Source organism: Arthrobacter sp. StoSoilA2, from assembly GCF_019977195.1.
Classification (GTDB): domain Bacteria; phylum Actinomycetota; class Actinomycetes; order Actinomycetales; family Micrococcaceae; genus Arthrobacter.
The window spans coordinates 2,644,243-2,701,913 of record NZ_AP024643.1 but is presented as its reverse complement, the minus strand read 5'-3'; the positions used below and the strand labels follow the sequence as shown (position 1 = coordinate 2,701,913).

Below are 57,671 nucleotides of genomic sequence, written 5' to 3'. Positions count from 1 at the left end.
TACTTATCCGCGGTCGCGTGAGGCTCGTCCCGGGTGTTGATGATGGGGCGTCGGATAGTGGTCTCCAGGCCCACCTCAGCCTCGAAGAAGTCTGCCCGTTGGCTGATCTGGTAGCCGGCCGTGGAACTGTCCTGTCCGATCCCCACACGCCCGGCCCCACAAATCACCTGCCGGGACACGAAGAATGGTGTGAGTCCCCGGATGATGTCGCCAAAAGGAACTGAACGGGGCATGAGGTAATTCTCGTGCGAGCCGTAGGACACCGATTTGTTGTCCGTGTTGTTCTTGTAGAGATTGATCGGCGGAAGGCTGGTGTCTGCCGCTACTTTCCTCACCGTGGCAAGTGCTACGAGATCGCCGGCAGCGTCCCAGGCCACCGCATCCCGCGGGTTGGTGACTTCAGGGCTTGAGTACTCCGGGTGTGCATGGTCCACGTAAAGGCGGGCGCCGTTCCCGAGGACCATGTTCATGAGGAGCGAACCGGATTCGTCCTGGCCATCCAGTTCCAATTCCTGGCGGCCATACGCCAACGCGACTGCCTCGGCGTCGAGCACTGGCGGCTGGTCAGTCAGCTGGCTGGGATCGGCACTTGCCCGGTCAACCGTCCAGCCGCGGGCATCGTGCAAGGGTTCTTCGTCCGTATAGTCCCACCGCGTTTCCGCTCCCCCGGCGGCACGTTGGCGGGTGACCGTCGCATAGGCCTGGATGATCCGGGCGGACATCATGGTGGCGTTGGCCCCGGGCGCCGATGGCGCATGGATTCCGTACTCGGTTTCGGAACCCATGACGCGCATGGCGCCGCCTACAGGCAACCTTTCCGCGGGTACACCCTCGGTTTTGGCCGTCACAGGTACTGACCCGTGTTGGCTGTAGTCTCGATCGACTTGCCAGGTTCCTGGCCTGCCTTGCCTTGCACGATCGTACGGATGTACGTGATCCGTTCGCCCTTCTTCCCTGAGATTCTTGCCCAGTCGTCAGGGTTCGTGGTGTTCGGCATGTCCTCGTGTTCCCGGAATTCGTCCACCACTGCACGCAGCAGGTGATCGATCCTCAGACCCTTCTGATGGTTGGTCAGCAGATCCTTGATCGCGTACTTCTTAGCCCTGTCCACGACGTTCTGAACCACGGCGCCTGAGTTGAAATCCTTGAAGTAGAGCATTTCCGTATCACCGTTGGCGTACGTGACTTCAAGGTATTCGTTCGACTTCTCGGTGGAATACATTGCCTCCACGGTGCGCTGGATCATGGCGTCGACAGTAGCTTGGACATCTCCGCCATACTCCGCCAGATCCTGTGCATGGAAGGGAAGGTCAGTGGTGATGTACTTGCCAAAGATGTCCGCAGCAGCTTCGGCATCGGGTCGCTGGATCTTGACCTTTACGTCAAGGCGGCCCGGCCGGAGGATCGCGGGATCGATCATGTCCTCGCGGTTTGAGGCACCAATGACGATCACATTGTCCAAACGCTCCACGCCATCAATCTCGCTGAGCAGCTGCGGGACGATGGTGGTTTCGACGTCGGAAGACACGCCGGTTCCACGCGTACGGAACAGCGAATCCATTTCGTCGAAGAAAACCACCACGGGGCTGCCATCGGACGCTTTTTCGCGGGCACGGGAGAAGATCAGCCGGATGTGCCGTTCGGTCTCGCCAACGTACTTATCCAGGAGCTCAGGTCCCTTAATGTTGAGGAAGTAGCTCTTGAGGTCCGTGTTGCCTGCGCGCTCAGCGGCACGGGCAGCCAGGGAATTGGCCACGGCCTTGGCGATGAGGGTCTTGCCGCAACCCGGCGGACCGTAGAGAAGGATTCCCTTGGGCGCCTTGAGCCCGTGTTCCCTGTACAGGTCCGGATGCAGGAACGGGAGTTCAACAGCATCGCGGATCTGTTCGATCTGGGGACCAAGGCCGCCGATGTCCTGATAGGTGATGTCCGGAACTTCTTCCAGGACAAGGTTCTCCACCTCAGCGCGCGGGACTTTTTCCAGCGCATAGCCGGTGCGCGAATCCAGCGACAGCGCGTCTCCTACCTTCAGGTGCACGCTTTGCAACGCTCCTGAGAGGCGGACTACGCGTTCCTCGTCGGCGCGGCCAACTACCAACGCACGGTCCTTGCCCAGCATCTCCTTGAGCGTAACGAGTTCACCCGCCCGTTCGTAGCCGAGCCCGGCAACCACCAGCAGGGCCTCATTCAAAAGGACTTCCTGGCCAACTGCGAGTTGGTTGACATTTACCAGCGGGCTGATGCCAACACGCATCTTGCGGCCTGCATTGAAAATGTCCACGGATTCCTCCGTGGCCGCCTGCCCGGAAGAACCCGGGCCCGGCTGCCTGCGGGGGTTGATCTGTACCACCGTTCCGAAGCTGTAGGGCGGCTGCCCTTCCTGCTCCAAAGCACCCTTCAAACGAAGGATCTCGCCCTTCGCCGTTTCAAGCATGCTGACAAGCTTGCTGTTGTTTTGGGTGGCGGCGGCAAGCTGGCGGTCGATGTGGCGAAGCTTGTCCCGAAGGATATTGATCTGGCGTTCGGCCACGGTCAATTCACTGGATGGGTCGGGCGGCTGGATGGCGGCAAGCCTCCGGTTTGCTGCCTCTTCAGCAGCGGCGTTAGCTTCCTCCGGCGTCGGCCGTCCAATGTCGTTGTTGTTCGACGTATCCACGATTCATCAGCCCCTTCCTGCGCTTAACAAGACCTTAGTCCCGAAAAGCTCAGGGTGCTTGGTGACATCCGGAATGCGGACCCTATTGTGACCTTTTCAGTTTGTGACCGGGGGGTCGTCCTGGACATTGGTTCCGGCGATGGCGTCACGTGCGGCACGGCGGAGTTTCTTGTCCGAAACGGCACGCTCCCCTACCGCTCCCGGAGTCCATGCGTTCAGGTCTTCCTCGCTGAATTCGGTCTTGGACGGGCGCCGCTTGACGGAGATTCCAGTGACGCCGTCGGCGAGCCGCCTGGTGACCAGAAGGAATCCCGTATGGGCCACCATGCGGTGGTCCGGGCGTACTGCGAGTCCTTCAAGGTGCCAGCCGCGCACCATGGATTCCCAGGCATCCGGTTCAGTGAAACGTCCGTCAGCCCTGATGGCCTCGGCGGTGCGGGAAAGCTGCGTCACCGTTGCGACGTAATTGATCCAGACGCCACCTGGGGCCAGGACCGTTGCCACGGCGTCAAGGCACTCCCAGGGAGCAAGCATGTCCAGCACTACGCGATCTACGGAGCCGGGCGCCTCGGCACGGACCACTTCTTCCTGGAAGTCACCAAGGGAGATCTGCCAAGCGGGGTGCGGGCCACCGAAAATCGTCTCGACGTTCCCCCGGGCGATATCGGCGAATTCTTCGCGGCGCTCAAAGGAATGGAGATAGCCGCCGTCACCGACTGCACGGAGCAGGGAAATGGAAAGCGCGCCGGAGCCCACGCCGGCTTCAACAACCCGGGCACCCGGGAAGATATCGGCCATCGTGACAATCTGGCCCGCGTCCTTCGGATAGACGACCGCAGCGCCACGAGGCATGGACAGGACGAAGTCCGAAAGCAAGGGACGCAGCGTTTGGTACTGCTGCCCGATATTGTTGCTGACTACCGAACCATCAACCTTGCCAATGATTTCATCGTGGTTCAGGAAACCGCGGTGGGTATGAAAAGCTCCCCCCACTTCAAGCGTGATGGTGTTCATCCGGCCACGCTCATCGGTGAGCTGCACCCGCTCGCCCACGCGGAACGGCCCACGGCGGCGGGCTGCCCCGGTTGGTTGCGTGGCAGAGTCAGTGGCTGGCTTGTTGATGCCTGTGTCCGCGCCCGTGACAGTGCCTGCGCTTGTCTCAGCCGCGGCGGTTTCGCTGCTCATGTGGTGTTCCTCGCTCCTGGGCGGTTGCGCCGCCGTGTGTTGCTGCCGTATGGGCGCCGAAAAGGATGGTTTGTTTTGTTTGTTTTATGGACCGGCTCGTAACTCTACCGGCAAGGGTGTTAGGCGCGCCCGCTGCCCCGGGCTTCTTTACCTGTTATCGCTGTCACTACTGCCTGCTGGCGGAGCAGCCCGGTCACGGTTCCGTTGTGGTCCACCACAGCGTATTCGCCGCCTTCCAGCCGCGCCAGATACTGGATCAGCTCCTGGCCCTTGGACCATTCCGGGACGTAGGCGCCGGCAGCGAGGGCGTGCGCTACGGCGGTGACCGGCGTCGTCGCTACCGCCTCGGGAGGGACCGCGGCAGTTGCCCCCGGATCCACCACTCCCTGCGGTTTTCCGTCGGGTCCGCAAATCACGACGGCGGGACTCCCTGCCGGGGATACCGCCAGGACGTCTGCCACACTGGCCGCGTTCGGCAGGCCCACTGCCGGCTCCGCGAGCCCGGCCGCGCTCACGAGGTAAAGGCGGCTGCGGAGCTTTGCGTGGTTGATTGAGCTCGATGCGCCCATCCACAGGAAGCCACAGACGAGGACGGTGATAAGCATGAGGCTGATGTCCAGGGGTGCTCCGCTGAGGAGCGGCACCCCGATGAACCAGATGACAAGTGCGGCGACGATGACGCGGCCTGACCATCCTGCGGCTATGGTCCCCTTGTCCTGGCTGCCCGTGGCCTTCCATACCGCCGACTCCACCAACCGGCCGCCGTCCAATGGCAAACCGGGAAGAACGTTGAAGATGCCAATAAGCAGGTTGGCCCACATCAGGATGTTTGCCAGGATTTCCGCGACGCCACCGAGGACGCCTGAACTTAGGACAGCCCACATGCCGCCGGCCAGGATAAAGTTCGACACCGGTCCGGCAAGGGCGACGATGACAGAGCGTCCAGGGGATGCGGTGAAGCTCTCGAACTGGGTGTGCCCGCCCCACAGGTTCAGGACAATCTTTTCCGTTGGCCAGTTGAACGCTTTGGCACTGAGCGCATGGGCAAGCTCGTGGACCAGGACGGAGAGCGCGAGCAGCAAGGCATAACCGAGGGCAACAAAGTAGGCCCAAATGCCCAGGTTGGGCATGCGCACCAGCAGGGCGGGCCCATAGACGATGATCGTGAAGCCGGCGATAACGAACCACGAGTAAGCGAGATATACGCGGATTCCCGCGATTTTCCCCAATGGAATGCCGTCCTTTTTGATGGCAGCATGATGGGGCGTGGAGGAGCTGCTCACCTAGTTTGCCCCTTCAAACAGGTTTCCCTGTGCGACGCGGTCGGCAATCAGCTGGCTGACGTCCGCTGCGGTCCGGCCCACCAGGGTCTCCCACATGACCATGCCCGGATACTCGGGCAACGGAACCTGGTGGGGAATGCCCACTGTCAGTACGCCCGATGCCAGGGCAGCCGTAGCGCCCGGAATGGAATCTTCCAACGCAACACAGTGATCGATGGTCAGCGACGGGTCATCGAGGCGGAGCCGTTCTACAGCCGTGAGGTAGGCCTCCGGATGGGGTTTGCCGTTGGTGACGGTGTCTCCCGTTACCAGGAATTCGAAGTAGGGCTTGGCAAGGCTTTCGACGATAACGCCGGCCAGTGGGCCCTCGGACATGGTGACCAAAGCGCAACGGACGCCTGCCTGGTGCAATTCGTCCAGCAGTTCGCGTGCTCCCGGGCGCCAGGGAACTTCATTGCGGACGTGCATGATCACCTGTGCGCTGAGGGTATCCACGATTTCGCGGGCTTCAAGGCGGACTCCAGCAGCTTGCAGCACTGCGGCGGAGTGAAGCAGGGACTGACCCACCAACTGCATGGCCTGCTGGTGCGACCATGTCCCACCGTGCGCCTCCACGAGTGCGCGCTCGGCGGCGATCCAGTAAGGCTCAGTGTCCACAAGGGTGCCATCCATATCCCAGAGTACGGCTTTGAGGAGGGGCTGACCGGATGACGAAGGCATGGTTTCAAGTCTACGTGGAACGCGGGGCGCTTCCGGCCGGGCTTGCGCTGTGGGCGAATACAGGACACGCTCCGGCGTGAAATGCCATGCATCCACAAGGGTCTTGGACGTAGGGTGAGTGGATGAACAGTGTGGACGGGACCCCCGAAGGACAGGACATCACCGCGGAGCCCGAGCGTTTCCTTAAGGAACCCGCGGAAGGCCAACGCGTCACCGTAATGATCGCCGCGTTTGAAGGCTGGAACGACGCCGGTGAGGCCGCCAGCGATGCGCTGCACTACTTGAACAAAGTCTGGGACGGCAAGAAGGTTGCCACGGTAGACGCCGAGGAGTACTACGACTTCCAGTTCACCCGGCCCACCGTGCGCCGCACGTCCTCGGGTGCGCGGAAGGTCAAGTGGCCCTCAACGCGGATCTACAAAGCGTCGGTTCCGGACAGCAATGTGGACGTGGTTTTTGTTCTTGGCACCGAACCTTCGTACCGTTGGCGGGCATACACCACAGAACTCCTGGTCCATGCGGAAGCACTGAAGGTGGACTCGGTCATTCTTGTCGGTGCGCTGCTGGCCGATGTTCCCCACAGCCGGCCAATTCCGGTAAGCACCACCACGGAAGACAGTTCGCTACGGGAACGGCTGAATCTGGAAGCCTCCCAATACGAGGGACCCGTGGGAATTGTTGGCGTCCTGGCCGAGTTCGCCATGCTGGCCGGGCTGCCAACCGTTTCCCTGTGGGCAGCCGTCCCCCACTACGTCGCACAGCCGCCATCGCCCAAAGCCCAGCTGGCCATCCTTCACAAGATCGAAGACCTGCTCCAGGTTCCCTTGGACAGCCAGGCACTGGCAGAAGAGTCAGAGGCTTGGGAACGGGGCGTCGATGAGCTCGCCACTGAAGATCCTGAGATTGCCGCCTACGTGCGGCAGCTGGAGGAAGCCAAGGACACCGCGGACCTCCCGGAAGCATCGGGCGAATCTATTGCACGCGAATTCGAGCGTTACCTCAAGCGACGCGGAAAGGACCGGCCCTAGCGCAGGACCGGCCTTAAAGCTCCACCCCGAGCAGGGCGTCTACGGCATCGCCCATAAGGGCGGCGTCAATCCCGGACATGGGTGCGTTCTGCCGCAATGCCTCGTCAGCCCAGCGATCGACGGCGGCAATGGCTCCGGGAGCGTTGAGGTCATTGGCCAATTCCAGGCGCATGGCCTCAACGAGTGTTGCGGCCGAACCGGCGGGGGCAACGTCACGGGCATTGCGCCATCGGGCCAGCCGATCCTTTGCTGCCGCAAAGTCCGCCTCAGTCCACGACCAGTCCGAGCGGTAGTGGTGGGCGAGGATTGCAAGGCGGATTGCGGCTGGTTCTTCTCCAGCGGCGCGGAGCTTGGAGACAAGCACCAGGTTGCCCTTGGACTTGCTCATCTTTTCCCCGTCAAGGCCCACCATGCCGGCGTGGGCATAATGCTTGGCGAGCGGAACGCCTGCCAGCGAGTACGCGTGTCCGGCTCCCATTTCGTGGTGCGGGAAGATGAGATCCGAGCCGCCACCCTGCACGGTGAATGGTGCGGGCAGGTATTTCTGCGCGATAACCGTACACTCGATGTGCCATCCGGGACGGCCGTCGCCCAGGGCGGCCCCCGGCCAGCTGGGTTCGCCTTCACGTGCTACGCGCCAGAGCAAGGGATCGAGCGCCTGGCGTTTGCCTGCCCTGTCCGGATCGCCCCCACGCTCTGCAAAGAGGGCAAGCATTTCCGCTTCGCCGAGGCCTGAAACATCGCCCAGGGTCCATGCATCCGTGGCGTCGGATCGTTTGCCGGCCATTTCGACGTCGTAGTAGACATCGCCGTCGGGTTCGCCGTCTGTGCCTTGTACGCGGTAGGCGACGCCGTCGGCAATAAGCCGCTCGATGGCGGGCACAATATCCGGAATGGCTTCGACCGCGCCGATGTAGTGGTTTGGAGCAAGGACGTTGAGGGCGTCCATATCCGTGTGGAACAGTTCAATCTGGCTCTGCGCCAGTTCACGCCAGTCCACGCCGGTGGCGGTGGCGCGCTCAAGCAGCGGGTCATCGATGTCCGTAACGTTCTGAACGTAGGCCACCGGGATCCCGGCATCGCGCCAGGCCCGGTTGAGGAGGTCGAATGCCACGTAGCTTGCGGCGTGTCCCATATGGGTGGCGTCGTAGGGCGTAATACCGCAGACGTACATCGATTGTTCCGGCTGCGGCTCTATCTCCACGACGCGGCCGAGGGCGGTGTCGAAGAGGCGTAGTTGGGGCATACTGCCGGGCAGCTCAGGAACAGGGCGGGAAGTCCACGATTTCACGACTCAACCTTAGTGCTAGGCGCTGATCACATTGAAACCGAGCAGGACATACAAGGCCAGGCCCAGAAGAATGCGGTACCAGACAAAGAGCCTGTAACTGCGTGTGGACACGAACTTAAGGAACCAACCAATGATCACGTAGCCCACCACGAAAGCGATGACTGTGGCCAGTGCCGTTTCCGGGAGGCCGTAGGGACCGGCCAGGCCCTCCTTGGAAACCGTTTTGTAGAGCTGGTACAGGCCGCTGCCGAAAACCGCTGGAATGGCGAGGAGGAACGAGTAGCGGGCCGCAGCTTCACGCGTGTACCCCATCAGCAAACCGGCAGTGATGGTTCCGCCGGACCGCGATACGCCGGGAATAAGGGCCATTGCCTGGGCGAAACCGTACAGGATGCCGTGCTTGTAGCTGAGCTCCGTGAGATCCCGTTCCTGGCGGCCGACGGCGTCGGCAACCGCCAGGATCATGCCAAAGACAATGAGCATGGTGGCGACTATCCACATGCTCCGCAGGACAGACTCGATCTGGTCCTGGAACAACAACCCGAGCACGATGATGGGAAGGCTGCCCAGGATCACCAGCCATCCCATTCGGGCGTCCGGATCATTCCGTGGGACTTTTCCGCTCAGGGACCTGAACCAGGCCCCAATGATCCGCACGATGTCGCGCCAGAAATAGACGATGACCGCCGTCTCCGTACCCAGTTGGGTGATGGCCGTGAAGGCGGCTCCGGGATCGGCCGCATTCGGAAGGAATGAGCCCACGATCCGCAGGTGTGCGCTTGAGGAGATCGGGAGGAATTCGGTGAGGCCCTGCACCAGGCCCAGCAAGGCTGCTTCTATCCAGTTCACGTGAATAGACCCTACGTCATGAAGACTGGGAACTCCCCGTAAGCTATCAGCATGCAGCAGCGTTATGTCGGGAACAGCGGGTTCCGTGTCTCCTCTTTGTCCCTCGGAACAATGTCCTGGGCGCAGGAGACGGATGAGCAGGACGCTGCCGAGTTGCTCCACGCCTTCGTGGACGCAGGCGGCACCGTCATCGACACCGCTGCATCGTATGCACAAGGCCAGGCTGAGGCGATGTTGGGCTCCATGTTGGGCGATGTCGTGGCTCGTTCCGAAGTCGTGATATCCACCAAAGCCGGCGTCTCGTCGTCGGAATCCAGGCGCAGCATCAATGCATCGCGGGGTGCCCTGTTGTCGGCGTTGGACGCCAGCCTGGCAAGGCTTGGAACCGATTACCTCGATATCTGGTTCGTTCATGAGTGGGACCCGAATGTGCCCTTGGACGAGACTCTGTCAGCGTTGGAGCTCGCGCAGAGGACGGGACGTGCCCGCTATGTGGGAATTTCCAACTACAACGGGTGGCAGACAGCCAAAGCGGCGGCGGTCGCTGGTTTCACGCTGGTAGCCAACCAATCCGAATATTCCCTGGTGCAGCGAAAGCCGGAGGAAGAGCTCATTCCCGCCGTGGAGGATGCCGGGCTCGGCCTGATGGCCTGGGCTCCCCTGGGCCGTGGTGTCTTGAGCGGAAAGTACCGGGGCCAGATTCCTGCTGATTCCCGGGCTGCGCAGAGCAGACTTGCTGCGTACGTTGAGACCTACCTTGAACCGAAGGCATCACGGGTGGTGGAGGCCGTCGCCATGGCCGCGCGGGGTTTGGGACGATCACCCCTGGACGTATCCCTGAGTTGGTTGCTTTCGCGTCCCGGCGTTGCCACGGCTATCGTGGGAGCCCGCAACGCAGTCCAGCTCAAGGAATTGCTGGATGCCCAGTTGACGGTTCTCCCGGCCGAGATCTCGCGCGCTTTGGAAGACGTCTCGGCGACTTAGCGTTGCGGCTTATTGGCGGTCGAGGATATCCAGCAGGTAACTGCCGTAGCCGCTCTTGGCGAGCTTGGAAGCCTGCTGGCGGAGTTCGTCGTCATTCAGGTATCCCATCCGCCAGGCCACCTCCTCCGGCGCTCCAATCTTCAGGCCCTGCCGGTTCTCCGTAGTGCGGACATAGTTTGACGCATCGTTGAGGTCGCTGAAGGTTCCTGTATCAAGCCAGGCAGTCCCGCGCGGAAATTTTTGCACGTGCAGCCTGCCGAGCTCCATGTATTGCCGGTTGATATCCGTGATCTCCAGTTCCCCTCGAGGCGAGGGTTTGAGGTCCTTTGCCATGGCGACGACGTCGTTGTCGTAGAAGTACAGGCCCGGGACTGCGTAGTTGCTCTTTGGGGACGTTGGCTTTTCTTCGATGGAAACGGCCAGCCCGTCGTCGTCGAATTCCACCACGCCGTAAGCACTCGGATCCTTGACCCAGTAACCGAAAATCGCGCCGCCTTCAACGTCCGCGTACTTGCGGAATTGGTTACCCATCCCGGGGCCGTTGAAGATGTTGTCCCCCAGGATGAGCGCTACTTTGCCGCTGCCAATGTGCCGCTCCCCCAGGATGAATGCCTGAGCCAATCCATCAGGCGTGGGTTGTTGTGCATATGTGAGGTTTATGCCGAATTGGGAACCGTCGCCGAGTAAGTTCTCGAACTGTGGCGCATCCGTGGGCGTAGTAATCACCAGAATGTCCCGAATGCCGGCGAGCATCAGCGTGCACAGCGGATAATAAATCATGGGTTTGTCGAATACGGGGACTAATTGCTTGCTGATTCCAAGCGTTATTGGGTGAAGCCGGGAGCCCGTGCCGCCTGCAAGAACGATGCCGCGCATATTAGCTGTCCCTTCCCGCTGCACATAGCCGCAATTGGCGGCTACGCTATGGCCATGCAGAGAATCCTTGTCACCGGCGGGGCCGGATTCATTGGATGCAACTTTATCCACTACATCATGGAGCACTCACGCCTCCATGTCACGGCCCTGGACAAACTCACTTATGCGGGTAACATCGAGTCCCTCGCGGGGCTGCCTCCTGAACGCTTCGAATTCGTCCAGGGCGATATCTGCGATGCCCCGCTGGTAGACCGCATGACGGCAGCCGCTGACGCCGTGGTCCATTTTGCTGCCGAATCACACAACGACAATTCACTGCAGGACCCCCGGCCGTTCGTGGACACGAACCTCGTAGGTACATTCACGCTCATCGAAGCGGCGCGGAAGCACAATACCCGCTTCCACCACATATCCACAGATGAGGTGTATGGGGATTTGGCCCTGGAAGATCCGGAGCGTTTCACCGAGTCCTCGGTCTATCGGCCCACGAGCCCCTACTCGGCAACCAAAGCCGGTTCAGACCTGCTGGTCAGGGCATGGGTCCGTTCCTTCGGCCTCAAGGCGACCATCAGCAACTGCTCCAACAACTATGGGCCCTATCAGCACGTGGAGAAATTCATTCCGCGACAGATCACCAACATCCTGGATGGCAACCGTCCCCGCCTCTACGGCAACGGCCACAATGTACGGGACTGGATCCATGTGGAGGACCACTCCGCGGCTGTGGCCGCAATCCTGGAGCGTGGGCGGATTGGTGAAACGTACCTGATCGGCGCTGATGGTGAGCAGTCCAACCGGGACGTCGTGGAGAAGCTTCTTCGGCAAATGGGACAGCCTTCAGAAGCCTACGATCTGGTGACTGACAGGCCCGGCCACGATCTTCGATACGCGATCGATTCCAGCAAGCTTCGAAAGGAACTTGGCTGGGTCCCCCGGTTTGCAGACTTCGACGCCGGCCTGGCTGACACCGTCCGCTGGTACCAGGACAACGAAGCCTGGTGGCGGCCGCAAAAAGCTGCGACCGAGACCAAATACGCAGGCCAAGGCCACTAACCATGGGACCCGCTGAATTGACATCCCGTAGTACACCGATCCCCGGGCTGGTGCTTTTCGGGCTGCCGGTCCACGGGGACCACCGGGGATGGTTCAAGGAGAACTGGCACCGTAGCAAGATGATGGCTTTGGGCCTCCCCGACTTTGGGCCGGTGCAGAACAACATCTCCTTCAATGCCAAACGCGGGACTACCCGGGGTATCCACGCCGAACCGTGGGACAAGTTCATCTCGCTCGCCTCAGGGCGGATCTTTGGTGCGTGGGTGGACCTGCGTCAGGGCCCGACTTTCGGCACGGTTTTCCACGCAGAGATGTCCCCCATGGAAGCCATCTTTGTTCCCCGGGGCGTGGGCAACGCCTTCCAGACCCTCGAAGACAATACCGCCTACACCTACCTGGTCAACGATCATTGGAGTGCCGCAGCGCAGGCCGACTACACGTTCCTCAACCTTGCCGACGAAGACGTCGGTTTACCATGGCCCATCCCGCTGGAGGAGGCCGTGGTGTCTGACCAGGACCGGACCCATCCACGATTGGGCGACGTAGCTCCCATGCAATCCAGGCGGACGTTGGTACTCGGTGCGGACGGCCAATTGGGGAAGGCGCTCAGAGAGGAGTTCGACGGCGACCCGACGGTGGACTTCGCAGGGCGGGCCGAGTTCGATATCTCGGCAGAGAATTCCTATCTCGCCACCGATTGGCGCAAGTATTCCACCATCATCAACGCCGCAGCTTTCACGGGAGTCGATGCCGCGGAGACAGCGGAAGGCCGCACTGCCGCCTGGAGCATCAACGCAGCCGCAGTGTCCCGCCTGGCCAGGACCGCCGTCGAACATTCACTGACGCTTGTCCATGTATCCAGCGACTATGTGTTCGACGGTACCGCCGCTGTGCATCGGGAGGACGAGGCACCCGCTCCCCTGGGTGTCTACGGGCAAAGTAAAGCGGCCGGAGACGCTGCCGTTGCTGCGGTGCCGCGGCACTACATTGTGCGGAGCAGTTGGGTAGTGGGCGAGGGCCGCAACTTCGTCCGCACCATGGCTGGGCTGGCCGCAAAAGGCGTAGCACCCGCAGTGGTGGGTGACCAATGGGGGCGGCTGACGTTTGCTTCTGATATTGCCGCAGGCATCAGGCACCTGATCACGCATCAGGCACCTTACGGAACGTACAACCTCACCAGCGACGGCGAGCCGCAGTCCTGGGCGGAAATTGCGCAGGAGGTCTATCGCCTCTGTGGAGTGGATCCCGGGAAAATCACCACCATCAGCACGTCCGAATACGCAAAACCCGGGATGGCGCCGCGTCCAGGCAGCAGTGTTCTCGATCTGGCCAAAATCAAAAGCACGGGCTTTGCACCGCCGTCAGCAGCCAGGCGGCTCGCCGAAATTGTCAACGGCGGAACATTCCGCATGTAGGTGCGTCAAGCCTCTTGTTGCCTCCAATGAAGTTTGGGCCCTCAAGACTGTCCGCACCCAGTGTCTTCAAGACCTATTCCGATGAAGTCGAAGATCCTTCACGTGAGTCCTCTCGTCCTATTCACGGCGGTCGTCACCGGTCCTAGAGTAGGGGGGTGACGAGTATACCGGATGGCGCGACGGGCGTGTACGAAGCAGGTTCTGGCGGGCGGGTAGAGGTGTTACTGGCGACGCGGGACAGCGGTCAGTTCCTTGGCGAGCTCCTCGACTCACTCGTCTGCCAGAGCTTCCGGGATTTCCACTTGGTGGTCAGCGACGACTGCTCGCGTGACAACACCTTAGCGATCCTCGAAGAGGCAGCGCCGCGCTTCGCCCATCCCCTGCGGATTATTCGGCGCACCGCTCCCAGCGGCAGCGCCGCCGCCAACTTTGCAGGGATGCTGGCCCTTGCCCAGGCTGACTACGTATTTCTCGCCGATCACGATGACGTCTGGCTGCCGGAGAAGATTGCCCGCGGCCTTGCCCGGATGCGGGCGCTTGAGGCCGAAGAGGGCCGTGAAACCCCGATTCTCCTGCACGGCGACTTGACGCCAGTCGACGCGGCCCTGCAGGTCATCACGCCATCTTTTTGGGCCTTCAAAGCCATCGCCCCGTCCTACGGTGCCCGACTTAACACTGCCCTGATGCATCCGACCGTCACCGGATGCACCGTTGTAATGAACAGGGCGCTGGTGGCACGGACGGGCATAATCCCCCCGGGCGCCGTCATGCACGACTGGTGGATAAATCTGGTCGCGGCCGCTTTCGGTCGGGTGGCTTGGGACCCCGATCCGCAAATCCTTTACCGTATCCACGGTGGCAATGCCTCAAATCCTCAGCCCACTACACTGACCCGAGCACTCTCGCAGTGGAGGAACCTCGCCAACAGCCGCCACTGGATCCGCCTGCGCCTTGCCCAAGGCCAAGCCTTCCTCAACACCTACCGCGACGAACTACCAGCAGGAAGCCGCCGTGTACTTGAGGCCTTCGCCGATATCCCCTCCGCCGGGCCGATCTCCCGACGCCGCCGCCTGATCGCCGGCGGCTTCCGCTCCCCGGACCTCTGGCGCCTTCGAGTCGCACTGACGAATACGTTTCATTCCGTTGTGGGCGGTCGTCACCGGTCCTAGAGTAGGGGGGTGACGAGTATACCGGATGGCGCGACGGGCGTGTACGAAGCAGGTTCTGGCGGGCGGGTAGAGGTGTTACTGGCGACGCGGGACAGCGGTCAGTTCCTTGGCGAGCTCCTCGACTCACTCGTCTGCCAGAGCTTCCGGGATTTCCACTTGGTGGTCAGCGACGACTGCTCGCGTGACAACACCTTAGCGATCCTCGAAGAGGCAGCGCCGCGCTTCGCCCATCCCCTGCGGATTATTCGGCGCACCGCTCCCAGCGGCAGCGCCGCCGCCAACTTTGCAGGGATGCTGGCCCTTGCCCAGGCTGACTACGTATTTCTCGCCGATCACGATGACGTCTGGCTGCCGGAGAAGATTGCCCGCGGCCTTGCCCGGATGCGGGCGCTTGAGGCCGAAGAGGGCCGTGAAACCCCGATTCTCCTGCACGGCGACTTGACGCCAGTCGACGCGGCCCTGCAGGTCATCACGCCATCTTTTTGGGCCTTCAAAGCCATCGCCCCGTCCTACGGTGCCCGACTTAACACTGCCCTGATGCATCCGACCGTCACCGGATGCACCGTTGTAATGAACAGGGCGCTGGTGGCACGGACGGGCATAATCCCCCCGGGCGCCGTCATGCACGACTGGTGGATAAATCTGGTCGCGGCCGCTTTCGGTCGGGTGGCTTGGGACCCCGATCCGCAAATCCTTTACCGTATCCACGGTGGCAATGCCTCAAATCCTCAGCCCACTACACTGACCCGAGCACTCTCGCAGTGGAGGAACCTCGCCAACAGCCGCCACTGGATCCGCCTGCGCCTTGCCCAAGGCCAAGCCTTCCTCAACACCTACCGCGACGAACTACCAGCAGGAAGCCGCCGTGTACTTGAGGCCTTCGCCGATATCCCCTCCGCCGGGCCGATCTCCCGACGCCGCCGCCTGATCGCCGGCGGCTTCCGCTCCCCGGACCTCTGGCGCAACGCTGCAACCCTCCTCTTGGTATAGCGGCCGTCGAGCATTACTACGGCGCCCGTGTCGTAACGGCTGTAGCCCACTGGCTCGCGCACCCGGGCTCAATTCTTCTGTGCCACCTGGGTGCCGTCGTTCTTGTTTCCCTGCCCTGACACCCCCAACGCCGCCTTCGTCGCCAACCAGATTGGTTTCCATGAACCCGGGCACTGCATCATCCGCACCAACAGCGAAGCTCCTCATCGGTCAAGACCAGTTCCCATCCCGCGCGGACTCTGGCATGCGCGGGGGAATCGTCCTAAAGTTGGGCCTACGGCAGCTTCGAAGAGGTGGAGCCGGGAGACAACTCAAGTAAACAGTTTGGTTGGGCGGCATATGGTGTTCGCCCACGTCGATCCAAGCAGTGCAGCAGCTTGGATCGACGATTACATGGTTGTGCCTTGAGCTGGAACCTTGAGCCTGGAGCCGAAAATGCTGCAACAAAACATGCCCAGCGGGGTCGTATCCCACCGCGACGTTCCCCGCAGCCACGCCGAAGCGCAGCGGCAGCGCCAGAAGGCAGAGGCTCAGGCCGGAACCGCGCATGGCAAATGGGTGAACCTGGGCGGAGTCCCGGTGAAGCTCATGGAGTTTGATGGCGCCCTGCGAGAAATCATGGACCGGGCTTCCACCGCAGGCTCCCCTCCACTTGGCGTGTGCTCGGCGAATTTGGACCACATCCGCCACTTTGGCGCAGGCAGCCGCTGGATCGGCACCATGGACGGGCAAGCCTCCGTGGACTGGCTGACGTTGATTGATGGAGCCCCGTTGGCAGCTGCGGCCCGGCGCCTCACGAACAGGCCCTGGCCACGGCTTGCCGGAAGCGACCTTGTAGAACCGTTGTTAGATGAAGCCGAACGGCGTGGCCTGCGTGTAGGTTTCCTGGGTGGTTCCGAGCGGTCCCAACAACTGATCCGCGACAGGTTCGCCGTGGAGCATCCGGGATTGGGCATCGCCGGATGGTGGGCGCCGGAAAGGTCCGTACTGGGCGACGAGAAGGCCTCCTTTGAACTGGCCGCGAACATAGCGGAAAGTGCGCCCGACATCCTGGTGGTTGGCATGGGCAAGCCCCGTCAGGAGCTGTGGATCACCAGATATGGCCACCTCACGGGAGCCAAAGTGCTGCTCGCCTTCGGCGCAGTAGTTGATTTCTTGGCCGGCCACATCCGGCGGGCACCGACTTGGGTCAGCTCGCACGGCTTTGAGTGGGCCTGGCGCTTGATGCTGGAACCGCGCCGCCTGGCACGTCGCTATCTGGTGGACGGTCCCGAAGCCTACCTGAGGTTGCGTCAAGCCAGCGCTGCCTCCATCACGTCAACCGCACCGCCGATTGGCGGGCGGCCTGACGTACACGTAGACGTCCCGGAGTACGTCGCCAGCCCGGCCCCGGGACCTTTCGTGCCAGCGGCACTCAAGGCTGACGTTGCCGTTATTGTCGTGACGTACAACAATGCCGACGACGTCGGGCCGCTGATCTCAAGCCTGAGAGGCGAGACCGCCGAGCAATCGATCAAGGTTGTTGTGGCTGACAACTCCCCTGACGACCATACGATGGCCGAGCTGTCACAACATCCGGACATCGTCGCTGTACGCACCGGAGGTAACCTTGGCTACGCCGGTGGAATCAATGTGGCTTTGCGCGTGGCCGGTGCCGCAGATGCCTATCTCATCCTGAATCCGGACCTGCGGATTGAACCTGGAGCACTGGCCGCAATGCGGCGAAGAATGAACGAATCCCATGCTGGCATGGTTGTTCCGGTCCTGCTGGACGTTGACGGCACCGTCTACCCATCCTTGCGTCGCGAGCCGAACGTACTGCGGGCACTGGGTGATGCAGCTTTGGGAAGCCACCTCCGTGGACGGCCCGGTTGGTTGTCTGAGATGGACTTCGATCCGGAAGGCTACCAGCATGCCCATCGGGTCGACTGGGCCACCGGCGCGGCGCTCCTGATCAGCGCTGAAGTGGCCGAGGCCGTAGGCGCTTGGGACGAGCAATTCTTCCTGTACTCGGAGGAGACAGATTATTGCCGGCGCACGCGGGAATCCGGCAATTCAATCTGGTTTGAGCCTACAGCCAGAATGTGGCACGAACGTGGGGGCTCGGGCACGTCGCCGCAGCTCACGGCCCTTATGTCCGTCAACCGCGTCCGTTATGCAGTCAAGCATCTCGGGCGCAGCAGGGCGATGCTCTTTAGGGCAGCCGTATGTGCCGCCGAGGTCGCACGACTCAACAATCCGGGGCACAGGGAAGCAGCACTGGCAGTGTTGAACCAACGGCGATGGTGCACACTGCCCCACGCCACACGATCCGCGCTCCTGGACGGTGAAAGCCTTACTAGCGGAGCCGTCATCATCCCTGCGCACAACGAGGCCAGAGTTATCGGCCGGACGCTTGATTCGCTCAAGGAAGCAATCGATTCAGGCACCGTGGACGTGATCGTGGCCTGCAACGGTTGCACCGATGACACTGAATCCATTGCGGCCCAGTACAGGGGTGTCCAAGTCCTCCATGTTGAGGAAGCGTCGAAAACTGCGGCACTTAATGCTGCGGACCGTGCGACTCAACGTTGGCCCCGACTCTACCTGGATGCCGACATCGAGCTGAGCCCGGAGGCGCTCCGCACCGTTTTCAAAGCGCTCGATGCCGGTCCACTCCTCGCAGCCAGACCAGCCTTCCGCTATGACACCACAGGTGCCTCGACGCTGGTACGAGCCTACTACCGGGCCCGAAGCCGGATTCCGGCGAATGCCCAAAAGCTCTGGGGTGCCGGTGCCTACGCGCTGAGCTCCAATGGCCATGATCGGCTCGGCGAATTTCCCGCTTTGACTGGCGATGACTATTACGTGGACAGGCTGTTCGGCCCTGACGAAAAGGCCGCGCTTGATACTTCACCTGTGGTGGTCAGGCCGCCTCGGACTTCGGCCGCCCTGCTGTCCACCCTGAGCCGCGTTTACCGCGGGAATGCACAGCAGGACTGCAAGGATTCGGGCCCATCAACGTCCGCGACGCTGCGGCAGCTGCTGGCGTCCGTCCAGGGACCGCTCACTGCCGTGGACGCCGCGGTGTACGCCGCGTTCGCTGTCTTGGGCCGCCGTCGTCCGATACTGTGGGCTAAGACCAGCGACGCGTGGGAGCGGGACGAAAGCAGCCGGTAACGTGCGTGCTTCGTTGAGAGGCAAGCTCCCCCTGGGTACGACCGCGAGGAAAGGTGGGTAGCCCATGCCGGCCCATCGAGTAACCAGTAGGCTTCCTCTTTAAAGGAGGCCCTCGCGAGCCAGTCGCCAGAGGGCCCCGGAGATGCCGAGCATCAGAAACATGAATCCTGCAGCCATCGGGAACGACAGTCCGTCAAAAAATGCAAAAGTAACGGCCAAGGCTGCCAAGGAAGCCAGTATGGCGGGACTCATCTGACGCATGACATCATCCTTCGCAAGTTTGCGTGATCGCCAGGCACAGGTCATTCCAGCCACCAACAAAGTGACGAATGCGAGGAGGCCAAGGATACCCAACTCAACCAGGAGGCCCAGATACTGGTTGTCTACTATGACGTATTCCGGAAGGAAGGTGCCGAAACCGCGGCCGACAAGCAAATTGTTACTTGCGATTCCGAACGCAGTCGCCGAACCGTTTGTCCGGGAACTGATGCTTGGATCGTCGGTTCCTGCCGTAAAGAGCCCCCGCAAGGTTCCTAGCATTCCAGGCGTTAGAACGTAGACCGCCGCAAGCAAACTAGTGGATGCGAACAAGGCTCGCCGTCGGATCGACCTCGACCAGAAGGGTAGGAGGACAAGAAACGCTACGGCGACTGCAATCAAAGCAGATCGTGAGACTGACAATATTGCCGCGACGCCTATAACGCCAACAGGAACCCACCGGAGCAGGCGACGTTTGGTGGTATCCGTCAGCGCAAGAGTGATTGCTATAGGAAGCGACGTCGAAAGAACAACCCCATATTCCAGCGGGTGAATAGCCATACCAGCGGCCCGGACAAAGCCTCCCCTTGAGTCAATGTTTGAGAACTCTGAGCTGGCGGTCAGGCCGGGAATGTTTATCCAATCGACAAGGGATGAATGCGTAAAGAACTGCAGTAGCCCTAAAGTAGCCGTCAGTGAGCCAACTATTACAATCCTCCGCAAAACTGACATGAGTCCATTACGGTCTGATAGTCCGTCATTGACAAGCAATAGAATTCCTGCCCAACCAGCTATTCTGATGAGTCCAGCGTCTGCAGGGCTGGCTTCCGCTTCTGGAAGGCCGCGTAACATGGCAAACGCATAGCTGCCGACAGCGACGAACAGGAAAAGCGTCAAGCTAATTCGCACGGGTTGCCTGCTGATACGTCCCACAGTCGTTCTCTGTGATTGATACAGCAACCACCAAACGAGTGCCAGCAACGCAAACAGTGTGGTTGGTCTACCAACAGAGCCAAGGGCTACCACCGTATTATTCGATGGAATTGCGCAGGTTAGCACCAGGAATATCGTGACGAAAGTAGGGACGTCCGAACGTTCCATGGATAGGGCCCGGCGTCCGCCGAGACGGACAGGACCACTAGGTTTTGGCATTAACTTTCACCTCCGAAGTTCTTGATTCCGTTCTCCTTCGAGGCCAGTTGGTACGGTCTATAAGAACAGCAGTCACAGTAGACAATGCTCCCGCCAGCACGACCCAGACCACGGCACCTTTGATGCGGTTGCTTTGGGTTCCGCCACCGAAAATGATCTCCGGACTGGAGGGAGACGTCACCGTTGTGATCAGGTTCGACCTGACTCCCAGCTCCCGTTGAAGCTCAAGGGTGACCGTGTTGATGCGATTTATCACTCTGGCAAGGCTCTCGTTGACCCTGTCGGCGCTGGAATCGACCACCTGAACTGTCAGGACAGGCCGGCTGAAGCTCTTGGCCCACTGCCCTCCGCTATTCGGCAAGGTCACGGAATACCCATCCCGAACGCCTGCACCATATAGGGTCCCCCGGGACAGCACTAGTCCGTTCGTCGGGGAACTGCTGTTGACCCGCCGCTCGACCATGGCAGCAAAGTCCACCAACGGTCCGTAATTCCCCCCGGGAATCCAGTAGGCAGGTTCGCGGTCAGGCGCGACGAATGTGACGTCTGCCTGTGTCCAATAAACAGGGTCAGAGGAGCGGACTGCCCCCAAGGATATAAGTCCAAGAATCATCCCTGCTGCCACGACATACCATCGTCGCTTCAGTGTTCGGAATAACGTGGCCGCGGTCATGGCTACACTGGTCTTTGTGAGCTTGGCACAGCCCTTGGAACTTCGTCCACCAGCTCTTCCAGCTCTTGGGCTTTGCTCACGCTCCCTGGCGTTCTTCGCGCAGTTTTGGGCCCTTCGGTGGCTTGTCCGACGACTGGCGAAATTGGGCCGGTGGCTGTGCCCGCACGCATCGTCCGCAGGGCATGTCCGTGCTTAATGGCGCCAACTGCTTGTGGACAATGCTCCCCTTCAATGGTGGGATCACCGACCCCGGGGGTTCCCTTCGGTCCGCGTGAAAGAATCAGCCCGTCAATGATAACCGTCAACACAAGGGTGAGACCGATCCCTCCGGCGCCGGAGACAAGGAGGAGTTGCGTGCGAGCTTTAACTTCCGGCGTGGCCTGCCGATCGACCAACAATTTCATGGTTGATATTCGGGACGTAGCTGGCACGACCAGTGCATCCTGCATTTCCCCGAGAGCGAGCGGCGTCTGATCAACTACCGTTTCCAAGATGCGCAGAGTCTCCTCGGGGCTCGATGAAACCGCAGTAATCAGTAGGATGGCCCCGCTTGTGCCGCGATCAGGTTCAGCGGTGTACGATGACGTGCCAAAGTGTGTGCCGATTCGGGCCCTTACCTCTTCGGATGACAGTTTCCGGGTCAGTATGTCGAGGGCCTCACCCATCCCCCCAAGCTTGAGATACGGGTTGCCGCTATCCCCCACGCTGGAGGTGGACGGCAGCAGTACGATACTAGCCTGCGCCTTATATTTTTCGGGGGTACTGAATTGAATTGCGAAGCAGAAGACTCCCGACAAAATGATTCCCGTCAGCACGAAGTACCATCTACGCTTCAGGCTTTTCAAAACCGTTCCTAATTGCATTGTCTACTCCCAGGGTCTGAAATGGTAGATCAGTCTTCTTGTGCTACTACAACTAGTCCAGCCGTGAAGGTGCCATATCGCGACGCCGCGATGTCAGAATGATTTTGACTTTGTCTATCCCTTGTGGACCGAAAAATGCAACAGTAGCTGCCTTCGCTCCAGCCCTAAGCGCCTCGCGGATAGCGCGCGCCGGCCAAGCCAGTGCCAAATCTCTGATGACTTCCCATCTTTTGGGCAATGGAACATCCCACAACAGATCTGGAAACTCCGAATAAAATGATTCAGGTGAAACCAGTCGTCCGCGAATTCTGTTACTGACGTTGGAACCGTGGATGACCTGCAACCATGCAGGAGAGCCTCGAACTTCCGTGACTTCCATCGCCTCACCGAGGCGGTTATGCCACGCAGACCAACACGTCACGGGAGATTCCCAGCAAGCCCTGACGGAGCAGAAGGCGTTTCTCCGGTCACGCCGAAGGTAGACTGAACCCTTTCCCTTGACCAAGCCAGATGACAGATATATAGCAGTTGTCGTTTCGCCGCCAGCGACCCTCTGAAGGCGATCCACGAAATTTAGGCCCAGCCCGTCATCATTGTCCAGGTTGGTGGTCAGTAAAATGTGGCTCCGATTACCGACTACCTGTTCGATGTCACCGATTAGTTCTTCAGTGCTAATCTCGGCCCGCAGGCGCACGTCGAAGGTCTTACGTTTATTGAGTTCGTTGATTCTATCCAACAGCCATTGGGGGCTAGCCGGGTCGAAGTACACTATCCAATGGAAGTTTTGATTGGTCTGTGCCTGGACCGACGGCAAGCAGTAAGCCTCAAACAATTCGACTCTTTCCTGCAGCCAACTGTCCTTGGCCCTAACAAAATACTCATACCCCGTTGACGGGAGATTGAAACGTGTCAGAATGACATGATCAATTGTCTGTTGCCTGTTCATGCTGTTTCTGTTTCCATCCGATGACATCATGACCGCCTTGGAGTCGTGTCTGATGGGGAACCTTCGTTGCTTTGCCTATTTCTCCCCAGCATCGATCGAACGCAATCTGCCCTGACGCCCCAACTATTCGAATTCGCAACGTCATGCATCTCCTTGCGTTGCTGCAACGTCAACGAAGTCGCCATAGTGGCCTGAACGAGTCCCGCGAACTCTGACGGGCTTCGCGCTATGGCGATGGCGCTGCAGTCCACCCACCTGGTGGAGGGGAGGTCAGTCGCTACCACGGGCACGCCGGCGGCTAAATACTCAAGTGTCTTCAATGGAAAACTTGACCTGTTAAATTCCGTGTCGGCATAGGGTGTCAGGCCAACTGACACGGTTTGCAAGAGTTGAGGCACCTCCCAGGGAGCGACCTGCCCACGCCAATCCACATTCCGCCGGCAAAGGAGGGCGTCGAGCCGACGTGCCGTTGAGGGGTCGGTTTCGCTTCGGGGGCCAAGCACGAGGATTTTCGTTCCGGTGTCTGCCAACGATTCGAGTGCATCCAGATTCAGGCGTTCGTTGAGTTGCCCAACCAATGCTGCAATTGGCCGGCGGCGCGCCAGATCGACGACCGTGTCTCCAGGCCTACGGCAACCATTCGGAAGGACCTCGACGGGTCTGCCGCACAAATCGGAAATCTTAGAAGCCAGCCCTTCCGAAACAGCCGTGATTATATTTGCCGACTCAATGTTGGATTCTAGGGATTGCCTCAGGAACGCCTGCGAAAAGCCGATCAGATCCGCTGCTGCCAGCCAATCATCAGTTACGTGCAGCAGCCGCGTTCCACCAAGACGGGACGGAAATGGCATGATGGGTGAAGCGTTTACGACGCCTGCTACGGAGCGTCCAGACCTGCCGACGGCCAACTCTATACACCGCATTGCGATGGCCTCGGTAGATGGGCGAATAAGGGGTTTGCTGAAGCCGGGGGGTGCGGGAGTTCTCAGTCGCTGAACATTCCGTCCAGCGCGCTCCGTGATTCCGCGAAGACTATTGAGGACGTGGTGGCGTACATCCTTATACCGCGAAACTGGGGCTGGCTGATCGACCCACAGCACAGGTCCATCGCATGCCAAGGCTTCTACCAAGAGGCGGTCAGTTCCTGGCATGCAATCCCAGCGCATGCCCGATAGGTAGACGATTGTTTCCATCAGGCCCTCCGTCCGTTCGGCCGCAGGGATGCAGCATCTGGCGACGCCGCGACAGGCTTGGCGTTGAAATCGTCCCTGGGAGAGTTCCCGAAGTAGCTGTGATACCGCCTCTGGACCTGGTGGGCTGAGAATCTAGCCAGCGCTGCCGCTTCAGCCGTCAGACTCCGCCGAAAGGACGGGCGGCTAGTGACAAAACGGTCGTAAAAGGCCAGTTGTCTCCGTGCGGTATCCGCTAAGGAGAATCTGTCTTCGACCACCTGTCGACCGAATCTGCCCAGCCGGCTCCTAGCGTCAGCATCTTCCAAAAGGGGTGCGAGTATGGACGTCAAAGCGTCTTGACCGTCGCTGGAACAAGTACCCCAACCATACCAGCCCTGCCATAGGAACGTGGGTAGACTCTCAGGCGTTAGCAATCGCCAGAAGCCCCGCTCTCCCTGCACGATCAACGGCTTCGCGAAGGAGAGACCGCGAAGGGCAGAGCCGCCCATGCCGAGAACTACATCTGCCACCGCATATGCTGGCCGCGGATCCCTGAGTTCACCCGTCAGCACCACCGTACGACGGCCTGTTGCCTCGTTGATGGCATTTGCCCTGGACGCTACTCGGTCCATTGCAGGCCCTCCCCCGGCGATGATTAATCGAACCCGCCGGTCGCGGGACAAGTTATCCACGGCCTCCAATGCGGACACTATGCCTTCAAGTTTGAGCTCATGCGCCAGCCGGGAAACACAGACGACGTTCAGTACGTCGTCGTTAAGTTCCCAGTGAGTGCGGAATTCGTCCACTCCAATGTCTGCCAAGCGACTGTTGGAGAACACATCGACCGGCGGTTCCAGCAGATAGACGTGGCGCCGGCCCAAAGACGTTTCGAGGCTTTGGATTTGTTCGGTGCCGACAGTGAGGGGCATCGACTTCGGAATAAATGGTGCCACTGACATGGACATGACTGTGGCAACGGCAGTGGAAGCCCCGACTAGTTTCGACGCGGCGAGGCATTCCAAAGCGGGAGGCCATTCATAGCCGTGGAGAACATTGATCCCATGTTGGCGTACCGCCCGTACCAGGGCGCTGATGACACTCGGCGAAGGACGCCGCCTTGGGATGGGTGCCGGGATATATTCCAAACCGAGCTCTCTGGATTTGTCCACGAGTGGCCCAGGCTGTCCGAAGAGAAATACTTCATGTCCGAGTTGCTTGACTGCGGCACCGAGTTCTATGGCATTGAGTTGGCTGCCGCCTACTCCAAGGTCGTGGGGGTATACGAGGATTTTCACACTTCTGCCTCCCTGCCCCGACCCCATCGTCGGACCTCACCCAAGTCGTTCCGCCGCAACGTCATGGTTATGGCCGTGGCGACAAGGCCCACTCCCATGGACGCCAGCACGCTCGCCAATGGTGAATGGATGGATTGCGTGAGCATGTAGCACAGGACCCCCGTAGCGACCGCGATGGTGAAAGATGGCCAGAGGCGGTCTCCCAAGGCTGCAAGCGGCACCTGCGCGCGTCTCAAGGCTCTGAGATACAGTGGCGAAGTGACAGCCAGGGCGACCAGCGCTGGCGCGGCAGCAAGCCCTGGCATCCCTGCGAACGCAGCGCCGATCACCAGTGCGGGAATGAGGGCCATCAACGCGATCACGTGCACACTGAAGATGGAAAAGGACAATCCCACGACAACGAGGTAGTCGTAAAAGAGCTCATGAATGCTGCGGAAGACTACAAGTGGTGCCAACCATAGAAGCGCCAGTCCTGCTGGAGCCCACGAGTCACCGTAGACCAGGGTGATAAGTGGCACCGCGCAGCCCATCATCACGGCAGACACCGGCAAAAGCACCGACGCAATCGCCCCTAACAGGGACAATAACGCCGATCGCATGTCTTGAGGGCTGGCCTGCAGTCGGGCGAAGGCCGCCGGAGCCACACTGCGCAGTGGCTGGGACAAGAGGCTTGCGGGCCAACCCGCCAAATTGAACGCCATGACGTAGAACCCCAACGCCACTGGGCCCAGCATCTTTCCGGCAATGAACTGGTCGACGTAACCCACACCGAAGACCACCATGCTGGCGCCTGCCAGGGGCAATCCAAAAGCCAGCAGCTGTTTCGCCAGCTTCCGGGAGAACCCAAAGCGATAGGGCAACGGAGAGTAGATCAGGAAAAGGACAGCGGAAACAAGGCTGGCCAGCACCCGTCCTACGGCAAGACTCATGGCACCCATGCCCATGATGACGAGAACCAGGGAGACGCCTGCCCCAAGCCAAACGTTGACCTGGTCAATGATCATGCGTTGGCCCTGACGGAAGTTCCGCTGCAGAACGGCCGCAGGCGTAGCCACCAGCCCGTTGAGGACGATGCAGAAGGCGAGCGCCCTGACGACGTCGGTGGCGGCTTCGTTTCCCATGGCTGCTGTGAAGTATGGCGCCATCACATAGGAGCCTGCGAAGAGAACAATGCTGCATGCCGTTGAGATCGTAGTCACGGTCGCGGCGATTTCCTTGGGATCCCCTGGCCATCGAACGATCGCCAGGCTGACCCCAAGTTCGTTGAAGCTCAGTACAGCCATCAGCGCCACGAAGGCCACAGCGTATGTTCCGAATTGTTCGGGCCCCAGTAACCGCGCGAGTGCTATGCCGATTGCGATTGTTCCCAAGCGTGTCACGACTGCGTTCAGGACGCTGATGACGAACGCCCGTGTTGGAGTGGGCGTTCGCGGGTTTGCAGCACGGCTGCGGAGGGTCACAGGGCGTCCTCCAGTTCGGGTGAATAGCCGCGGCGGATGACGCGTGCGGGCACGCCGGCCCATGTTTCTTCGTCGGGAACATCGGTTAGTACTGCCGCTCCCATGCCGATGGTTGCGCCGGCGCCGACGGTGCGGCGCTCGCGGACGCTGGCGTTCATGCCGATGTAGGCGGCGCGGCCGATGTGGACGTTCCCGCCGAGGGATACGCCTGCGGCCAGGGTGGCGAAGTCGCTGACGACGTCGTCGTGTGTGAGCGTGACGCCGGGCATGGCTACTACGTGGCTTCCGACTGTGACGGAGGCTGTCATGGTGACGTTGGCCAGAAGGATGCTGCCCAGGCCGATTCTGCATCCTTCCGGTGGATGTACTGATGAGTCGATCGCTGTCGCATAGCGGTCCTCTGCGAGGCCCAGGGTGCGTAAGCGCATGACGACGCTTTCGCGTCCCCGGCCGGATCCAATACAGACAAGCAGCATGGCGTGTGGGAAGGTCAGGGCTTCGCGGATGGGGCCCAGTACGTGGGCGCCGTCCACGACGCGTCCGAGTTTGTCTTCGTCGTCGTCCAGGATTCCGATGACGTCGTATTGTCCGGTGTTGCGGACCATGGCCAGGACTTCGCGGGCGAGTCCGCTGGCGGCGATGAGGAGGAGCTCGGTCATTGTCCCTGTCCTGCCGCGCGAAGTACGGAGTCGATGACCCGGACCTGGTCACCCAGGGTGAGTTGGTGGTAGAGAGGCAGGATCAATGTGTGCTCTGTCAGCCATTCAGTTGCTGCCAGTGAAACCGCGGCCTTGGCTTCCCGGGCGTAGGCAGGTTGCCGGTGTGCGGCCATGATGCCGCGTCGTGCCGATATTCCCTCCTCTGCCAGGCGGCTCATCAGGGCGTCTCTTCCCAGGGGGAAAGCCGTGCCTACTTCCAGCCAGCAGGACTGGAAGTTTCCGGTTCCGTAGCCTGGGTCGTCTACTAGGCGGAGGCCTTCGATACCGGCGAAGGCCTGAGCGTAGTTGGCGGCCAGTTCGCGTCTGCGTTGTACTGCCTGGTGCAGGCGGCCGAGTTGGACGATCCCGACGGCGGCCTGGAGGTCGGTCATGCGGTAGTTGAAGCCGACTTCGAGGTACTCCTCGGCGGGGGCCAGGACGCTGGCATGACGGTCCGCCGCTGAGACGCTCATTGCGTGTTCGCGGAGGCGGCGGGACCGGTCTGCGAAGTCCCGCCTTGGCGTGGAGAGCATCCCGCCTTCGCCGGTGGTGAGGATTTTGCGGGGGTGGAAGGACCATGCGACCAGTTCGGCGCCGGCTCCTACCGGCCGGCCGCGGTAGCGTGAACCGATGCCGCAGGCTGCGTCTTCCACCACGGTGATCCCGAGGGGGTCGCACAGGGCCCGGATGGGATCGAGATCCACGGGTACTCCGCCTTGGTCCACGACTATGACGGCCCGTGTGGCCGGCGTCAGGGCGGCGGCGATCGTTTCGGCGGTGACACAACCCGTTAGGACGTCGACGTCGGCGAAGACCGCCCGGGCGCCTACGTAGCTGGGGGCATTTGCGGTTGCGATGAAGGAGAAGGAGGGAACTACGACGTCGTCTCCCGGGCCGATACCGGCGACGGCGAGTGCCAGGTGCAGGGCTGAGGTGCAGCTGGAGACCGCGACGGCGAAAGCGGCCTGTTGCTCCAGGGCGAAGGCTTCCTCGAACTGCTTGACTTTGGGGCCTTGGGCCACCCAGCCGGAAGCGATGACCTCGGCGACTGCTTGGGCTTCTTCTTGCCCTAGCCACGGTTTCATGACGTCGATGCGTGCCAGGGAGGTTTCGGAGGTTGTCATCGTGCACCCACTGAGGGTGCTTCGGGCCGGGCAAGTTGCCGGGAGGCTGCGATTTCTTCTCGGAGGGGACGCCACCAGGTGACGAGTGAGCGGAGTCCATCTTCAAGTTCTATGGCGGCTTCAAAACCGAGGTCCCGCTTGGCTGCGGTGACGTCTGCGAGCCGGCGGGCAACTCCGTTGACTGCCCGTTCAGGTCCGTGGTCAAGGTGCAGTGGGGACTGCATGACCCGCAGCAGGGTTTGCGCGAGTTCGGCCAAGCTGGTTTCCGTGCCGCTGGCTACGTTGTAGACACCCTCCCGGACGTCGCTGGCGGCTGCGAGGATGTTGGCCCTTGCGACGTCGGCGGTGTGGATGAAGTCCATTGTCTGGTGGCCGCTGCCGAAGATCAGGGGCGGAAGGCCGTCGACTATTCGCTCCATCCAACGGACAAGTACCTCTGTATAGAGTCCGTGGACGTCCATGCGGGGTCCGTACACATTGAAGTACCTCAGGAGGACGTAATCCAGGCCGGACATGGCTCGGAAGCTCCTCGCCATTCCTTCGTTGAAGGATTTCGCGGCCCCATAAAAGGTGTCGTTGTTGTGGTGGTGGTGTCTCTCGGTGGTGGGGAATTCCTCTGCCATTCCGTAGACGGAGGCACTCGAGGCCGCGATGACCTTGTCCACCTTGTGCCCAACGGCGGCTTCGAACACGTTGAAGGTTCCATCCACCAGGACCTCAAGCGCCAAACGTGGCTCCTCGGCGCATTGGGTGATTCGGATCGCAGCCTGATGGAAAACCAGGTCTTTGCCCCTGGTGAGGTCGTGGACCAGGTCCCGGTCCCTCAGGTCACCTTCCACCAACTGCACGAGTCCGGTAGCCAGGGCATCGTTGAGGTTTGCCCGGCGCCCCCTGACGAGGTTGTCCAGGACGTCCACGTGCGCCGCACCGGCGTCGAGCAGTTGGTCTACCAAGGTGGATCCGATGGTTCCGGCGCCTCCGGTGACCAGGACGTTGGCGCCGAGCAGCTTGTTCACTGTGCGACCTGGAGGGCGACCCCGTTGCCGGCAACGATGGTTGACTGGCCGTCTGTTCCAAGGCTTTGGGTGACGGCTTCCAGTACTGAGAGGACCCTGAGCCCGGATTCGCCACTGGTGCGCGGTATGGTGTGGTTCCTGATGGAGCCGGCCAGCTCGGCGACGACCTGGCCCAATGGTTCGCGTTCCTGCAATGCCGGTGACCAGGTGTCGCCCAGACGATACGAGATGGCAGAGTTCTTTTTGTCCGCCGCGGACCGCGGCTGTTGTTCCAGGCTGACGCCGCGATCGTAGACGCTGAGCCGTTGTTGCGGGTTCAGGTCGTCCCAGACCAACGTCCTCTTTGAGCCGCCAATGATCATCTGGCGGATTTTGGTGGGACTGAGCCAGTTCACGTGGATATGCACCATGGCGTCGTTTGGCAGGCCGAAGGTCAGATGGCCTACACAGTCGCGGCCCGTACCCAGCGGATCCGCGCCGTGGGCAGAGATCTCGGTGGGGTGCAGGCCTCCCGGCAGGACGAAGTCCAGGATCGAGAGATCGTGGGGTGCAAGATCCCAGAACACATTGACGTCCGGTTGGACAAGTCCGAGGTTGATGCGCACGGAGTCGACGTACAGGATGTCGCCCAATGCCCCACTTGATACGAGCTCCTGGATCTTCAAAACCGCGGGAGTGAAGCAATAGGTATGGTCTGCCATGAGGACGAGGCCGCGGGCTTTGGCTTCCTCCACCATTTCCAGGCCCTTGGCACGGCTGTCCGCGAGTGGCTTCTCGACGAGCACGTGCATGCCGGCCCGCAATGCAGTCATCACTACTCCGTGATGCGTGTGCGCTGGTGTCGCCACGGCGACGGCGTCCAGGTTGTAGGTGTCCAGGAGTTCGTCCAAGGACTCGACGACGGCGACGCCGCCTACTGTTTCGGCCAGCCGAAGTCCGCGCTCCACGTCAAGATCGCAAATTGCCACGAGTTCCCAGTCCGGGCTGGCTTTAAGGTTCCTGGCGAGGTTCGGGCCCCAATATCCCGCTCCGACCACGGCGATCCGCAATTTCGGGGTCATCCCGTGGCCGTTAAGGTGGCCTGATGGAATAGTTCCTATGCTCATTTTCCACTCGGATTCTGTGTTGGATAGCTCGGTTCTTTCTCAGGTAATGCTTGTTGTGGTGCTCGGCGTGTCTCGTGTCGGTCAGTAAGTTCCAGCAGGTCGTTCAATAGGCGCCGGAGGGCTGGATCATGGCCCTGAAGGTGCGCCACATGATCATCAGGTCGCCTGCTATCGACCAGTTTTCGACGTAGTACAGGTCCAGCCGGACGGCTTCATCCCAGGGAAGATCGGATCGTCCATTGATCTGCCACAAGCCGGTAATTCCGGGTTTGATTAGCAGCCGGCGATGGGTATGCCGTTCGTAGCCACTGACTTCGCGAAGGAGCGGCGGACGGGGGCCCACCAAGCTCATGTTCCCGGCCAGCACATTCCAGAACTGGGGTAGCTCGTCCAAGGAGTACTTGCGCATCCAACGGCCGCACTTGGTGACCCGGGGATCATCACGCATCTTGAAGAGGACGCCAGCTCCCTGGTCCTTTCCGCTGAGTTCCTCCAGCCGCGCTTCGGCATCGACCACCATGGAACGGAACTTCAGCATCTGGAAGGTGGTGCCTCGCCTACCGATCCGTTCCTGCCGGAAAAGCACTGGACCCGGGCTGTCCAACCTGACTATCAGCGCCAAAACAGCCAGCAGGGGCGCCAGGCAAAGCAAAGCAGTAGCCGAAACCACAATGTCCATGAGGCGCTTGAGCGTGTGTTTGCCACCGGAGTAGTGCGGAATATCCACGTGCATCAGGGGCAGGCCCTCAACGGGGCGCCAGTGGATACGTGGGCCAGCCACGTTGGTCAGCGTTGCTGCCAGGACGAGTTCGGCAGAATCTTCTTCCAGGCGCCAGCCCAACTCCTGGATGAACTGGTTGCCGCCAGGGACCGGACCGGCAACGATCACCGCGTTGGCGCCCGTCTGACGCACAGTATGGGCAATGCCGTAAATCGACGACAAGACGGGGACCCGCACGTTATCCACCACCAGGACGGCGCCACGCCGGGCCCCTGGAAGGCACGCCCCCAGAATGTTGTACGCGGCACCGGACTTCCGGTTGATTTGCTTGATGACGTATCTGACGTCCTGTGGCTCCCCCACCACAATGGCACGGGAGAGGCAGCGGCCGCGCGACTTTTCGAACGTTAGCCAGCGGCGGAACATCCACCGGCTGCCTGTCAGGGACACCAAGCCCACGGGCAGGGACACCAGGACGAAGGAGCTTGCGGACTCCAGCCGGAATACGACTGCCACGAGCCCCAGAAAGCCGAAAACGCGCAGGCTTGCGGACAGGACCCGCTTGTATTCTTCGGGCCCCACGCCGAGTACTTTCGGATCCCGTGTCCGGTAGACCTCCAGTGCTCCCAGCCAGGCAATGCCAAGTATGAAGCCGAGCATAAGCTGGCGCTCGTGTCCCGCGCCGCCCGCCGCAACGGCAAGGCCGTCAGTGTTCAGAAGGAAACCTGACGTGACTGCTGCCGCTACCAAGGCGCTGTCGGCCAGTCGAAGACTGTTGGTGAGCAACCGTGTCCAGCCATACCGGCGGGCCAGGGCGGAGGTGCTGCGGGAGCGGCGGTGGGTGACTGGCGGCTTGAGGTCCAGGGTGACATCTGCCCTCAAGGCCGCCAGTCCCGCCTTTTCAGTCCGTTGTGCAGCAACGGACTTGTCAATCCAGGGAGACACCGGCGGATTGACATCGGCGACGGCAGGTTTGGCTGTGAACGCCGCGCCCAAGGAAAAGGGATGCGCACCCTGTGGTGCCCCCACCTTGCCCGAACGCAAGACTGGAACCTTTACCATGTCAGCCTTCTTCGCAGACCTGCCATTGCCTACAACCCAGTGAAGCGGCGGCGGTCAGGAGGCGCACCAGTAGTCTGTACTCAAGTTTGCGCAGCTTTACCCATGGCTCCTACGTGCGAGTACCTACCTGGCTGATGCAGGACTACGTGCTCCAAGCGTCACGAAACCAGCGAAAACCGCTAAATTCCGGGCTGCAAGCAGGACAAACAGGGCGCGAAACGACACAAAAAACCGGCCACCGCAGGTGGCCGGTTGTTGCCGTTATAGAAGGCTCCTAGTCCTCCAGGCTTTCGAGGTCTTCGTCCAGGACCTCATCATCGTCCTCTTCCTCGTCATCAAACACCTGGAGCGGAGTAACCTCGGAATATGCCTCGTACAGGGCGTCTTCGTAAACCTCGAAGGCATCTGCGACGGCGAAGAACGCCGCCTCGACGTTGGGGTCACCCTCCCCCCGGCGGGCTGAAGCGGCGGCCAAGTGCTCTTCCAGGGCAGCAGTCAATGACTGAAGCGCGACACGCGGATCGATGCTCATGACTTCACGTTAGCCCGAAAAGGACGAAAATGGAGAGGGATGAAGGAACAATTTCGAGGCAGCTCCGAAGAGCGCCAACGTGACTATGCACGTCAGTACGAGTACCTCGTACTGACGGTAGGACCTGACGATTCACTGCCCGAAGCCCGGCGTCGGCTCGCAGAGCACTCCGAGTACGGGAAGTGGGAGCTGGAACGCAGCCGGCTATACCTCGGCGGCGGCAGACGCTTCTGGTTGCGCCGAAAAGTCTATTCCGTGCAGCGCACGGTCTAGTCAGCTGTCCCGTTTCCTCAGCTGTCAGGTTCCTCAGTTGTCAGGTTCCTCAGTTGTCCAGGGGCCCAAGCCAGGCGCTCGCCACCGTGTTGTGCGCCGATTCGTCATTGGACGGGTGGAAAATTCCAGCGAGTACGTCCCGGTAGAGGCGTTCCAGTTCCGAGCCGCGGAAGTAGCTGGATCCTCCCGTGACCCTGATCGCCAGATCCACCACGTAACGGGCATTTTCCGTGGCACGCGACTTGAGTCCAACAAACTTGGGGAACCACTGGGCTCCATGGTCCACCAGGTTGTCGATGTCGCGGGCAACGGTCGACAATTGGGGATAAATGCCGTCCATGGCCAGGGCCGCGTCGGCAACTTTCCAACGGATGTCCGGGTCCTGGGCGAAAGTGCGTCCGCCGTGTTTCGCCGAGACCCTTCGCTTGACGCTTTCAATGCCCAGCATGAACGCACGCTGCGCCAACCCGGTGTAGACCGCTGCCAACAAGGTCTCAAAGCAGGCAAAAATCGCGAATATCAGTAAGTCCTGGTTAGGCCCGACAGGCAGTTTACGGAAGATCCGCTCCGATGGAACCGCCGCTCCCTTCAACAGGGTGGTGTTCGAGGCACTGGCCCGCATGCCCAGGGTGTCCCAATCGTTGAGGGTTTCGTGCCCGGGTTCATCACGGTGGATGAATCCGAAAACCAACTCGCCCTCTCCGTTTCTGGCGTTTGCGTCCTTGCCGAACGTTCCCAGACGGGTCCAACCACGGGAGAGGCTCGTGAAGATCTTCCGTCCGGTGAATCGATAACCACCGTCAGGCAACGGCTCCGCAAGGGTCGTGGAATCGAACAGCATTGAATCGTTGCCCGCTTCCGAAATTCCGAAAGCGAACACTTCCCCCTTGCCGGCTTCCTTCAGCACGAAGTCCAGCGAGTCGTCCCCCCTTGCAGCCATGACATGCGCGACGCCGGTCCAGACCAGATGCATGTTGACTGCCAGTGCTGTGGCCGGGGCTGCCGTGGCGAGGCGCTGCTGCAACGCAGCTACCGCTTCCAGACCAAGTCCCAGACCGCCGTCGGCGACTGGCACGAACAGTTTCAGGTAACCGGCGGCAGCCAGCTCTTCGAGGTCTTCATGGAAGAAGAGATTGTCGTGGTCATATCCAGCCGCCCGCCCGCGGAGCCGCTCCAACAGCGCATCCGGAAGGATTTCCTCTGGATTCATAGCCCACCGTCTTTCCTGAAGATTGCGTTTAGTAGTTGCTCAGCAGCTTGTTGAGGACCCGCGCGCCGAACTGCAGGGACTCTGCCGGAACCCGCTCGTCCACCCCGTGGAACATGCCCGTGAAATCAAGCTCGTCGGGCAGCATCAGTGGAGCGAAGCCGTAGCCGGTGATGCCGATCTTGCTTAAGGACTTGTTGTCTGTCCCTCCCGAGAGGGTGTAGGGAAGCACCTTGGCGCCCGGGTCCTCGGAGTGCAAGGCGTCGATCATGGAGTCAACGAGGTTGCCGGCAAACGGCACCTCCAGGGAGACATCCTTGTTGACGTAGCTGATCTCGATGCCATCCCCGGCAAGCTCCTTGATGGTTTCGAACACCAGTTCCTGCTGGCCCGGCAGCGTTCGGCAATCCACGAAGGCCTCGGCCGATTCCGGGATGACGTTGTGCTTGTAGCCCGAGCGGAGCAGGGTGGGGTTGGAGGTATTTTGCAGCGTTGCTCCCACGAAACGGGCGACGGTGCCAAGCTCCTTGAGCAGGATGTCCGGGTTGTCGGCGTCAAACTCCACGCCAGTGAGTTCGGTGACGCCGTCCAGGAACTGCCTGGTGGTGGGAGTCAGTTCCACAGGCCACTTGTATTCGCCGATTCTGGTGACGGCCGCCGCGAGCCGGGTGATCGCGTTGTCCGTATTGATTTGCGAGCCGTGGCCGGCCCGTCCATGGGCAACCAGCCGCAACCAGGACAAGCCCTTTTCGGCAGTTTGAAGCAGGTACGTGCGCTGGCCACCGATAGTCGCGGAGAATCCACCCACTTCGGAGATGGCCTCGGTGGCGCCATCGAACAATTCGCGGCGGTGCTCCACGGCATACCGGGCGCCATAGGTGCCGCCGGCTTCCTCGTCCGCGAAGAAGGCGAAAATGATGTCCCGCTTGGGCCTGCGGCCAGTCCTGGCGAAGTCCCGCATTACCGAAAGGATCATGGCATCCATGTCCTTCATGTCCACGGCACCGCGACCCCAGATCAGTCCGTCCTTCAGCTCACCGCTGAAGGGGTCAACGCTCCACTGATCCTTCAGGGCCGGTACAACGTCCAAGTGTCCGTGGACCACCAACGCGTCAGCTGAAGGGTCCTCCCCCGCCATGCGCGTGACGACGTTGGCACGTCCCGGTGCGGACTCGAAAATCTCGGCCTCAAGGCCCACTTCCGTGATCAGGCCAGCTGTGTACTCCGCAGCAGCACGTTCGCCCGGTCCGGTGTCGTCGCCGAAGTTGGAGGAGTCGATCCGGATGAGCTCCTGGCAAATCCGGACAACTTCGTCTTCGGGGCGGATGACAGACATGGAAATTCTCCTTGCGTTGGCTGGGCTGCAGGTGCCGACGACGCGCACTGCGGACCCCGCAGCTCTACCGTCCCGTGTTCCACCAGCCTACTCACCGCAAGCGCCCCCAGTTGAGCAATTCCGGGCGCCGCCACGCGTTGAAAGCCTCTAGGCCGTCCTGACCAGCACCGATTTTTTAGTTGCTTCAAACCGTGTTAGAGTTTTTCTCGCTGCTTCGGAGGAAAGTGAAGTACCGGAAGGTGCAGAACGGCTTCTCTGAACACTACCTGCGCGGGTGGCGGAATGGCAGACGCGCTAGCTTGAGGTGCTAGTCCTCGAAAGGGGGTGGGGGTTCAAGTCCCCCTCCGCGCACAAAGAAGGCCCCGGGAAACCGGGGTTTTTTTGTGCCCTCAACGGGGTTTTGTGCCCTCAACCATGCTGGGCCCCACCCAATCATGGGTGGTGTTTACTCAGCCAACGGCCAGCCCCTCCATGACTCCAAGGCCACCCGTTTGATCTGTCCGGCCGGAAACCATTCCACATGATAGTCCCGCCGATCATCCATCCATTCCACAAGGCCGTAGGTCCGTGTGTACTTGATGGCCCGTCCATACACCTCACCAACACGGACAAGCGGTTGGGCCGCCGGCTCAAGCTCCATGATCTTGCCATCGTCAGGCTTCGGGTGGTTGGCCTCCGCCTCGGTCTGCAACATCATGCGGGCGAAAGCTTTGGAGTCTTGCTTGGGTCTCATAAATCCAAGAATAGAACATATGTTCGAATGCGGCCGACCGTTTGCCCAGGGCCCCCTCTCAATTGCCTTGGCTGGCAGCCTTCTCCACCGCCGCGAGCATACTTTCGAAGGTCGCCCGCAGCATTCGGTCAATCAAAGGACCGGTCAGGCGGCCGACGGGCCCACCTCTGGGCACATAGCGGTAGTCAAAGGTGAGCGCCGTCCCTTCGCCATCTGGCTGGAGGACGAGCCTGGAGTCGGCTTCTTTGAAGGGCACCAGCGCCGATGGCTCGTTCCTCGTTGCCAGGGCGCGGCCTCGCTCCCATTCGGTGATGGTCTCGATCATCGAGCCGACGGGCGACAAATGTACCCGACGGCGGGCACCCAGCCCTTGGGTCCTGTTACCGATGGTTTGTGATGCCCTTAGGCCGTTCCAGACGTCAGCGAGGTTGCCGAAATCCGCTAAAACAGCCCAGATGGAGTCACTGGTTGCAGCTGCTTGTCGCCGTACGGTCAGGTGGCGTTCCCTCATGATCAGAGAATATCCCGCCCCCAAGGATTTAAGGAGGGCCTAAGACAAGGGAGCCACGCTGCCCCTGAAGTGACGCCGGCCGCTGCGTGGGTTCCACGCGACGTAGTCCGAACGCTGCCAAGCCCCCGTTTCCGCCTGGATGGTGGAGATGTCCAGCGCCACCCGGGCCGGCAGGAATACTGGCGCTTCAAACGTCACGTCCCAGGCGAAGGCATCAGACTTGACCGCTCCGACATCTGCCAACGCCCGGGAGGCAAGGTACATGCCGTGGGCAATGGATCCCCTCAGGCCCAATGCTTTGGCCGATAGGACGCTCAGATGGATGGGATTGAAATCGCCCGACACGGCGGCATAACTGCGACCGATGTCCAGGTCCAGTTGCCACAGGGCCGTGGGGTCTGGCGGGGAAAAATTGCCATTGTCCCCGGAGCCGCTTGAGTTTCCGGGCTTGTCGATACCAGGCAGGAAGACCCCTTTCGCAAGGTATGTGGATACTCCCCGCCACAGCAGTTCGCCTGAGGAGCTGGAGCGGACTTCGGCGATGACATCCACTTGCGTACCCGCCCGATGACCCGAAAGGTTCTCTGACCAGGACCTGATGTCCAGGGCTTCTGTGAACTGAATGGGAACCTGCTGCTCTACATGGTTCCTGAGGTGGATCATCCCGAGCAACGGCAACGGAAAATCATCCCGGTTCATCACGCTCATGGACACCGGAAAGGCCAGTGCGTGCACGAATCCTGCTGGCAGGATGTCACTGGCGGTCTCCCCCAAAAGGTGCTGGTAGGCGGTCAGGTTGGCGACATCCGCCTGGACTCCCATGACCTCGTGGCTAACGGCCGGCAATGTCGCCTGCCCCGCCGATGACCCCAGAACGCGGCGGCGGGCGGCAGTTGCCGCTGCATTCATGTAGAGCTTGGGCAGCGACGGCAGCTCCCCAAGGATGACCGGCTGCGGTTTGTTCATGCTCCCACCAGTTGCTGTCCACACACGCGAAGGACTTCGCCCGAGATTCCTCCCGCGGCATCGCTCGCAAGGAAAGCGATGGCCTCCGCCACGTCCTGTGGCTGGCCACCCTGCCTCAGGGAATTGGCTCTTCGCGCTGCTTCCCGTATGACGAATGGCATCCGGGCCGTCATCTCTGTCTCAATAAACCCTGGTGCTACAGCGTTGATCGTCCCCCCGAAGGACTCCATGAGCGGCGCAGTTGAGCGCACCATTCCAATCACGCCACCCTTGGACGCGGCGTAGTTGGTTTGGCCCCTGTTGCCGGCAATGCCGCTGGTGGATGCCACCGCAACGATGCGCGGCTTTTCCTTGAAGTGCTCCGATGCCAGGAGGGCCTCATTGATCCTCAGTTGCGCGGCGATGTTGACGGCGATGACAGACTGCCAGCGGCCCTCATCCATGTTCGCCAGGAGCCGGTCGCGCGTGATGCCGGCGTTATGGACTACGATGTCGAGCCTGCCATGGCGTTCCACTGCGTGGTCGATCATCCGGTGACCGGCGTCGTCACGGGTGATGTCGAGTTGGAGGGCGGTCCCACGGACCTCGTTGGCCACTGCTGCCAGATGATCCCCCGCGGCAGTTACATCCACCAGCACCACTTTTGCCCCGTCACGGTGGAGCGTCCGGGCGATCGCGGCACCAATGCCCCGCGCTGCACCAGTGACGACGGCTACTTTTCCGGCGAGGGGCTTGCCGGCGTCAAAGGGCAGGCTGCCGGAGGAGGAGCTGATCGTGAGGAACTGGCCATCCACATAGGCGGAGCGGCCTGAAAGGAAGAACCGGAGGGCTCCCAGGGCTGACGGGCTTGTGGTGGCTAGATCCTCATCGAGGAGAATGCCATTGGCGGTGGCACCGGCGCGCAATTCCTTGGCCAGTGAACGCAGCAGGCCGTCGATGCCCTGCCGGGCCGCCGCCGCAGCGGGCGCTGGTGCCGACTGGGCTGTTCTTGAGAGCGTAATGACGCGTCCGTTGGGCGAGAGGTCCCGCAAGGAAGCGCCAAGTGTCAGCATTGGCTTGCCCAGGTCCTCCGGGTGCTGCACGGCGTCGAGGACAACGATGATGGCCCCGAGCTTTTCCTTCGGCAATGCATGACGGCGAATGTCCAGGCCCCAACCAAGAAGCGTGGTGGCAAGGTCATCTGCGCCCAGGCTGTCGCCGTTTACCAGCACCGGCCCAGCGATAAGCGGTGCGCCTGGCTGGTGTCGGCGGAGTTCAACCGGCTGCGGCAGGCCGAGCCTTTTGGCGACGTCCTTTCCCAGTCCTTTGCTGACGATTTTGGCGTATTTGTCTGTCATCACGCTCCCCTAGGCTGCTTCCAGAATGGCAACAACGCCCTGCCCGCCGGCGGCGCACACGGAAATCAGGCCACGTGCCGGCCTTCCATCCACAGCTCCCTTTTCATGGAGCATCTTTGCCAGCGAGGCCACGATCCTGCCACCGGTTGCTGCAAATGGGTGCCCGGCAGCAAGTGAAGAACCGTTGACGTTGAGCTTGGTGCGGTCCACCTTCCCCAGCGCGCCGTCCAGCCCCAACCGCGTTCGTCCGAAGTCCTCATCTTCCCAGGCGGCCAGGGTGCTGAGGACGGTCCCGGCGAAGGCCTCATGGATTTCGAAGAAGTCGAAGTCCTCAAGGGACAGCCCATGGCGGGCGAGGAGGCGCGGTACGGCAAAGACCGGCGCCATCAGAAGTCCGTCCTTGCCGTGGACAAAGTCGACGGCGGCTGCCTCACCGTCCAGGACGGTGGCGAGCTTGGGCAGGCCCCGGCTGTCCGCCCACTCCTCGGTGGCAAGCAAGACCGTTGCGGCACCATCGGTCAGCGGCGTCGAATTGCCGGCGGTCATGGTGGCCTCGGATCCCAGGTTCCTGCCAAAGACAGGCTTCAGTGTGGAGAGCTTCTCCAACGTGGTGTCTGCGCGAAGATTCGAGTCCCGGTTGAGGCCGCGGTACGGAGTAATGAGGTCCTCGAAGAAGCCGCGCTCGTACGCGTCGGCGAGGTTGCGGTGGCTGTTAAAGGCCAGTTCGTCCTGTGCCTCCCGGCTGATCTTCCACTGTGCCGTAGTGAGGGCTTGATGTTCGCCCATGGACAGGCCGGTGCGTGGTTCGCCGGTGTTGGGAGCATCCGGGGCCAGGTCCTTTGGCCGGATGCGCGCCAGGACCTTCAGCTTCTGGACGGAGGTCTTTGCGCGGTTGAGGTCCAGCAGGATTTCCCGCAGCCCCTCGCTGACGGCGATCGGGGCATCGGACGCGGAGTCAACGCCACCGGCGATCGCGGATTCGATCTGGCCCAGCTTGATCTTGTTGGCAAGCCCAAGCACGGTTTCCAGTCCCGTGGCACATGCCTGCTGAAGGTCGTACGCGGGTGTCTCCGGAGATAACGCCGAACCCAGTACAGCCTCACGGGTGAGGTTGAAGTCGCGGGAATGCTTCAGCACGGCTCCGGCCGCTACTTCACCGATCCGTTCATCCTGCAACCCGAAGCGCGCGATCAGTCCATCCAGCGCAGCAGTAAGCATGTCCTGGTTGGAGGACTTCACATAAGCGCCGCCTGTGCGGGCAAACGGGATGCGGTTTCCCCCAACGATCACGGCAGAACGCGTGCCTTGTATGCCCTTGCCCTGCTCTGCGCTTGCGAAGCCGCCTGTACCTGTTCCCGCGGTACCAGTCCCGGCAGTGCCTGTGTTCGTGCCCGCGGGTGCGTCTGCTGCAGCCATGCTTGACTCCTTCGATGAATACCAGTTACTGATACCCAGCGTACCTGATACGCTGGGTATCGTGAACCGTCGCCGTACAGATTTTCCGAACGCACCTGCCCCTTCCCACGCTGGTGCTTTTGATGCCGCCACGGAGTCCGGCAACGCCAACCCGGACCCTGCGGTAGATGGGCGTGCCGCCAGATGGCAGAGCCATCGCGAGGAGCGTCGGCGCGAGCTCATCAAGGCAGCACGCAGGGCTGTGCATGCCTTGGGCAGCGAGGCGTCCATGGAAGACATCGCCGGTGCCGCGGGCACGTCAAAGTCGGTGTACTACCGCTATTTCGGCGATAAGGCAGGCCTTCAACAGGCCATGGGTGAAGTGGTTCTGGGGCAAATGCAACGCCGCATGAAAGAAGCGGCCCAATCGGCGCAGACACCACGCGAAGGCCTCTACGCCATGGTTTCGGCCTACCTGCAAATGGCGGAATCCAGCCCCAACGTTTATGCGTTCATCACCCGGTTGACGCCCGGGGAAGCTTCCTCGCAGGATGCCATTGCCGCGTCGGGCGCGCTGGGAAACTTCTTCAAACAGATCACCGACATGATCGCCACCCCTATGCGCCAGTACCTCGGTGCAGAGAAAGAAGCATTGATCGAGTACTGGCCAACTGCAGCCATTGGGCTCGTTCGGAATGCGGGTGAAATGTGGCTGGGAAGCCCTGCCTCCGACAGTAAACCGAACCAGGCCACCATGGCCGGGCACATCACGGACTGGCTATGCCTTGGCATCGCTCCTGAGCTCAAAGCAGCCAACTGACATGAGCAATGATCCATCAGTTGTAAGAACCAAAGAAGGAATCAACATGACTGAAGTAGTGGACCGGGCGCCATCAGCCCGTCAACCATCCGGCCGCGAGGATGCGGCCATGCACACCAGCGGCTCCAGCCAGCAGGGTGGGGACCCGGTGGTGGATGTCGCGGCACTGGGTGAACAGCTCTTGGGCAAGTGGGCCCACATCCGGCGTCAGGCCCGCCAAGTCGCGGGTCATCCTGATGTCCGGAAAATTGAAGGCCTCCACCACACCGAACACCGGTCCCGCGTGTTTGAACAGTTGAAGTTCCTGGTGGATAACAATGCCGTGCACCGGGCGTTTCCTACCCGCCTGGGTGGCTCCGATGACCACGGCGGCAACATTGCCGGGTTCGAAGAACTCGTCACGGCCGATCCCTCCCTCCAGATCAAAGCAGGTGTTCAATGGGGCCTCTTTGGCTCTGCTGTCATGCACCTTGGTACCCGGGAGCACCACGACAAATGGCTCCCCGGCATTATGAGCCTGGCCATTCCGGGCTGTTTCGCGATGACTGAGACGGGCCACGGCTCCGACGTCGCGAGCATCGCCACGACGGCCACCTATGACGAAGCGAACCAGGAGTTCGTCATCAACACCCCCTTCCGGGCAGCCTGGAAGGACTACATCGGCAACGCAGCAAACGATGGCCTGGCCGCCGTCGTGTTTGCGCAGCTGGTAACCAAGAACGTTAACCACGGCGTCCACGCCTTCTATGTCGAGCTTCGCGACCCCACCACTAAAGAATTCCTGCCAGGCATCGGCGGGGAGGATGACGGCATCAAGGGTGGCCTGAACGGCATCGACAACGGCAGGCTCCATTTCACGGATGTCCGTATCCCCCGCACCAACCTCCTGAACCGCTACGGCGACGTAGCTGTGGATGGCACGTATTCATCAACCATCGAGAGCCCGGGCCGCCGCTTCTTCACGATGCTCGGAACCCTGGTCCAGGGCCGGGTCTCTTTGGACGGGGCAGCCGTGGCGGCCAGCAAGGTGGCACTCAAAACAGCCATCCAGTACGCCACCGAGCGCCGTCAGTTCAACGCTTCCTCCCCCACCGACGAGGAAGTCCTGCTGGACTATCAGCGTCACCAGCGGCGCCTGTTCACACGGCTTGCTACGACCTACGCCGCGGGTTTTGCCCACGAGCAACTCCTGCAAAAGTTCGACGACGTCTTCTCCGGTGCCCATGACACCGACGCCGACCGCCAGGATCTGGAAACCTTGGCGGCCGCGCTGAAGCCCCTCAGCACCTGGCATGCTCTGGATACCCTGCAGGAATGCCGCGAAGCCTGTGGTGGCGCGGGCTTCCTGATCGAGAACCGCTTTGCCTCGCTGCGCGCGGACCTTGACGTTTACGTGACTTTTGAAGGCGACAACACAGTACTGCTGCAGTTGGTGGCCAAGCGGCTTCTGGCTGACTACGCCAAGGAATTCCGCAGTGCCGACTTCGGCGTGCTTGCGCGCTATGTAGTGGACCAGGCCGCAGGTGTCGCCTTGCACAGGACGGGCCTGCGCCAAGTTGCCCAGTTCGTAGCTGACACGGGCTCGGTGCAGAAAGCAGCACTGGCTTTGCGCGACGAGGAAGGCCAGCGGACCCTGCTGACCGACCGCGTGCAGTCCATGGTGGCCGAAGTAGGTGCTGCGCTGAAGGGCGCCAATAAGCTGCCGCAGCACCAGGCGGCAGCCCTGTTCAACCAGCACCAGCATGAACTCATCGAAGCCGCTCAAGCCCATGCCGAGCTCCTCCAGTGGGAAGCCTTCACGGAGGCGTTGGCGGAGGTTTCCGATGAGGGAACCAAGCGGGTCCTCACCTGGCTGCGGGATCTGTTCGGGCTTTCGCTCATCGAGAAGCACTTGTCGTGGTATCTCATGAACGGCCGGCTGTCGATGCAACGCGGCCGGACCGTAGGGACGTACATCAACCGGCTGCTGGTTAAGATCCGCCCCCATGCGCTGGACCTCGTGGACGCCTTTGGGTACGGACCCGAGCACTTGCGCGCGTCAATCGCGACCGGCGCCGAAGCACGCCGCCAGGATGAGGCCAGCACCCACTTCCGTAAGCAGCGCGCCAGCGGCTCCGCGCCGGCCGACGAGAAGTCGTTACTGGCCCTGAAAGGGTCAAAGTCCCGGTAGCAGGATGTGATTTCCGAACGGTGAACTTTTTTGGAAGTTTCGCCAAAGCGCGACGGCGCCGTCCCCACTCAAGGGGGGCGGCGCCGTCGTCGTTTTGCCTGCTTTCCAGGACGGCCAGCTGCTCAGCCGAGCACGGACCGATACACCTCAAGCGTGGTTTCGGTGATGGACTCCCACGAGAAATGTTCCTCGGCACGTCGCCGGCCAGCAATGCCCATTTTGCGGGCGCGCGCTGGATCCGCAACTACATCGTTCAGGGCTGCAGCGAAATCGGCCACGAATTTTTCAGGATCAAGCGGTGTTCCCGTGCCGTCAGTGACCTGCTCCAAGGGAACCAGGAGGCCGGTCTCGCCGTGCTGGACAACCTCTGGAATGCCGCCCGTAGCACTTGCCACCACTGCGGCGCCGCAAGCCATGGCTTCAAGGTTCACGATGCCCAGCGGTTCGTAAATGGAGGGGCAGGCGAATGCTGTTGCATGGCTGAGGACCTGGATGAGTTCCCGGCGTGGCAGCATCCGCTCAATGAGGATCACGCCCTCACGCTTGCTTTGGAGCTCCTCAATGAGGCGCGCTGTCTCAGCTGCCAATTCGGGAGTGTCAGCTGCACCAAGGCAGAGGACCAGTTGAACATCGGCGGGAAGGCTGGAAGCGGCGCGCAACAGGTAGGGGACCCCCTTTTGGCGCGTGTTCCGGCCAACGAACACCACACTTGGCTTGGCGGGATCCATGCCCAACGCGCGGATGGCGTCGTCCTCTTCGTCCCGTTCCCACAGGGAAACGTCGATCCCGTTATGTACCACCCGGACTTTGTCGGGATCAACGTCCGGGTAGCTGCGCAGGATGTCCTGCCGCATTCCATCGGATACGGCGATGATCGCCGCGGCAGCTTCGTAGGCTGTCTTCTCCACCCATGAGGACAACGCGTAGCCACCGCCGAGCTGTTCGGCCTTCCACGGACGCAGCGGTTCCAGGCTGTGGGCGCTCAGTACATGGGGAATGCCATGCAAGAGCGAAGCGAGGTGTCCTGCCATGTTCGCGTACCAGGTGTGCGAGTGGACGAGATCCGCTCCCGCAATATCCGGAACGATCCGAAGATCCACGCCCAACGTCTGGAGGGCAGCATTGGCGTCGCCGAGGTCGTGGGGTGTGGCGTAGGAGTCCACGGTGGCCCCGTGGTAGTCGGCCTCACGTGGGGCACCAAACGCCCGGACATGAAGATCCACGTGCTTCGCCAGCACACGGCTGAGCTCGGCAACGTGGACACCGGCACCGCCATAAATTTCCGGAGGGAATTCTTTAGTCACAATGTCTATTCGCACGTTACCCAACGTAGTCGTTCCGGCTTATGTGTTCTAGTGTGAAAGGGTCCGGAAAATCGGACTTTTGGGGGCTACGAAGACGTACGGGGAGCTATGACCATGGCGTTGAAGAAAGTATTGGCAATCGTGTTGGCTGGCGGCGAAGGCAATCGCCTCATGCCTTTGACGGCGGACAGGGCGAAGCCAGCGGTTCCGTTTGCGGGAGGCTACAGGCTTATTGACTTTGCACTATCGAATCTGGTCAATTCGGGATATTTGAAAATCGTGGTTCTGACGCAGTACAAATCGCACAGCCTTGACCGACATATCTCCGAGACCTGGCGCATGTCCACACAGTTGGGCCGCTACGTAGCTTCCGTACCCGCGCAACAGCGCGTCGGCAAGAGCTGGTTCCTTGGCAGCGCCAACGCCATCTACCAGTCCCTGAACCTTATTCACGATGACGCTCCGGACATTGTGGTTGTGGTCGGCGCAGACCACGTCTACCGCATGGACTTCTCACAAATGGTGGAACAGCACATTGCCAGCGGCGCGAAGGCTACCGTAGCAGCCGTGCGGCAGCCGCTGAACATGGCCAACCAATTCGGTGTGATTGAAGTTGACCAGAACGATCCCCAGAAGATCGCGGCATTCGTGGAGAAGCCGGCCAGCACGCCCGGGCTTGCGGCCGATCCCACCCAGTTCCTCGCCTCCATGGGCAACTACGTCTTCAACGCCGACGCCCTCGTTGAAGCGCTTCACGTTGACGCCGAGCGACTGGATACAAAGCACGACATGGGCGGGGACATCATTCCCTACTTCGTGGACAAGGGTGAGGCCGGGGTCTATGACTTCACGCTGAATGACATCCCTGGTGCCACCGAACGTGACCGTACGTACTGGCGGGACGTTGGCACCATCGACTCCTTCTACGACGCCCACGTTGACCTCATCTCCCCCGTTCCCATCTTCAACCTCTACAACGCCGAATGGCCCATCTACACCCGCCAGAGCATCTCGCCTCCCGCCAAGTTTGTCCGCGGCGGCAACAGCACGGTGGGTACCGCCCTGGACTCCATCGTGGCCAGTGGTGTGGTCATCTCAGGCGGCATCGTTGAAGGTTCCGTGCTCTCCAACGACGTCTTCGTGGAGGCGGGCAGCCGTGTCCAGGACTCAGTACTGATGGATAAGGTCCGCGTGGGCGAAGGTGCAGTGATCAAGAGGGCCATCCTGGACAAGAACGTCAAGGTCCCTGCCGGCGCCGCGATCGGGCTGGACCCGGCGTTGGACAAGGCGCGCGGCTACAAGGTCACCGAATCCGGGATCACAGTCCTTGCCAAGGGACAGCTTGTTCCTGAACCCGGCGAAGAGGAGCTCGCGTTGTCCGCGGAGTACCGGCGGAGCCTGCCGGAAGCCGTTAAGGCTGCCACGCAGGATGACCCCGATATCCGGGATTCTGCGGAAAAGGTAGCTGCCGGCATCCAGTCCCGGGTAGCGGACACAGCATCACAGGGCGCAGGCCGCTAGGCTTCCGTCCATCACCGGCTGTGCTGGTAGAACCCGAGGCAGGCCCCAGGCTCCCAAGGCTGTAAAATCAGGTCAATGAGCTCCACCGATCTGACGCCTGAAGAGATCCAGGCCTGCCTCAAGGTTCTGACCACAATCCACGTCTATGACGAGGAGCACCCGGACTACGTCGCGGTCCGTCGTGCAACGGGCAAGATGTTCAAAGCAGTCAAGCGGCACCGCCGCGTCACCAAGCGGGACCTGATCGCGGAAGCCGACCGTGCAGTCATTGCCCTCACCGCAACAGCTGCGCCGGACCGCATCGATGATGAAACCCGCGGCAACAAGCTTGCTCCTTCAGCCACCGGCGAGGTCGCGGGCCATCTGATCCGCTCACGTCCCTGCTACATCTGCAAGCAGCACTACACGCAGGTGGATGCGTTCTACCACCAGCTATGCCCCGAGTGCGCTGCCTTCAGCCACAGTAAACGCGATGCCCGCACGGACATGACCGGCCGCAATGCGCTGTTGACCGGTGGCCGCGCCAAGATCGGTATGTACATTGCGCTCCGGCTGCTCAGGGATGGCGCCCACACCACCATCACAACACGCTTCCCCAAAGACGCGGCACGTCGGTTTGCCGCCATGGAAGACAGCGCGGATTGGCTGCACCGCCTGAGGATCGTTGGCATCGACCTCCGTGATCCCGCCCAGGTGATGGCACTGACGGACTCCCTGAACAAGGCCGGCCCGCTGGACATCATCATCAACAATGCCGCGCAAACCGTGCGACGCTCCGGCAACGCCTACAAACCCTTGGTTGACGCCGAGGACGAGCCCTTGCCGGCCGCATTGGACGCTGCCAACGGAGGCCCCGAACTGGTCACGTTCGGCCACGCCCATGACAAGCATCCACTGGCCCTGGCCAGCAGCGTCACCGAACATCCTGTCCTTGCCGGAGACGCCATCACTTCCCTGGCGCTTTCTACTGGTTCGGCGTCTTTGGCCCGGATCGAATCCGGAACGGCTATCGATGCCGGCGGGCTGGTCCCCGACCTCGCCACTATCAACAGCTGGACGCAGGTAGTGGACGAAGTGGATCCGCTCGAAATGCTCGAGGTGCAGCTATGCAACGTAACGGCTCCGTTCCTGCTGGTCAGCCGCCTGCGCGATGCCATGAAACGCTCAACGGCACGCCGAAAGTACATCGTGAACGTTTCGGCCATGGAAGGGCAGTTCTCCCGTGCCTACAAGGGTCCGGGACATCCTCACACCAACATGGCCAAAGCTGCCCTGAACATGATGACGCGCACCAGCGCCCAGGAGATGTTGGATTCCGATGGCATCCTCATGACCGCCGTGGACACCGGTTGGATCACGGATGAACGCCCGCATTACACCAAGGTGCGGCTCATGGAAGAAGGATTCCACGCGCCCTTGGACCTGGTGGACGGTGCTGCCCGCGTGTACGACCCCATCGTGATGGGCGAGAACGGCGAGGACCAGTACGGGGTATTCCTCAAGGACTACAAGCCCTCCCCCTGGTAAATCCAAAGTCGTTCGAGTGTGCTTACAGATATGGCCCCCAAGTCCTTCCTGGGGGCCACATCTGTACACAGACTACTTACGCGAGGCGGGTGATCTCCACGGAAACGGATAGCCCCGAACCTCCGCCACCGGAAAGAATGCCTTTCAGCGGCGGAACATCCCGGTAGTCCCGGCCCCTCGCCACGGTCACGTGGTAGTCACCGGCAGGCTTATGGTTGGTGGGATCCCAGCTGCGCCATTCGCCGTCCCACCACTCCAGCCACGCGTGGGACTGCCCGGCAACCGTTTCGCCGATGTCAGCGGATGACCGCGGATGGATGTAGCCCGAAACGTAGCGCGCTGGTATGCCGCGGCTACGCAAGGCGCCAATGGCCAAATGCGCAAGGTCCTGGCACACACCCTGGCGTTGCGTCCACGCCTGTTCCGCATTCGTCGTTACACCTGTGGTGCCCTTCATGTACGTCATCTCGCCGGCCATCCACGAAAAGATGGCCAACGCCGCCTCATGGGGGTTCTTGCCGTCCACCACGCCTGGAATGATGCCGAGGACTTCCTCACCCGGGCCGCTTAACCGGGACTGGGGCAGCCAATCGCTGAATTCGTCCTGGATCTTTTCCGAGGCGATGACGTCCCAGCCCACGATGTCGTCCTCGGATGCCACACGTTCGGTCCGGTGCACTTCCACTGTGGCCGTGGCAAGGACCTCAAGGCTCTCGTGGGGCATCTGCATATCGAAGGCAGTGACGCGCGTGCCCCAGTAGTCGCGGTAGGTGCTGACCGAGGCCTGATTGGGTGAAACCTTCAGCGAGGATTCCAGGACCACCTGCTGGCCGTCGGTCAATGGAGTCATCCGCGCCTCGTTGTAGGACAACGTCACGCGTCGGTTGTATTTGTAGGCCGTCTTGTGGACGATGCTAAGCCGGGTCATGAAACTTCTCCCACCCAGGCGTGCTCATCAGCCTGATTGAAGTACTTACGGGAAATCGCGTCCGAAGCCTGGGTTACAGCCTTCTGCACACGTTCCATATGCTCCGGCAATTCGGACATCAGGTCATCCGTCCTGTGGAACTCAAGGAACGTTCTGGCCTGCCCAACAATCCGACGGGCATCGTTGATGAAGCCAACCCGCTGTGCTGAAGGATCCAGCTTTGCCAGGCACTCGTCCGCGTCGCGCAGGGCATAGACGATCGAGCGGGGGAACAACCGGTCGAGAAGCAGGAACTCGGCCGCGTGCTGGTCGCCAAATGCGGCCCTACGGGTCCGGATGAAGGACTCGTACGCGCCAGCACACCGCAGCATGTTCACCCAGGACATTCCCGCGGACTGTACATCCCGTGTGGACAACATGCGTGCTGTCATGTCCGCACGTTCAAGCGAACGCCCGAGAACCATGAACAGCCAGCTCTCGTCATGGCTGACGGTGGTATCCGCCAGCCCGCGCACCATGGCGGTCCGCTCAAGGACCCAATTGCAGAAACGGTAGGTTCCCACGACGTCCTTGCGATGCTGGCTCAGGCCGTAATAGGTGGTGTTGAGGCTTTCCCAGAGTGACTGCGAGACGGTCTCCCGGGCCCTGCGGGCGTTCTCGCGGGCGGCGCCAAGCGAGCCGGCAATGGAGGACGCGCTCTGCTTGTCATAGGCAAGCGCATGCAGCAGCTCGGGCAGGCCGAAGTCTTCGCTTTGTGGTTTCGCACCCATGACGGCGAGGAGTTCGCGGGCCACACTGCGTTGCTCTTCAAGGGGCAGGTGGTTCAAGCGCTCCAGGTGTACGTCCAGGATCCTGGCAGTGCCGTCGGCGCGCTCTACATAGCGTCCGATCCAGAAAAGTGACTCGGCAATACGGCTCAGCATGAAACTGCGCCTCCTTCGCGTGGTGCTTGTCGAAGTTCAGGGGTCAATTCAACGGGGGTCCCGCTGCGGCCTGCGATCCGGTTCACTGCTGCTGCTCCGTCTGGCGGTCCCGCCAATTGCTTTCCACCGGCCACACGGAAACCTGCTCGCGGACCGTCACGGACTGGCGCGGAATGATCTCGGCAGGCATTTGTGGCGAATTGGCCAACACCCAGGTGTCCTTGGAACCGCCGCCCTGGCTGGAATTCACAATCAGGGAACCTTCCTTGAGTGCCACCCGGGTCAGGCCGCCGGGAAGGACCCAGACGTCGTCGCCGTCGTTGACTGCAAAGGGGCGGAGGTCCACGTGCCGCGGGCCGAATTTGTCTCCGGAGAGCGTGGGCACCGTGGAGAGTTGAAGGACAGGCTGTGCGATCCAGCCACGAGGATCTGCAATCACGCGCTTCCGCAAAGCATCAAGCTCGTCCTTGGAAGCATCCGGGCCGATGACCAGGCCCTTGCCGCCTGAACCATCGACGGGCTTGACCACCAGTTCCTCCAAGCGGTCCAGAACATGTTCCCTGGCTTCCTTTTCCTCGAGCCGGAAAGTGTCGACGTTGGCAATGATCGGCTCTTCGTGAAGGTAGTACCGGATCAGGTCAGGCACGTAACTGTACACGAGCTTGTCATCGGCTACGCCGTTGCCCACCGCGTTGGCGATGGTTACGCCTCCAGCACGGGCGGCGTTGACCAGGCCAGGGCAACCGAGCATGGAATCGGAACGGAACTGCAGGGGATCCAGGAAGTCGTCGTCGATGCGCTTGTAGATGACATCCACGCGTTGTTCGCCGGCTGTGGTCCGCATATACACACGGTTACCGCGGCAGATCAGGTCCCGGCCTTCCACCAGTTCCACGCCCATGAGTCCGGCAAGGAGGGTGTGTTCAAAATATGCGCTGTTGAAGACGCCCGGTGTCAGGACCACAACCGTGGGATCATCGACGCCGGCCGGTGCGGTCTTGCGCAGCGCTGAGAGGAGCCTGCGGGGGTACTCTTCCACCGGCCGAATGTGCTGCTGGCCGAATGCCTCGGGCAGGCCCTTGGCCATGGCGCGGCGGTTCTCCAGTACATAGCTCACGCCGGAGGGCACGCGGACATTGTCCTCGAGGACACGGAAGGTGCCTTCCGCATCACGAACGACGTCGATGCCGGAGACGTGGACTCGGACGCCGCCGGACGGTTCGAAGCCGTGAACGGCACGGTGGAAATGGGCGCTTGTGGTGACAAGTTGCCGGGGAATGACGCCGTCAGCCACCACGGCCATCCGGCCGTATACATCGTTGAGGAACGCTTCAAGGGCCTTGACCCGCTGTGCCACGCCGCGCTCAAGGACATCCCACTCGTCAGCGGGGATAACGCGCGGGACGATGTCCAGCGGGAACGGCCGCTCCTCCCCCGCGTAGTCGAACGTCACGCCGCGGTCCAGGAACGTGCGTGCCATGGAGTCGGCGCGGGCGGTGACATCGGCCAGGGAAAGCTCGCGCAGTGCACCGGCAACCTGACCGTAGGATTTTCTGGCGACGTGGCCGGGGGCGAACATCTCGTCGTAGGCGCCGCTGCGCGCAGCGGCCTCGGAATAATCCTGAAATAGGTCAGACATGGGAATTAGACAATCACCTTTTTGAGTCAAGCGCATTTCGCACTGATTGTGTCGCGGTTTCCGGAGGCTCCCGGTTCGCCTTTCGGTGCCCCATCCGGCAGGGTTGAGGCATGCCCTTGAACAGTCTTGCGCCCCACCTGTCCCGGCTGGGGCCGGGGCTGGTCCTGAGTATTGCCGCAACGGGGGTTGCCTTCACCGTCCACGCGGTGTTTCCGGCATTGGGGGTTATTCCCGTCATGACGCTCGCTGTCGCACTGGGCCTGCTCTCTGCAAATATACCGGGCACTGCTGTCTGGGCGGCGGGGCGCGCCCGGCCGGGCCTGGACTTCGCCGGGAAGCACCTGATGCGTGCAGGGATCGTCCTGCTTGGACTCAAGGTCAGCATGGGCGATGTCCTCGGGTTGGGGTGGTTGTCACTGCTTCTGATTGCAGCCGTGGTGTTGCTGAGTTTCGCGGGGACCTATGGACTCGCCAAGATGCTCCGCCTTCCTGACGAGGCGGCACTCCTGATCGCCACCGGGTTCTCCATATGCGGTGCGTCGGCCATCGGTGCCATGGCAGCGGTAAGGCGGGTCAAGCACCAGGACACCGTACTTCCGGTGGCGCTGGTGACCTTGTGCGGCACCCTGGCGATTGGGGTGCTCCCCCTCCTCATGCACCCCTTGGGTTTGAACCCGGAACAATTCGGAGCGTGGACCGGTGCGTCCGTGCATGATGTCGGCCAAGTGGTTGCCACGGCCCAGACTGCGGGGACAGCGGCGCTGGCTGTCGCCGTCGTCGTCAAATTGACGCGCGTGGTCCTCTTGGCGCCGATCGCCGCGGCAGCAGGGCTGCACCAGCGGGTGATGCACGTACGGCGGCGGGCGAACACTGAATCAGGCCAATCAGGAAAGCACGACGGCGATGGCCGGTTTCCGCCGATTGTCCCTTTGTTTGTCCTCGGCTTCATCGCGATGGTGGGTGTTCGCACCTTGGGTTGGGCGCCCCCGGCAGTTCTGGAAGCCGCCGCTGGAGTGCAGGACATCCTGCTCGCGACCGCCCTGTTTGGGCTCGGTTCCGCGGTGCGTGTGCGCACCCTCGTTAATACCGGCGGGCGTGCCGTTGCTGTGGCGCTGGGATCGTGGCTGCTGATCGCAATGCTGGGCCTGGGCGCCGTATGGATCATGATTAGATAGCTGTGTGTCGAATCACAATCTCTCGCGCGACGAAGCCGCAACACGTTCAGCCCTGATCACCACCCATAGCTACGACGTCACCCTCGATGTCCGCGACGTGGCAGATCCCGCAACCGCCGGCTACCCGAGCACCAGCACCATCAGGTTTTCTGCCAATCCCGGCTCAGCTACTTTCCTGGATTTCATCAGCGGCGGAGTGAAGTCCGTGATGCTGAACGGCAAGGTCCTGGACGTTGACCGGGTGGTGGACCGGGACAGGATCATCCTGGAGGACCTGGCCGCCGAAAACACGGTCACCGTTACAGGAACCGCGCTCTACAGCCGCTCCGGAGAGGGCATGCACCGTTTCGTCGACCCAGCCGATGGCCAGTGCTATCTCTACACCCAGTACGAACCGGCCGACAGCCGCCGCGTCTTCGCCAACTTTGAGCAGCCCGACCTCAAAGCCGAATTCACTTTCCACGTGATCGCTCCGGCAGGCTGGGAAGTTGCCTCCAATGGCGTGCAGACCGCCCGAACGCCCCTGGCGGATGATGCCGCAGCCTGGAGCTGGGATTTTGCCACCACCAAGCGGATGTCCACCTACATCACCACAATCCTCGCCGGGCCCTACTTCAAGGCCACTGACCATTGGGGAGCAACGCTCGACGACGGCAGCCGCCTTGACGTCCCACTGGCCCTCTACTGCCGGGCGTCTTTGGCGGAGTCGTTCGATGCCGATGAACTCTTCCGGCTGACCAAGAGCGGGCTGGCGTTCTTCAACGAACTTTTCGACTACCCCTATCCTTGGGGCAAATACGATCAGGCGTTCGTGCCCGAGTACAACCTCGGCGCCATGGAAAACCCGGGGCTGGTGACGTTCACCGAGAAGTACGTCTACGCTTCCCGGGCAACAGACGCGCAGTACCAGGCGCGCGCCAACACACTGATGCACGAGATGGCCCACATGTGGTTCGGTGACCTCGTCACTATGACCTGGTGGGACGACCTCTGGCTGAAGGAGTCCTTTGCCGACTACATGGGGACCCTCGGCGTGGACCGGGCCACTGACTGGGATACGGCATGGGTGAACTTCGCCAGCAAACGTAAAGCCTGGGCCTATGTACAGGACCAGCTGCCTACCACGCACCCCATCGTTGCCGACATTCCGGACCTCGAAGCGGCCAAGCAAAACTTTGATGGAATCACCTATGCCAAAGGGGCCTCTGTTCTGAAGCAGTTGGTGTCCTACGTAGGCTTTGACGACTTTATCGCCGGGTCCCGCCAGTATTTCCGGGACCACGGGTTCGGCAACACCTCGCTAGAGGACCTTCTGCAAGCGCTCACCGTCGCGTCGGGAAGGGACCTTGCCGGCTGGGCGCGCCAGTGGCTGCAGACATCAGGCATTTCCACCATCACGGCAGACATTGTGGATGACAACGGGATCATGGGCGCCGTGACGCTCCAACAGGATGCGACCGACCCCCTGACGGGCAAGCAGGAGTTGCGGCCCCACCGACTCCGGCTGGGCCTGTACGGCCCCGATTCCTCCGGCCACCTCGTCCGGAGCGAGAGCATCGAGCTGGACGTCTCTGGCCCGAGCACGTTGGTGGCCGAACTTGCAGGAAAGCCCCGGCCCGCCCTGTTGCTGGTCAACGATGAGGACCTCAGCTACGCGAAGGTGCGTCTGGACGCCCTTTCGGAGCACACAGTCCGGAGTTCCCTGGGCACCATCCAGGACCCCATGGCACGTGCGCTGTGCTGGACCGCACTGTGGGATTCGGCTCGCGATGGCGCAACCCCAGCGGTACGGTACGTTGCCGCCGTCGAACAGTTCGCACCCACCGAAACCGGCATCGGCGTCCTCCTGAACGTGCTGGGCAATGCAGCCACGGCTATCGAACGTTATGTCCCCGCGGTCATGCGGGAAGGCGTGCGTAAGGACTTTCTGGCGGTCGCCGCGGCCCAATTGCAATCCGCAGCCCCTGGATCCGACCACCAGCTTGCCTGGGCCAGAACCCTGGCCGATGTTTCCAGGCACGGCGACAGCGAACTTCCCCTGCTGCGGGCCATCCTGGAAGGCGCCACGGTCATTGACGGCCTGGCCGTCGACGCTGAACTGCGCTGGAGTTTCTGGCAGGCCCTCGCCGCCCACGGACAAGCCATGCAGCGCGAGCTGGATGCTGAACTTGAGGCCGACAAGACGGCCTCCGGCCGGGAAGGCCATGCAGTAGCCTCCTCGGCCCGTCCTGACGTCTCCATAAAGGCGGCAGCGTGGGACGCAGCCGTCAACACTACCGGGCTATCCAACGAGATCCTCAGTGCAACAATTACGGGTTTCACCATTGCCCCCAGAGAGCTCCTGCAGCCATACATTGAGCCCTACTTCGAATGCCTGGAACGTGTCTGGGCTGAGCGCAGTATCGAAATTGCAGGCAGGATCGTCAGGGGTCTCTACCCCGGCGCTCAGGATTTGTCGGCCGGAATGGAGCCGGTCGCCCATCCAGTGCTGGTGACGACCGACCGGTGGCTGCATGAACATAGCGACGCACCCCGTGCTTTGCGCCGCATCATCATCGAACAGCGTAGCCACCTGCTGCGGGCTCTGACCGCACAGGCAGCCGGGTAAGGAACCCTGCCTAAGGAACCCTGTTCAACCACTCCTCCGTGCCGAACTTCGTTTCAACCCGCTTTCGGGCTTCCGAAAGTTCATCGTCCGAGAGTCGGGATTCAACTGCGCCGTAGCGTTCCACAAAAACTTCCTGCATGGCCTCAATGATGGCGGCGCGGGCCAAGCCCGTCTGACGGCGCAACGGGTCCACCCGTTTTTTGGCGCTGCGCGTGCCCTTGTCTGAGAGCTTTTCCTTCCCGATGCGCAGGACCTCCACCATCTTGTCGGCGTCGATGTCATAGCTCATGGTCACGTGGTGGAGCATCCCTCCGTTGGCCAGCCGTTTCTGGGCCGCACCCCCGATCTTGCCCTGCTCGGTGGCGATGTCATTGAGGGGAACGTAGAAAGCCGTGATGCCAAGCTTCTCCAGCGCTGCCATGACCCATGCATCAAGGAAGGCGTAGGAATCAGCGAAACTGATGCCATCCACCAACGTCTGCGGTACGTAAAGGGAGTAGGTGATGCAGTTGCCTGCTTCCATGAACATTGCACCGCCACCACTGATACGGCGAACCACCGTGATGCCATGCCTGGACACGCCTTCAGGATCGACCTCGTTCCGGACGGACTGGAAACTCCCGATGACCACTGAAGGTTCTTCCCAGTCCCAGAACCGCAGGGTGGGATTTCTACGGCCTGCTCCCACCGCCTCGGTGAGTACTTCGTCCAGTGCCACGTTGACGTGGGTGGGCAGGACCGACGGCGGTATAACTTCCCATTGGTGGTCGGACCACCCCGTGGCTTTGGACAGCGCACGGCGGACAGTCACGGCAACCGCCTCTGCAGAGAATCCAAACAGTACGGACTCCGGGGGCAACCCTGCTGAGACAGCCGCGGCGATGTCTGCAGCCGGGGTCGTCACGGGCAGGCCAGTCAGCGCGGCATTGATGTCCTGCAGGGCTTCGTCGGGCTCCAGGAAGAAGTCCCCGCTCAGTGAAACGTTGGCCAGCCGGCCATCCCGGACATCCAGGTCCACCACCACGAGTTTGCCCCCGGGAACTTTATACTCCCCGTGAAGGCGGGTGACGCCGTCGTAATTGTCGTGAATGTCGTTAGGGTGTTCTTCGGGTGCGGGCTGGGACGTCATGCGTTCCATCTTGCCGGAAAACGAAAAAGCCCGCACTGCCGGAAATTCCAGCGATGCGGGCCTTCGAAAAGCCTTGGGGTGAAGTGGTTACTTCGAGCCACCGAAGCCCTTGAAGCGAGCGTTGAAGCGCTCGACGCGGCCAGCGGAGTCCATGATGCGCTGCTTGCCCGTGTAGAACGGGTGGGACTCCGAAGAGATTTCGACGTCGATAACCGGGTAGGTGTTTCCGTCTTCCCATTCGATGGTCTTCGAGGAAGACACAGTCGACTTGGTCAGGAACTTCGTGCCGGAAGCCAGGTCGTTGAAAACAACAGCTTCGTACTTCGGGTGGATATCAGACTTCATAATGGGACCTTTTGTTCACGCAACTGGATTTTGCCAGCTGCCAGGTATGAATGGAGGTGGTCCGCCTGCTGCAGGTAGAAATTTCAGCGGCCGGGCCAACAATCAATCATAGCCGAAACCAGCCGGGTGCACGAACCAGCCTCAGTCCTGCGGGCGAAGCCGGGTTTGGGTATGTTGCGGGCAGCGTGTTCGCCACAATCAATGGCGTCTTCGGTCAATTCCATGGCGGCAACAGTGAAGCCCTTTCCCCTGCGCAGATGGCCGGGTTTACTGTAAGTGCATGCGCGGGCGCATCGAAACCGACTATCTGGTGGTCGGCGCTGGGACAGCGGGGATGGTCTTCACCGACCGGATCCTCGCGCATTCGGATGCCACGGTCGCGATCGTAGATCGTCGGCACGCGCCCGGGGGACACTGGCAGGACGCATATCCGTTCGTTCGGCTGCACCAGCCCGCGAACCTCTATGGCGTGGAATCCGTGCCATTCGGAGCCAGCAGGCGCGACGTCAGTGGCACGAACGCAGGCATGTACGAACTGGCCGGCCCGAGCGGGATCTGTGCGCATTTCGAAGAGGCGATGACGCGGGTCTTCCTGCCGAGCGGCCGTGTAATGTACCTGCCCGAGTGCGAGTTCGTTGACGAGGACCGGATCGTCTCCCGCCTGGACGGACGCACCGTGCCCGTCACCGTGCGCCGCCGCGTGGTGGATGCCAGGTATCTCGAGGGGCGCATCCCCGCCACCTCCGCCCCGCCGTTCGCCGTGGCCGATGGAGTCCGCTGCATCCCAACCGGTGGGCTCGCCCGACTCTCCCACCCGGCCGGACGCTTCACCGTGATCGGCGCAGGAAAGACCGCCCTCGACACATGCGTGTGGCTTCTTGAGCGGGGTGTGGATCCCGCCGACCTCACGTGGATCAAACCGCGCGAGGGCTGGTGGCCGAATAGGCGCTACCTGCAGCCGCACGATCTGGTCGTCGACCAGTACGTCGCGAACGCTGCACAGATCGAGGCCATGGCCCAAGCAACGACGCTTGACGATCTCTTCGCACGGCTCGACGAACAGGGAATCCTGCTACGGGTTGATCCCT

49 protein-coding genes and 1 tRNA gene (2 of these 50 only partly in view) are annotated in these 57,671 nt (G+C 61.4%); 16 read left to right on the top strand and 34 right to left on the bottom strand.

Translation table 11 applies throughout. The features are described 5' to 3' along the window. From dop to LDN82_RS12190, 5 genes are all read right to left on the bottom strand, one after another. Positions 1 to 794: the beginning of a depupylase/deamidase Dop gene (dop, locus tag LDN82_RS12210; protein ID WP_224167530.1), read on the bottom strand. The gene continues 826 nt to the left of window position 1, outside the view; 794 of the gene's 1,620 nt are visible here — the first part of the coding sequence; it begins with the start codon at positions 792 to 794; its stop codon lies beyond the left edge, outside the window. Between the two features lie 50 nt (positions 795 to 844). Next, the gene (gene arc, locus LDN82_RS12205) at positions 845 to 2,656 is read right to left on the bottom strand and encodes a proteasome ATPase (RefSeq protein ID WP_224164418.1); all 1,812 of its coding nucleotides are present in this window, start codon (positions 2,654 to 2,656) and stop codon (positions 845 to 847) included. 96 nt (positions 2,657 to 2,752) lie between these two features. Then, the gene (locus LDN82_RS12200) at positions 2,753 to 3,841 is read right to left on the bottom strand and encodes a tRNA (adenine-N1)-methyltransferase (RefSeq protein ID WP_224164417.1); all 1,089 of its coding nucleotides are present in this window, start codon (positions 3,839 to 3,841) and stop codon (positions 2,753 to 2,755) included. Positions 3,842 to 3,960: 119 nt separating this feature from the next. Next, positions 3,961 to 5,124 carry a site-2 protease family protein gene (locus tag LDN82_RS12195; RefSeq protein ID WP_224164416.1) on the bottom strand — a complete coding sequence of 388 codons (1,164 nt, stop codon included), beginning with the start codon at positions 5,122 to 5,124 and terminating at the stop codon, positions 3,961 to 3,963. Then, positions 5,125 to 5,844, bottom strand: coding sequence for an HAD family phosphatase (locus LDN82_RS12190; RefSeq protein ID WP_224164415.1), 720 nt, complete (start codon positions 5,842 to 5,844; stop codon positions 5,125 to 5,127). It lies immediately after the preceding gene. Positions 5,845 to 5,966: 122 nt separating this feature from the next. Here LDN82_RS12190 and LDN82_RS12185 point away from each other — a divergent pair, with 122 nt between their 5' ends. Continuing rightward, entirely contained in the window at positions 5,967 to 6,872 is a 906-nt protein-coding gene (locus tag LDN82_RS12185) for a PAC2 family protein (protein WP_223932802.1), read from the top strand. A 13-nt stretch (positions 6,873 to 6,885) separates the two neighbouring features. Here LDN82_RS12185 and mshC read toward each other — a convergent pair whose 3' ends face one another. Together mshC and LDN82_RS12175 are read right to left on the bottom strand one after the other, a co-directional pair. Then, the gene (mshC, locus tag LDN82_RS12180) at positions 6,886 to 8,163 is read right to left on the bottom strand and encodes a cysteine--1-D-myo-inosityl 2-amino-2-deoxy-alpha-D-glucopyranoside ligase (RefSeq protein WP_224164414.1); all 1,278 of its coding nucleotides are present in this window, start codon (positions 8,161 to 8,163) and stop codon (positions 6,886 to 6,888) included. 15 nt (positions 8,164 to 8,178) lie between these two features. After that, positions 8,179 to 9,012: an undecaprenyl-diphosphate phosphatase gene (locus tag LDN82_RS12175; protein WP_224090379.1), complete on the bottom strand. Its 834-nt coding sequence runs from the start codon at positions 9,010 to 9,012 to the stop codon at positions 8,179 to 8,181. 51 nt (positions 9,013 to 9,063) lie between these two features. Between LDN82_RS12175 and LDN82_RS12170 the strand changes: the two genes are divergently transcribed. Next, positions 9,064 to 9,996: an aldo/keto reductase gene (locus tag LDN82_RS12170; RefSeq protein ID WP_224090378.1), complete on the top strand. Its 933-nt coding sequence runs from the start codon at positions 9,064 to 9,066 to the stop codon at positions 9,994 to 9,996. A 9-nt stretch (positions 9,997 to 10,005) separates the two neighbouring features. Here the strand turns inward: LDN82_RS12170 and rfbA are convergent, their stop codons facing one another. After that, on the bottom strand, positions 10,006 to 10,872 hold the full coding sequence (gene rfbA / locus LDN82_RS12165) for a glucose-1-phosphate thymidylyltransferase RfbA (RefSeq protein ID WP_224164413.1): 867 nt from the start codon (positions 10,870 to 10,872) through the stop codon (positions 10,006 to 10,008). Positions 10,873 to 10,926: 54 nt separating this feature from the next. On the opposite strand from rfbA, the gene rfbB reads away from it, so the two are divergent. The 5 genes from rfbB (at position 10,927) to LDN82_RS12140 (ending at position 18,658) form a co-directional block, all read left to right on the top strand. Beyond that, the gene (gene rfbB, locus LDN82_RS12160; protein ID WP_224164412.1) at positions 10,927 to 11,925 is read left to right on the top strand and encodes a dTDP-glucose 4,6-dehydratase; all 999 of its coding nucleotides are present in this window, start codon (positions 10,927 to 10,929) and stop codon (positions 11,923 to 11,925) included. A 2-nt stretch (positions 11,926 to 11,927) separates the two neighbouring features. Beyond that, a complete protein-coding gene (locus LDN82_RS12155; RefSeq protein WP_224164411.1) occupies positions 11,928 to 13,340 on the top strand; it encodes a bifunctional dTDP-4-dehydrorhamnose 3,5-epimerase family protein/NAD(P)-dependent oxidoreductase in 1,413 nt (470 codons plus the stop codon). Between the two features lie 155 nt (positions 13,341 to 13,495). Then, the gene (locus tag LDN82_RS12150; RefSeq protein ID WP_224164410.1) at positions 13,496 to 14,509 is read left to right on the top strand and encodes a glycosyltransferase family 2 protein; all 1,014 of its coding nucleotides are present in this window, start codon (positions 13,496 to 13,498) and stop codon (positions 14,507 to 14,509) included. Between the two features lie 9 nt (positions 14,510 to 14,518). Next, complete coding sequence (locus tag LDN82_RS12145; RefSeq protein WP_224164409.1) at positions 14,519 to 15,499, top strand: glycosyltransferase family 2 protein; 981 nt, start codon at positions 14,519 to 14,521, stop codon at positions 15,497 to 15,499. Positions 15,500 to 15,934: 435 nt separating this feature from the next. Further along, positions 15,935 to 18,658: a WecB/TagA/CpsF family glycosyltransferase gene (locus LDN82_RS12140; RefSeq protein ID WP_224164408.1), complete on the top strand. Its 2,724-nt coding sequence runs from the start codon at positions 15,935 to 15,937 to the stop codon at positions 18,656 to 18,658. A gap of 99 nt (positions 18,659 to 18,757) precedes the next feature. Here LDN82_RS12140 and LDN82_RS12135 read toward each other — a convergent pair whose 3' ends face one another. From LDN82_RS12135 to LDN82_RS12075, 13 genes are all read right to left on the bottom strand, one after another. Next, entirely contained in the window at positions 18,758 to 19,813 is a 1,056-nt protein-coding gene (locus LDN82_RS12135) for an O-antigen ligase family protein (RefSeq protein ID WP_224164407.1), read from the bottom strand. Positions 19,814 to 20,054: 241 nt separating this feature from the next. Next, positions 20,055 to 20,681, bottom strand: coding sequence for a hypothetical protein (locus tag LDN82_RS12130; RefSeq protein WP_224164406.1), 627 nt, complete (start codon positions 20,679 to 20,681; stop codon positions 20,055 to 20,057). Positions 20,682 to 20,743: 62 nt separating this feature from the next. Continuing rightward, complete coding sequence (locus LDN82_RS12125) at positions 20,744 to 21,604, bottom strand: hypothetical protein (RefSeq protein WP_224164405.1); 861 nt, start codon at positions 21,602 to 21,604, stop codon at positions 20,744 to 20,746. 52 nt (positions 21,605 to 21,656) lie between these two features. After that, positions 21,657 to 22,550: a glycosyltransferase gene (locus tag LDN82_RS12120; protein WP_224164404.1), complete on the bottom strand. Its 894-nt coding sequence runs from the start codon at positions 22,548 to 22,550 to the stop codon at positions 21,657 to 21,659. Positions 22,551 to 22,576: 26 nt separating this feature from the next. Next, a complete protein-coding gene (locus LDN82_RS12115) occupies positions 22,577 to 23,401 on the bottom strand; it encodes a glycosyltransferase (RefSeq protein WP_224164403.1) in 825 nt (274 codons plus the stop codon). A gap of 341 nt (positions 23,402 to 23,742) precedes the next feature. Beyond that, positions 23,743 to 24,651 carry a glycosyltransferase gene (locus LDN82_RS12110; RefSeq protein ID WP_224167529.1) on the bottom strand — a complete coding sequence of 303 codons (909 nt, stop codon included), beginning with the start codon at positions 24,649 to 24,651 and terminating at the stop codon, positions 23,743 to 23,745. 362 nt (positions 24,652 to 25,013) lie between these two features. Continuing rightward, positions 25,014 to 26,477, bottom strand: coding sequence for an oligosaccharide flippase family protein (locus LDN82_RS12105; RefSeq protein ID WP_224164402.1), 1,464 nt, complete (start codon positions 26,475 to 26,477; stop codon positions 25,014 to 25,016). Next, on the bottom strand, positions 26,474 to 27,136 hold the full coding sequence (locus LDN82_RS12100) for an acetyltransferase (RefSeq protein WP_224164401.1): 663 nt from the start codon (positions 27,134 to 27,136) through the stop codon (positions 26,474 to 26,476). The genes LDN82_RS12105 and LDN82_RS12100 overlap by 4 nt, the downstream gene beginning before the upstream one ends. Further along, positions 27,133 to 28,299 (bottom strand): DegT/DnrJ/EryC1/StrS family aminotransferase, encoded by a 1,167-nt coding sequence (locus LDN82_RS12095; RefSeq protein WP_224164400.1) that lies wholly within the window; start codon positions 28,297 to 28,299, stop codon positions 27,133 to 27,135. The genes LDN82_RS12100 and LDN82_RS12095 overlap by 4 nt, the downstream gene beginning before the upstream one ends. After that, entirely contained in the window at positions 28,296 to 29,315 is a 1,020-nt protein-coding gene (locus tag LDN82_RS12090) for an NAD-dependent epimerase/dehydratase family protein (RefSeq protein WP_224164399.1), read from the bottom strand. Before LDN82_RS12090 ends, LDN82_RS12095 begins: the two co-directional genes overlap by 4 nt. After that, on the bottom strand, positions 29,312 to 30,421 hold the full coding sequence (locus LDN82_RS12085; RefSeq protein ID WP_224164398.1) for a Gfo/Idh/MocA family oxidoreductase: 1,110 nt from the start codon (positions 30,419 to 30,421) through the stop codon (positions 29,312 to 29,314). Before LDN82_RS12085 ends, LDN82_RS12090 begins: the two co-directional genes overlap by 4 nt. 103 nt (positions 30,422 to 30,524) lie before the next feature. Beyond that, positions 30,525 to 32,204, bottom strand: coding sequence for a sugar transferase (locus tag LDN82_RS12080; protein ID WP_224164397.1), 1,680 nt, complete (start codon positions 32,202 to 32,204; stop codon positions 30,525 to 30,527). 274 nt (positions 32,205 to 32,478) lie between these two features. Continuing rightward, complete coding sequence (locus tag LDN82_RS12075) at positions 32,479 to 32,736, bottom strand: hypothetical protein (RefSeq protein WP_223932823.1); 258 nt, start codon at positions 32,734 to 32,736, stop codon at positions 32,479 to 32,481. A gap of 39 nt (positions 32,737 to 32,775) precedes the next feature. Here LDN82_RS12075 and LDN82_RS12070 point away from each other — a divergent pair, with 39 nt between their 5' ends. Next, on the top strand, positions 32,776 to 33,009 hold the full coding sequence (locus tag LDN82_RS12070) for a DUF5703 family protein (RefSeq protein WP_216925728.1): 234 nt from the start codon (positions 32,776 to 32,778) through the stop codon (positions 33,007 to 33,009). A gap of 49 nt (positions 33,010 to 33,058) precedes the next feature. On the opposite strand, the gene LDN82_RS12065 is transcribed toward LDN82_RS12070, so the two are convergent. Both LDN82_RS12065 and LDN82_RS12060 read right to left on the bottom strand, forming a co-directional pair. Beyond that, positions 33,059 to 34,219: an acyl-CoA dehydrogenase family protein gene (locus tag LDN82_RS12065; RefSeq protein ID WP_224164396.1), complete on the bottom strand. Its 1,161-nt coding sequence runs from the start codon at positions 34,217 to 34,219 to the stop codon at positions 33,059 to 33,061. Between the two features lie 28 nt (positions 34,220 to 34,247). Beyond that, complete coding sequence (locus LDN82_RS12060) at positions 34,248 to 35,552, bottom strand: M20/M25/M40 family metallo-hydrolase (protein WP_224090323.1); 1,305 nt, start codon at positions 35,550 to 35,552, stop codon at positions 34,248 to 34,250. Positions 35,553 to 35,820: 268 nt separating this feature from the next. On the opposite strand from LDN82_RS12060, the gene LDN82_RS12055 reads away from it, so the two are divergent. After that, a tRNA-Leu gene (locus LDN82_RS12055) sits at positions 35,821 to 35,903 on the top strand. A gap of 94 nt (positions 35,904 to 35,997) precedes the next feature. On the opposite strand, the gene LDN82_RS12050 is transcribed toward LDN82_RS12055, so the two are convergent. Genes LDN82_RS12050 through LDN82_RS12030 form a run of 5 tightly spaced genes read right to left on the bottom strand, consistent with a single transcriptional unit; the run spans position 35,998 to position 40,515 of the window. Beyond that, positions 35,998 to 36,285, bottom strand: a complete 288-nt coding sequence (locus LDN82_RS12050; RefSeq protein WP_224164395.1) for a hypothetical protein — start codon at positions 36,283 to 36,285, stop codon at positions 35,998 to 36,000. 58 nt (positions 36,286 to 36,343) lie between these two features. Continuing rightward, on the bottom strand, positions 36,344 to 36,796 hold the full coding sequence (locus LDN82_RS12045; RefSeq protein ID WP_224164394.1) for an SRPBCC family protein: 453 nt from the start codon (positions 36,794 to 36,796) through the stop codon (positions 36,344 to 36,346). 39 nt (positions 36,797 to 36,835) lie between these two features. Continuing rightward, on the bottom strand, positions 36,836 to 37,762 hold the full coding sequence (locus LDN82_RS12040) for a MaoC/PaaZ C-terminal domain-containing protein (RefSeq protein ID WP_224164393.1): 927 nt from the start codon (positions 37,760 to 37,762) through the stop codon (positions 36,836 to 36,838). Next, positions 37,759 to 39,099 carry a 3-oxoacyl-ACP reductase gene (locus LDN82_RS12035; RefSeq protein ID WP_224164392.1) on the bottom strand — a complete coding sequence of 447 codons (1,341 nt, stop codon included), beginning with the start codon at positions 39,097 to 39,099 and terminating at the stop codon, positions 37,759 to 37,761. Before LDN82_RS12035 ends, LDN82_RS12040 begins: the two co-directional genes overlap by 4 nt. Positions 39,100 to 39,108: 9 nt before the next feature. Further along, the gene (locus tag LDN82_RS12030; RefSeq protein ID WP_224164391.1) at positions 39,109 to 40,515 is read right to left on the bottom strand and encodes an acetyl-CoA C-acetyltransferase; all 1,407 of its coding nucleotides are present in this window, start codon (positions 40,513 to 40,515) and stop codon (positions 39,109 to 39,111) included. On the opposite strand from LDN82_RS12030, the gene LDN82_RS12025 reads away from it, so the two are divergent. Then, complete coding sequence (locus tag LDN82_RS12025; protein WP_224164390.1) at positions 40,514 to 41,314, top strand: TetR/AcrR family transcriptional regulator; 801 nt, start codon at positions 40,514 to 40,516, stop codon at positions 41,312 to 41,314. The two genes, LDN82_RS12030 and LDN82_RS12025, sit on opposite strands and share 2 nt — an antisense overlap. Before the next feature lie 46 nt (positions 41,315 to 41,360). Beyond that, complete coding sequence (locus LDN82_RS12020; RefSeq protein ID WP_224164389.1) at positions 41,361 to 43,484, top strand: acyl-CoA dehydrogenase; 2,124 nt, start codon at positions 41,361 to 41,363, stop codon at positions 43,482 to 43,484. Between the two features lie 122 nt (positions 43,485 to 43,606). On the opposite strand, the gene glgA is transcribed toward LDN82_RS12020, so the two are convergent. Then, entirely contained in the window at positions 43,607 to 44,803 is a 1,197-nt protein-coding gene (glgA, locus tag LDN82_RS12015; protein ID WP_224164388.1) for a glycogen synthase, read from the bottom strand. Positions 44,804 to 44,896: 93 nt separating this feature from the next. Here glgA and glgC point away from each other — a divergent pair, with 93 nt between their 5' ends. Together glgC and LDN82_RS12005 are read left to right on the top strand one after the other, a co-directional pair. After that, the gene (glgC, locus tag LDN82_RS12010) at positions 44,897 to 46,309 is read left to right on the top strand and encodes a glucose-1-phosphate adenylyltransferase (RefSeq protein ID WP_224164387.1); all 1,413 of its coding nucleotides are present in this window, start codon (positions 44,897 to 44,899) and stop codon (positions 46,307 to 46,309) included. 75 nt (positions 46,310 to 46,384) lie between these two features. Next, positions 46,385 to 47,836 carry an SDR family NAD(P)-dependent oxidoreductase gene (locus tag LDN82_RS12005; protein WP_224164386.1) on the top strand — a complete coding sequence of 484 codons (1,452 nt, stop codon included), beginning with the start codon at positions 46,385 to 46,387 and terminating at the stop codon, positions 47,834 to 47,836. Between the two features lie 76 nt (positions 47,837 to 47,912). On the opposite strand, the gene LDN82_RS12000 is transcribed toward LDN82_RS12005, so the two are convergent. The 3 genes from LDN82_RS12000 to LDN82_RS11990 form a co-directional block, all read right to left on the bottom strand. Continuing rightward, a complete protein-coding gene (locus LDN82_RS12000; RefSeq protein ID WP_224164385.1) occupies positions 47,913 to 48,764 on the bottom strand; it encodes a transglutaminase family protein in 852 nt (283 codons plus the stop codon). After that, positions 48,761 to 49,687 carry an alpha-E domain-containing protein gene (locus tag LDN82_RS11995; protein WP_216925742.1) on the bottom strand — a complete coding sequence of 309 codons (927 nt, stop codon included), beginning with the start codon at positions 49,685 to 49,687 and terminating at the stop codon, positions 48,761 to 48,763. Before LDN82_RS11995 ends, LDN82_RS12000 begins: the two co-directional genes overlap by 4 nt. Before the next feature lie 82 nt (positions 49,688 to 49,769). After that, positions 49,770 to 51,326 (bottom strand): circularly permuted type 2 ATP-grasp protein, encoded by a 1,557-nt coding sequence (locus LDN82_RS11990; protein WP_223946004.1) that lies wholly within the window; start codon positions 51,324 to 51,326, stop codon positions 49,770 to 49,772. Positions 51,327 to 51,436: 110 nt separating this feature from the next. Here LDN82_RS11990 and LDN82_RS11985 point away from each other — a divergent pair, with 110 nt between their 5' ends. Next, on the top strand, positions 51,437 to 52,501 hold the full coding sequence (locus LDN82_RS11985; protein ID WP_224164384.1) for a putative sulfate exporter family transporter: 1,065 nt from the start codon (positions 51,437 to 51,439) through the stop codon (positions 52,499 to 52,501). A 4-nt stretch (positions 52,502 to 52,505) separates the two neighbouring features. Next, positions 52,506 to 55,109, top strand: a complete 2,604-nt coding sequence (pepN, locus tag LDN82_RS11980) for an aminopeptidase N (protein ID WP_224164383.1) — start codon at positions 52,506 to 52,508, stop codon at positions 55,107 to 55,109. Positions 55,110 to 55,119: 10 nt separating this feature from the next. Here pepN and LDN82_RS11975 read toward each other — a convergent pair whose 3' ends face one another. Beyond that, positions 55,120 to 56,247 (bottom strand): lipoate--protein ligase family protein, encoded by a 1,128-nt coding sequence (locus LDN82_RS11975; RefSeq protein ID WP_224167528.1) that lies wholly within the window; start codon positions 56,245 to 56,247, stop codon positions 55,120 to 55,122. Between the two features lie 78 nt (positions 56,248 to 56,325). Continuing rightward, entirely contained in the window at positions 56,326 to 56,583 is a 258-nt protein-coding gene (locus LDN82_RS11970) for a type B 50S ribosomal protein L31 (protein ID WP_223932840.1), read from the bottom strand. 280 nt (positions 56,584 to 56,863) lie between these two features. On the opposite strand from LDN82_RS11970, the gene LDN82_RS11965 reads away from it, so the two are divergent. After that, positions 56,864 to 57,671: the 5' portion of an NAD(P)-binding protein gene (locus LDN82_RS11965; protein WP_224164382.1), read on the top strand. 578 nt of this gene lie beyond the right edge of the window; 808 of the gene's 1,386 nt are visible here — the first part of the coding sequence; it begins with the start codon at positions 56,864 to 56,866; its stop codon lies off the right edge, out of view.

Excerpts from the sequence above, each read along its gene's own strand:
- LDN82_RS12200 (WP_224164417.1), bottom strand. The coding sequence starts at position 3,841 with ATGAGCAGCGAAACCGCCGCGGCTGAGACAAGCGCAGGCACTGTCACG.
- LDN82_RS12190 (WP_224164415.1), bottom strand. The coding sequence starts at position 5,844 with ATGCCTTCGTCATCCGGTCAGCCCCTCCTCAAAGCCGTACTCTGGGAT.
- LDN82_RS12185 (WP_223932802.1), top strand. The coding sequence starts at position 5,967 with ATGAACAGTGTGGACGGGACCCCCGAAGGACAGGACATCACCGCGGAG.
- LDN82_RS12170 (WP_224090378.1), top strand. The coding sequence starts at position 9,064 with ATGCAGCAGCGTTATGTCGGGAACAGCGGGTTCCGTGTCTCCTCTTTG.
- rfbA (WP_224164413.1), bottom strand. The coding sequence starts at position 10,872 with ATGCGCGGCATCGTTCTTGCAGGCGGCACGGGCTCCCGGCTTCACCCA.
- rfbB (WP_224164412.1), top strand. The coding sequence starts at position 10,927 with ATGCAGAGAATCCTTGTCACCGGCGGGGCCGGATTCATTGGATGCAAC.
- LDN82_RS12155 (WP_224164411.1), top strand. The coding sequence starts at position 11,928 with ATGGGACCCGCTGAATTGACATCCCGTAGTACACCGATCCCCGGGCTG.
- LDN82_RS12140 (WP_224164408.1), top strand. The coding sequence starts at position 15,935 with ATGCTGCAACAAAACATGCCCAGCGGGGTCGTATCCCACCGCGACGTT.
- LDN82_RS12130 (WP_224164406.1), bottom strand. The coding sequence starts at position 20,681 with ATGATTCTTGGACTTATATCCTTGGGGGCAGTCCGCTCCTCTGACCCT.
- LDN82_RS12125 (WP_224164405.1), bottom strand. The coding sequence starts at position 21,604 with ATGCAATTAGGAACGGTTTTGAAAAGCCTGAAGCGTAGATGGTACTTC.
- LDN82_RS12120 (WP_224164404.1), bottom strand. The coding sequence starts at position 22,550 with ATGAACAGGCAACAGACAATTGATCATGTCATTCTGACACGTTTCAAT.
- LDN82_RS12115 (WP_224164403.1), bottom strand. The coding sequence starts at position 23,401 with ATGCCATTTCCGTCCCGTCTTGGTGGAACGCGGCTGCTGCACGTAACT.
- LDN82_RS12110 (WP_224167529.1), bottom strand. The coding sequence starts at position 24,651 with ATGCCCCTCACTGTCGGCACCGAACAAATCCAAAGCCTCGAAACGTCT.
- LDN82_RS12100 (WP_224164401.1), bottom strand. The coding sequence starts at position 27,136 with ATGACCGAGCTCCTCCTCATCGCCGCCAGCGGACTCGCCCGCGAAGTC.
- LDN82_RS12095 (WP_224164400.1), bottom strand. The coding sequence starts at position 28,299 with ATGACAACCTCCGAAACCTCCCTGGCACGCATCGACGTCATGAAACCG.
- LDN82_RS12085 (WP_224164398.1), bottom strand. The coding sequence starts at position 30,421 with ATGAGCATAGGAACTATTCCATCAGGCCACCTTAACGGCCACGGGATG.
- LDN82_RS12080 (WP_224164397.1), bottom strand. The coding sequence starts at position 32,204 with ATGGTAAAGGTTCCAGTCTTGCGTTCGGGCAAGGTGGGGGCACCACAG.
- LDN82_RS12075 (WP_223932823.1), bottom strand. The coding sequence starts at position 32,736 with ATGAGCATCGATCCGCGTGTCGCGCTTCAGTCATTGACTGCTGCCCTG.
- LDN82_RS12070 (WP_216925728.1), top strand. The coding sequence starts at position 32,776 with ATGAAGGAACAATTTCGAGGCAGCTCCGAAGAGCGCCAACGTGACTAT.
- LDN82_RS12065 (WP_224164396.1), bottom strand. The coding sequence starts at position 34,219 with ATGAATCCAGAGGAAATCCTTCCGGATGCGCTGTTGGAGCGGCTCCGC.
- LDN82_RS12060 (WP_224090323.1), bottom strand. The coding sequence starts at position 35,552 with ATGTCTGTCATCCGCCCCGAAGACGAAGTTGTCCGGATTTGCCAGGAG.
- LDN82_RS12050 (WP_224164395.1), bottom strand. The coding sequence starts at position 36,285 with ATGAGACCCAAGCAAGACTCCAAAGCTTTCGCCCGCATGATGTTGCAG.
- LDN82_RS12045 (WP_224164394.1), bottom strand. The coding sequence starts at position 36,796 with ATGAGGGAACGCCACCTGACCGTACGGCGACAAGCAGCTGCAACCAGT.
- LDN82_RS12040 (WP_224164393.1), bottom strand. The coding sequence starts at position 37,762 with ATGAACAAACCGCAGCCGGTCATCCTTGGGGAGCTGCCGTCGCTGCCC.
- LDN82_RS12035 (WP_224164392.1), bottom strand. The coding sequence starts at position 39,099 with ATGACAGACAAATACGCCAAAATCGTCAGCAAAGGACTGGGAAAGGAC.
- LDN82_RS12025 (WP_224164390.1), top strand. The coding sequence starts at position 40,514 with ATGCTTGACTCCTTCGATGAATACCAGTTACTGATACCCAGCGTACCT.
- LDN82_RS12030 (WP_224164391.1), bottom strand. The coding sequence starts at position 40,515 with ATGGCTGCAGCAGACGCACCCGCGGGCACGAACACAGGCACTGCCGGG.
- LDN82_RS12020 (WP_224164389.1), top strand. The coding sequence starts at position 41,361 with ATGACTGAAGTAGTGGACCGGGCGCCATCAGCCCGTCAACCATCCGGC.
- glgC (WP_224164387.1), top strand. The coding sequence starts at position 44,897 with ATGACCATGGCGTTGAAGAAAGTATTGGCAATCGTGTTGGCTGGCGGC.
- LDN82_RS12005 (WP_224164386.1), top strand. The coding sequence starts at position 46,385 with ATGAGCTCCACCGATCTGACGCCTGAAGAGATCCAGGCCTGCCTCAAG.
- LDN82_RS12000 (WP_224164385.1), bottom strand. The coding sequence starts at position 48,764 with ATGACCCGGCTTAGCATCGTCCACAAGACGGCCTACAAATACAACCGA.
- LDN82_RS11995 (WP_216925742.1), bottom strand. The coding sequence starts at position 49,687 with ATGCTGAGCCGTATTGCCGAGTCACTTTTCTGGATCGGACGCTATGTA.
- LDN82_RS11990 (WP_223946004.1), bottom strand. The coding sequence starts at position 51,326 with ATGTCTGACCTATTTCAGGATTATTCCGAGGCCGCTGCGCGCAGCGGC.
- LDN82_RS11985 (WP_224164384.1), top strand. The coding sequence starts at position 51,437 with ATGCCCTTGAACAGTCTTGCGCCCCACCTGTCCCGGCTGGGGCCGGGG.
- LDN82_RS11975 (WP_224167528.1), bottom strand. The coding sequence starts at position 56,247 with ATGGAACGCATGACGTCCCAGCCCGCACCCGAAGAACACCCTAACGAC.
- LDN82_RS11970 (WP_223932840.1), bottom strand. The coding sequence starts at position 56,583 with ATGAAGTCTGATATCCACCCGAAGTACGAAGCTGTTGTTTTCAACGAC.